This is a genomic window from Enterobacter sp. SECR19-1250, assembly GCF_013391025.1.
GTDB classification, from domain to species: domain Bacteria; phylum Pseudomonadota; class Gammaproteobacteria; order Enterobacterales; family Enterobacteriaceae; genus Enterobacter; species Enterobacter cloacae.
Genome location: NZ_JACASJ010000009.1, coordinates 1 through 55,130 on the forward strand (window position 1 = coordinate 1; position 55,130 = coordinate 55,130).

Annotated in this window: 63 protein-coding genes and 1 pseudogene (1 of these 64 running past the window's edge); 27 read left to right on the forward strand and 37 right to left on the reverse strand. The window is 54.2% G+C overall.

What is annotated here, in order from left to right; genetic code table 11:
- Nucleotides 1–498: 498 nt before the first annotated feature.
- Nucleotides 499–675: a hypothetical protein gene (locus tag HX884_RS03905; RefSeq protein WP_178327673.1), complete on the reverse strand. Its 177-nt coding sequence runs from the start codon at nt 673–675 to the stop codon at nt 499–501.
- A 248-nt stretch (nt 676–923) separates the two neighbouring features.
- Here HX884_RS03905 and HX884_RS03910 point away from each other — a divergent pair, with 248 nt between their 5' ends.
- From HX884_RS03910 to HX884_RS03955, 10 genes are all read left to right on the forward strand, one after another.
- Complete coding sequence (locus HX884_RS03910) at nt 924–1,292, forward strand: hypothetical protein (RefSeq protein WP_178327671.1); 369 nt, start codon at nt 924–926, stop codon at nt 1,290–1,292.
- 377 nt (nt 1,293–1,669) lie between these two features.
- Nucleotides 1,670–1,921, forward strand: coding sequence for a hypothetical protein (locus tag HX884_RS03915; protein WP_178327674.1), 252 nt, complete (start codon nt 1,670–1,672; stop codon nt 1,919–1,921).
- On the forward strand, nt 1,905–2,240 hold the full coding sequence (locus tag HX884_RS03920; RefSeq protein WP_178327675.1) for a hypothetical protein: 336 nt from the start codon (nt 1,905–1,907) through the stop codon (nt 2,238–2,240). Before HX884_RS03915 ends, HX884_RS03920 begins: the two co-directional genes overlap by 17 nt.
- Before the next feature lie 375 nt (nt 2,241–2,615).
- Entirely contained in the window at nt 2,616–3,296 is a 681-nt protein-coding gene (locus HX884_RS03925; RefSeq protein ID WP_178327676.1) for a DNA methylase, read from the forward strand.
- Entirely contained in the window at nt 3,293–3,514 is a 222-nt protein-coding gene (locus HX884_RS03930; protein ID WP_178327677.1) for a hypothetical protein, read from the forward strand. The genes HX884_RS03925 and HX884_RS03930 overlap by 4 nt, the downstream gene beginning before the upstream one ends.
- Nucleotides 3,515–3,563: 49 nt before the next feature.
- Nucleotides 3,564–3,992 (forward strand): DUF1380 family protein, encoded by a 429-nt coding sequence (locus HX884_RS03935; RefSeq protein WP_178327678.1) that lies wholly within the window; start codon nt 3,564–3,566, stop codon nt 3,990–3,992.
- Nucleotides 3,989–4,258, forward strand: coding sequence for a hypothetical protein (locus HX884_RS03940; RefSeq protein ID WP_178327679.1), 270 nt, complete (start codon nt 3,989–3,991; stop codon nt 4,256–4,258). The genes HX884_RS03935 and HX884_RS03940 overlap by 4 nt, the downstream gene beginning before the upstream one ends.
- A 388-nt stretch (nt 4,259–4,646) precedes the next feature.
- Entirely contained in the window at nt 4,647–5,069 is a 423-nt protein-coding gene (locus HX884_RS03945; protein ID WP_178327680.1) for an antirestriction protein, read from the forward strand.
- 60 nt (nt 5,070–5,129) lie between these two features.
- Entirely contained in the window at nt 5,130–5,546 is a 417-nt protein-coding gene (locus HX884_RS03950) for a hypothetical protein (RefSeq protein ID WP_178327681.1), read from the forward strand.
- Nucleotides 5,547–5,934: 388 nt separating this feature from the next.
- Entirely contained in the window at nt 5,935–6,435 is a 501-nt protein-coding gene (locus HX884_RS03955; RefSeq protein ID WP_178327682.1) for an antirestriction protein ArdA, read from the forward strand.
- Nucleotides 6,436–6,478: 43 nt separating this feature from the next.
- Here HX884_RS03955 and HX884_RS03960 read toward each other — a convergent pair whose 3' ends face one another.
- Nucleotides 6,479–6,925, reverse strand: a complete 447-nt coding sequence (locus HX884_RS03960) for a hypothetical protein (RefSeq protein ID WP_178327683.1) — start codon at nt 6,923–6,925, stop codon at nt 6,479–6,481.
- A 129-nt stretch (nt 6,926–7,054) separates the two neighbouring features.
- Here HX884_RS03960 and HX884_RS03965 point away from each other — a divergent pair, with 129 nt between their 5' ends.
- From HX884_RS03965 to HX884_RS03995, 7 genes are all read left to right on the forward strand, one after another.
- Nucleotides 7,055–7,318, forward strand: a complete 264-nt coding sequence (locus HX884_RS03965; protein WP_256737087.1) for a hypothetical protein — start codon at nt 7,055–7,057, stop codon at nt 7,316–7,318.
- Nucleotides 7,319–7,416: 98 nt separating this feature from the next.
- Nucleotides 7,417–7,677, forward strand: coding sequence for a hypothetical protein (locus HX884_RS03970; protein WP_178327672.1), 261 nt, complete (start codon nt 7,417–7,419; stop codon nt 7,675–7,677).
- Nucleotides 7,678–7,693: 16 nt separating this feature from the next.
- Nucleotides 7,694–8,149, forward strand: a complete 456-nt coding sequence (psiB, locus tag HX884_RS03975; protein ID WP_178327684.1) for a conjugation system SOS inhibitor PsiB — start codon at nt 7,694–7,696, stop codon at nt 8,147–8,149.
- A 261-nt stretch (nt 8,150–8,410) separates the two neighbouring features.
- Nucleotides 8,411–8,662, forward strand: coding sequence for a hypothetical protein (locus HX884_RS03980; RefSeq protein ID WP_178327685.1), 252 nt, complete (start codon nt 8,411–8,413; stop codon nt 8,660–8,662).
- Nucleotides 8,659–9,408 (forward strand): N-6 DNA methylase, encoded by a 750-nt coding sequence (locus tag HX884_RS03985; protein WP_178327686.1) that lies wholly within the window; start codon nt 8,659–8,661, stop codon nt 9,406–9,408. Before HX884_RS03980 ends, HX884_RS03985 begins: the two co-directional genes overlap by 4 nt.
- An 89-nt stretch (nt 9,409–9,497) precedes the next feature.
- Nucleotides 9,498–9,755, forward strand: a complete 258-nt coding sequence (locus tag HX884_RS03990) for a type II toxin-antitoxin system HicA family toxin (RefSeq protein WP_178327687.1) — start codon at nt 9,498–9,500, stop codon at nt 9,753–9,755.
- Nucleotides 9,752–10,093: a type II toxin-antitoxin system HicB family antitoxin gene (locus tag HX884_RS03995; RefSeq protein WP_178327688.1), complete on the forward strand. Its 342-nt coding sequence runs from the start codon at nt 9,752–9,754 to the stop codon at nt 10,091–10,093. Before HX884_RS03990 ends, HX884_RS03995 begins: the two co-directional genes overlap by 4 nt.
- 122 nt (nt 10,094–10,215) lie before the next feature.
- Here HX884_RS03995 and HX884_RS04000 read toward each other — a convergent pair whose 3' ends face one another.
- The gene (locus HX884_RS04000) at nt 10,216–10,533 is read right to left on the reverse strand and encodes a hypothetical protein (RefSeq protein ID WP_178327689.1); all 318 of its coding nucleotides are present in this window, start codon (nt 10,531–10,533) and stop codon (nt 10,216–10,218) included.
- A gap of 126 nt (nt 10,534–10,659) precedes the next feature.
- Between HX884_RS04000 and HX884_RS04005 the strand changes: the two genes are divergently transcribed.
- The 3 genes from HX884_RS04005 (at nt 10,660) to HX884_RS04015 (ending at nt 14,617) form a co-directional block, all read left to right on the forward strand.
- Complete coding sequence (locus HX884_RS04005) at nt 10,660–12,567, forward strand: ParB/RepB/Spo0J family partition protein (protein ID WP_178327690.1); 1,908 nt, start codon at nt 10,660–10,662, stop codon at nt 12,565–12,567.
- A 64-nt stretch (nt 12,568–12,631) separates the two neighbouring features.
- Complete coding sequence (locus HX884_RS04010; RefSeq protein ID WP_178327691.1) at nt 12,632–12,946, forward strand: hypothetical protein; 315 nt, start codon at nt 12,632–12,634, stop codon at nt 12,944–12,946.
- 372 nt (nt 12,947–13,318) lie between these two features.
- Nucleotides 13,319–14,617: a DGQHR domain-containing protein gene (locus HX884_RS04015; RefSeq protein WP_178327692.1), complete on the forward strand. Its 1,299-nt coding sequence runs from the start codon at nt 13,319–13,321 to the stop codon at nt 14,615–14,617.
- Nucleotides 14,618–14,647: 30 nt separating this feature from the next.
- On the opposite strand, the gene HX884_RS27140 is transcribed toward HX884_RS04015, so the two are convergent.
- A complete protein-coding gene (locus HX884_RS27140; RefSeq protein ID WP_256737088.1) occupies nt 14,648–14,905 on the reverse strand; it encodes a helix-turn-helix transcriptional regulator in 258 nt (85 codons plus the stop codon).
- Between the two features lie 278 nt (nt 14,906–15,183).
- Here HX884_RS27140 and HX884_RS04025 point away from each other — a divergent pair, with 278 nt between their 5' ends.
- From HX884_RS04025 to HX884_RS04035, 3 genes are all read left to right on the forward strand, one after another.
- Nucleotides 15,184–15,456, forward strand: coding sequence for a hypothetical protein (locus HX884_RS04025; RefSeq protein ID WP_178327693.1), 273 nt, complete (start codon nt 15,184–15,186; stop codon nt 15,454–15,456).
- A 268-nt stretch (nt 15,457–15,724) separates the two neighbouring features.
- Nucleotides 15,725–16,606 carry a DUF4942 domain-containing protein gene (locus HX884_RS04030; RefSeq protein WP_178327694.1) on the forward strand — a complete coding sequence of 294 codons (882 nt, stop codon included), beginning with the start codon at nt 15,725–15,727 and terminating at the stop codon, nt 16,604–16,606.
- Between the two features lie 264 nt (nt 16,607–16,870).
- Nucleotides 16,871–17,362: a hypothetical protein gene (locus HX884_RS04035; protein WP_178327695.1), complete on the forward strand. Its 492-nt coding sequence runs from the start codon at nt 16,871–16,873 to the stop codon at nt 17,360–17,362.
- 42 nt (nt 17,363–17,404) lie between these two features.
- Here HX884_RS04035 and HX884_RS04040 read toward each other — a convergent pair whose 3' ends face one another.
- Nucleotides 17,405–17,716 (reverse strand): winged-helix domain-containing protein, encoded by a 312-nt coding sequence (locus HX884_RS04040; protein WP_178327696.1) that lies wholly within the window; start codon nt 17,714–17,716, stop codon nt 17,405–17,407.
- A gap of 231 nt (nt 17,717–17,947) precedes the next feature.
- On the opposite strand from HX884_RS04040, the gene mobA reads away from it, so the two are divergent.
- From mobA to HX884_RS04055, 3 genes are read left to right on the forward strand one after another with little or no spacing between them, the layout of a single operon-like run.
- The gene (mobA, locus tag HX884_RS04045; protein WP_178327697.1) at nt 17,948–18,283 is read left to right on the forward strand and encodes a plasmid mobilization protein MobA; all 336 of its coding nucleotides are present in this window, start codon (nt 17,948–17,950) and stop codon (nt 18,281–18,283) included.
- A gap of 21 nt (nt 18,284–18,304) precedes the next feature.
- The gene (locus tag HX884_RS04050) at nt 18,305–21,004 is read left to right on the forward strand and encodes a relaxase/mobilization nuclease domain-containing protein (RefSeq protein WP_178327698.1); all 2,700 of its coding nucleotides are present in this window, start codon (nt 18,305–18,307) and stop codon (nt 21,002–21,004) included.
- 23 nt (nt 21,005–21,027) lie between these two features.
- On the forward strand, nt 21,028–22,053 hold the full coding sequence (locus HX884_RS04055; protein ID WP_256737089.1) for a hypothetical protein: 1,026 nt from the start codon (nt 21,028–21,030) through the stop codon (nt 22,051–22,053).
- Nucleotides 22,054–22,123: 70 nt separating this feature from the next.
- Here HX884_RS04055 and HX884_RS04060 read toward each other — a convergent pair whose 3' ends face one another.
- Together HX884_RS04060 and HX884_RS04065 are read right to left on the reverse strand one after the other, a co-directional pair.
- On the reverse strand, nt 22,124–22,762 hold the full coding sequence (locus HX884_RS04060) for a hypothetical protein (RefSeq protein ID WP_178327699.1): 639 nt from the start codon (nt 22,760–22,762) through the stop codon (nt 22,124–22,126).
- Nucleotides 22,763–22,954: 192 nt separating this feature from the next.
- Nucleotides 22,955–23,122 (reverse strand): hypothetical protein, encoded by a 168-nt coding sequence (locus tag HX884_RS04065; RefSeq protein WP_178327700.1) that lies wholly within the window; start codon nt 23,120–23,122, stop codon nt 22,955–22,957.
- A gap of 26 nt (nt 23,123–23,148) precedes the next feature.
- On the opposite strand from HX884_RS04065, the gene HX884_RS04070 reads away from it, so the two are divergent.
- Entirely contained in the window at nt 23,149–23,637 is a 489-nt protein-coding gene (locus HX884_RS04070) for a type III toxin-antitoxin system ToxN/AbiQ family toxin (RefSeq protein ID WP_178327701.1), read from the forward strand.
- A gap of 52 nt (nt 23,638–23,689) precedes the next feature.
- On the opposite strand, the gene HX884_RS04075 is transcribed toward HX884_RS04070, so the two are convergent.
- The 30 genes and pseudogenes from HX884_RS04075 to HX884_RS04215 all read right to left on the reverse strand — a co-directional run.
- Nucleotides 23,690–23,977, reverse strand: a complete 288-nt coding sequence (locus HX884_RS04075) for a hypothetical protein (RefSeq protein WP_178327702.1) — start codon at nt 23,975–23,977, stop codon at nt 23,690–23,692.
- A 73-nt stretch (nt 23,978–24,050) separates the two neighbouring features.
- Nucleotides 24,051–24,683: a hypothetical protein gene (locus HX884_RS04080; RefSeq protein WP_178327703.1), complete on the reverse strand. Its 633-nt coding sequence runs from the start codon at nt 24,681–24,683 to the stop codon at nt 24,051–24,053.
- Nucleotides 24,671–26,965 (reverse strand): F-type conjugative transfer protein TrbC, encoded by a 2,295-nt coding sequence (gene trbC / locus HX884_RS04085; RefSeq protein WP_178327704.1) that lies wholly within the window; start codon nt 26,963–26,965, stop codon nt 24,671–24,673. Before trbC ends, HX884_RS04080 begins: the two co-directional genes overlap by 13 nt.
- A 3-nt stretch (nt 26,966–26,968) precedes the next feature.
- On the reverse strand, nt 26,969–28,228 hold the full coding sequence (locus HX884_RS04090; RefSeq protein WP_178327705.1) for a hypothetical protein: 1,260 nt from the start codon (nt 28,226–28,228) through the stop codon (nt 26,969–26,971).
- Between the two features lie 66 nt (nt 28,229–28,294).
- Nucleotides 28,295–28,687 (reverse strand): hypothetical protein, encoded by a 393-nt coding sequence (locus tag HX884_RS04095; protein WP_178327706.1) that lies wholly within the window; start codon nt 28,685–28,687, stop codon nt 28,295–28,297.
- A gap of 57 nt (nt 28,688–28,744) precedes the next feature.
- Entirely contained in the window at nt 28,745–29,104 is a 360-nt protein-coding gene (locus HX884_RS04100; protein ID WP_178327707.1) for a hypothetical protein, read from the reverse strand.
- Nucleotides 29,105–29,149: 45 nt separating this feature from the next.
- Nucleotides 29,150–30,364 (reverse strand): conjugal transfer protein TrbA, encoded by a 1,215-nt coding sequence (locus tag HX884_RS04105; protein ID WP_178327708.1) that lies wholly within the window; start codon nt 30,362–30,364, stop codon nt 29,150–29,152.
- A 350-nt stretch (nt 30,365–30,714) separates the two neighbouring features.
- On the reverse strand, nt 30,715–31,347 hold the full coding sequence (excA, locus tag HX884_RS04110; RefSeq protein WP_178327709.1) for a plasmid IncI1-type surface exclusion protein ExcA: 633 nt from the start codon (nt 31,345–31,347) through the stop codon (nt 30,715–30,717).
- A gap of 60 nt (nt 31,348–31,407) precedes the next feature.
- Complete coding sequence (locus HX884_RS04115; RefSeq protein ID WP_178327710.1) at nt 31,408–33,564, reverse strand: DotA/TraY family protein; 2,157 nt, start codon at nt 33,562–33,564, stop codon at nt 31,408–31,410.
- A gap of 85 nt (nt 33,565–33,649) precedes the next feature.
- A complete protein-coding gene (gene traX, locus HX884_RS04120; RefSeq protein WP_178327711.1) occupies nt 33,650–34,189 on the reverse strand; it encodes a conjugal transfer protein TraX in 540 nt (179 codons plus the stop codon).
- On the reverse strand, nt 34,186–35,352 hold the full coding sequence (gene traW / locus HX884_RS04125) for a conjugal transfer protein TraW (RefSeq protein ID WP_256737092.1): 1,167 nt from the start codon (nt 35,350–35,352) through the stop codon (nt 34,186–34,188). Before traW ends, traX begins: the two co-directional genes overlap by 4 nt.
- Nucleotides 35,353–35,402: 50 nt before the next feature.
- Complete coding sequence (locus HX884_RS04130) at nt 35,403–35,966, reverse strand: conjugal transfer protein TraV (protein WP_218619994.1); 564 nt, start codon at nt 35,964–35,966, stop codon at nt 35,403–35,405.
- A gap of 5 nt (nt 35,967–35,971) precedes the next feature.
- Nucleotides 35,972–39,025, reverse strand: coding sequence for an ATP-binding protein (locus HX884_RS04135; protein WP_178327713.1), 3,054 nt, complete (start codon nt 39,023–39,025; stop codon nt 35,972–35,974).
- A gap of 87 nt (nt 39,026–39,112) precedes the next feature.
- A complete protein-coding gene (locus HX884_RS04140; RefSeq protein ID WP_178327714.1) occupies nt 39,113–39,931 on the reverse strand; it encodes a conjugal transfer protein TraT in 819 nt (272 codons plus the stop codon).
- A complete protein-coding gene (locus HX884_RS04145; protein ID WP_178327715.1) occupies nt 39,918–40,112 on the reverse strand; it encodes a TraS protein in 195 nt (64 codons plus the stop codon). Before HX884_RS04145 ends, HX884_RS04140 begins: the two co-directional genes overlap by 14 nt.
- A 48-nt stretch (nt 40,113–40,160) precedes the next feature.
- Nucleotides 40,161–40,565 carry a DUF6750 family protein gene (locus HX884_RS04150; protein ID WP_178327716.1) on the reverse strand — a complete coding sequence of 135 codons (405 nt, stop codon included), beginning with the start codon at nt 40,563–40,565 and terminating at the stop codon, nt 40,161–40,163.
- 31 nt (nt 40,566–40,596) lie between these two features.
- The gene (gene traQ, locus HX884_RS04155; RefSeq protein ID WP_178327717.1) at nt 40,597–41,124 is read right to left on the reverse strand and encodes a conjugal transfer protein TraQ; all 528 of its coding nucleotides are present in this window, start codon (nt 41,122–41,124) and stop codon (nt 40,597–40,599) included.
- Nucleotides 41,124–41,888 (reverse strand): conjugal transfer protein TraP, encoded by a 765-nt coding sequence (gene traP / locus HX884_RS04160; RefSeq protein WP_178327718.1) that lies wholly within the window; start codon nt 41,886–41,888, stop codon nt 41,124–41,126. Before traP ends, traQ begins: the two co-directional genes overlap by 1 nt.
- On the reverse strand, nt 41,885–43,180 hold the full coding sequence (gene traO, locus HX884_RS04165; RefSeq protein WP_178327719.1) for a conjugal transfer protein TraO: 1,296 nt from the start codon (nt 43,178–43,180) through the stop codon (nt 41,885–41,887). The genes traP and traO overlap by 4 nt, the downstream gene beginning before the upstream one ends.
- A 2-nt stretch (nt 43,181–43,182) precedes the next feature.
- On the reverse strand, nt 43,183–44,169 hold the full coding sequence (locus HX884_RS04170; protein WP_178327720.1) for a DotH/IcmK family type IV secretion protein: 987 nt from the start codon (nt 44,167–44,169) through the stop codon (nt 43,183–43,185).
- Between the two features lie 10 nt (nt 44,170–44,179).
- Nucleotides 44,180–44,797, reverse strand: coding sequence for a DotI/IcmL/TraM family protein (locus HX884_RS04175; protein WP_256737090.1), 618 nt, complete (start codon nt 44,795–44,797; stop codon nt 44,180–44,182).
- A 94-nt stretch (nt 44,798–44,891) separates the two neighbouring features.
- Entirely contained in the window at nt 44,892–45,233 is a 342-nt protein-coding gene (locus HX884_RS04180; RefSeq protein WP_375138597.1) for a conjugal transfer protein, read from the reverse strand.
- A 1,334-nt stretch (nt 45,234–46,567) separates the two neighbouring features.
- Nucleotides 46,568–49,882, reverse strand: a pseudogene (locus HX884_RS04185) (LPD7 domain-containing protein); the annotation flags it as partial.
- A gap of 103 nt (nt 49,883–49,985) precedes the next feature.
- Entirely contained in the window at nt 49,986–50,567 is a 582-nt protein-coding gene (locus HX884_RS04190; protein ID WP_178327724.1) for a macro domain-containing protein, read from the reverse strand.
- A gap of 19 nt (nt 50,568–50,586) precedes the next feature.
- The gene (icmT, locus tag HX884_RS26990) at nt 50,587–50,874 is read right to left on the reverse strand and encodes an IcmT/TraK family protein (protein WP_218619991.1); all 288 of its coding nucleotides are present in this window, start codon (nt 50,872–50,874) and stop codon (nt 50,587–50,589) included.
- On the reverse strand, nt 50,871–52,022 hold the full coding sequence (traJ, locus tag HX884_RS04195) for a plasmid transfer ATPase TraJ (RefSeq protein WP_178327752.1): 1,152 nt from the start codon (nt 52,020–52,022) through the stop codon (nt 50,871–50,873). Before traJ ends, icmT begins: the two co-directional genes overlap by 4 nt.
- Nucleotides 52,006–52,851 carry a type IV secretory system conjugative DNA transfer family protein gene (locus tag HX884_RS04200; RefSeq protein ID WP_178327725.1) on the reverse strand — a complete coding sequence of 282 codons (846 nt, stop codon included), beginning with the start codon at nt 52,849–52,851 and terminating at the stop codon, nt 52,006–52,008. The genes traJ and HX884_RS04200 overlap by 17 nt, the downstream gene beginning before the upstream one ends.
- Nucleotides 52,848–53,321, reverse strand: a complete 474-nt coding sequence (locus tag HX884_RS04205; RefSeq protein ID WP_178327726.1) for a DotD/TraH family lipoprotein — start codon at nt 53,319–53,321, stop codon at nt 52,848–52,850. Before HX884_RS04205 ends, HX884_RS04200 begins: the two co-directional genes overlap by 4 nt.
- 118 nt (nt 53,322–53,439) lie before the next feature.
- On the reverse strand, nt 53,440–54,645 hold the full coding sequence (locus tag HX884_RS04210; RefSeq protein WP_178327727.1) for a conjugal transfer protein TraF: 1,206 nt from the start codon (nt 54,643–54,645) through the stop codon (nt 53,440–53,442).
- Nucleotides 54,646–54,736: 91 nt separating this feature from the next.
- A protein-coding gene (locus HX884_RS04215; protein ID WP_178327728.1) for a hypothetical protein crosses the window boundary here: on the reverse strand, nt 54,737–55,130 show its 3' portion. 455 nt of this gene lie beyond the right edge of the window; 394 of the gene's 849 nt are visible here — the last part of the coding sequence; its start codon lies beyond the right edge, outside the window; its stop codon occupies nt 54,737–54,739.

The window sequence follows — 55,130 nt, forward strand, 5'->3', positions numbered from 1 at the left end:
TGGCGATTTAATACGCCATTATCATGCCTTCAGCCACCACAACAAGGGAAGACCCATGTATAAACAGTATTATTTCTTGATTTTCGCATGTTTCAAGCCCAATCTTTGCTTCGATCTCTAATGAATTGAAAAACCGTCACAAATAATTCGGAGCTAGTAACCGCAGCTACTGGAGATTTTTTCCGGATATGCCGTTTCGTCCAGGTAGGCGGCACGCTTTTTCCTATCAAGGAGAGAAGGGGGAACTGCAGTGACATGGACACAAGATGTGGCATGCCGGTCAGCGGCGGTCGCTACCAGAGATGGATTATCCACAGAAACGGTGCACAACCGTGTGGATAATGGGCAGAATTACCGCGCGTCCAGTGTATGGATTTCTCGGCAGTGCATAATGTCTGCACGGGGACTGTTAATCCCCGTGCAGGGGGCAAGCGGCAACGTGAGTTGGAAGAACCTGAAGAATGTGTACATCAGACGTAGAGAACCGCCGGCACGGTTTCAGTCACTTTTACTTTCGCCATTTTTTTCTGTCACGATAACGAGACTGGAGATATTCGTTCTGAAAGAACGGTTAGTTTTCTTCGCATAAAATGAAGCATGCGCCATCCACAGTTCGTCATGGATAACTATTTTTTGACTTGATGGATTTGGGCTTTCGATTTTTTTATCGGCCATAGCTACCTCTCGATGGTACTTACCCCAGTAACAATATCCCTTTGTGACTTGCCTGACCAGCCTTGCCTAGAATGATCCTTTTTCCCTGTCGGTACGAACAATACCGAAAGTGGCTTAATCTGGTCTGATTCAGGTTCTGAACAGTGTCGCTGCGGGTTGTTCTGGTATAAGAATGGAAGAAAGTGGTTCGGACGATGCCATTGGCATTCATTTTAGGCCAGCGGGATAATTACACGAGGAACGAAACATTGAGCATCTTTTATATCTCTATAGCAGTTGCTGCCGTATTTTTCGCTATTGTTCAACGAAGCCATGTTCTCGAAATTCGTAAAGAAATGAAGCAATATGCCGACAGAATGGAGGCTGCTGAGTTAGATTTGCACGCGATTCGAAGTGTTGTTACTAATCGATTACACAACACTGGAGCAGAGCTGAAAAACAATCTACAAAAACCAGATCCGTGCTTTCTTGAGACACTGGCCGATGACTTAATCGAAGTGCAACGTATTGTTGAGACGCGAGGGCCATCGATTATTGGCGGGCGACCATATTGGCAGATTGAGCCGCAGGAAAACCCGTATCAGTATGGTGAAAAATACCCTATGTTTCCTGATTAAAGCCGTGTTGATTTATTTCACTAATCAAGGCTGAAGAACAATGGTGGTGAATAGATTAAAGGATGTCGCTTCGCTCCACATATTTTTTATCCGCTGCACACCCGTTTGTAATAACCAGAATTCTGCCTGGTTATTTATTCATTGTGCCGTGAGCTAACTTTAGCCGGGCCGCATCGTGTTCAAGGGTAAAGCGATGCCGTTCAGTCACCCGTTCGCACACGTTGTGGAGCATTCAGCCCACAACGCGTTTGCGCTGCGGCTTCCTTTCACGCCCTTGTCCCCTCCGCTTTTCGCCCGTCTGCGTTTTGCTCACGGCACAACACCGTGCCGCATTTGTGTGAACAGGGCGGGCGGGGAAAACCCGCCAGGAGAAGAGCATGAAACGAGAAATGACAGTCCGGGCACTGAAAGAACGCTTGTCCCGCTATCCCGATGAGGCAATGTGCTGTGGCACGTTCTGGCTGGCTGATGACTTCCTGCAGCTGGAACCCTCACTGGATGAGGATGAGATTGATACCGCAATGGAGCTGGCCGATCGCTGCCACGATGCGAATGTGGGATTTAACTGGGAGTTCCTGCAGTGGGCAATTGACGAAATTCTGGAGGTGCGCGATGTGCTGGCTGATTAACTATATCCTCGATATTGCAGGCACAGAGACAACGACCCATCTTCTGCTGCGTGCAGACAATCTGCAGATGGCTGAACTGGCCGCTCGCCGGATGGGTAGAACCTGGTGGGAAGGCTCACTTTCCGGGGGAGATAAGGATGGCTACTGGACGTTTCACGACGGTACCGTGTGGTTTAGCGGGATCACCATGCTGGATGCGCGAGAGGTCGATGTTTTGACTGGACTGAAATTTCTGGATATCTGGGAAGTCAGTGGCCAGTCGGATAACCTGAACATCAATGATGACCACGGAAACGCCTGGGAGAAAGTGTTCCGATGAGTCGACGGGCATCAGGTGACAGAACCTGATGCCTTGCCTGACATCCTTAAAGGATGTCGCTTCGCTCCATTATGGTTCCGCTGCGCGGAGAGATATCCACTGCCCGTAGCCATCGTGCCCCGCCCGGCGGTCACGGGACGGGCGTTTTTTCCGCTCATGCCTGGCGCCCCTGATATTTTGCGCCAGTCACTCGCATATAAGGCTCGCCCTTCAAGCCGCTTTCGCGGCATATCCTCGTGCCGTAACAGACCGGCACTCGGTATTCCACGGTCGGCCTGACCCGTTGCCGTGCGGGGCGTTGAGGCTACGGGCAGCAGGGAACGGTGGCCGTACCGGCCACCTCCTGTCCCCCCATGTAACCTCAGGAGTCTTACTATGTCCCGATTCATCCAGGGTGATTGCGTCCGTATTATGGCTGGCTTTCCGGATAACGCCGTAGATTTCATCCTCACTGACCCTCCGTACCTTGTCGGATTCAAGGATCGTTCCGGTCGCACGCTCGCTGGCGATAAAACCGATGAATGGCTACAGCCAGCCTGCAATGAGATGTACCGCGTGTTGAAGAAGGACTCGCTCCTGGTGAGTTTTTACGGGTGGAACCGCGTTGACCGCTTTGTGAACGCCTGGAAGGCGGCGGGCTTTTCCATTGTCGGCCACCTGGTGTTTGCGAAAACCTACGCGTCAAAATCCGCTTACGTGGGCTACACCCATGAATGCGCCTACATTCTGGCAAAAGGCCGTCCGCAACTGCCGGCAAACCCGTTGCCGGATGTGCAGGGCTGGAAATATTCCGGCAATCGCCACCACCCGACAGAAAAACCGGTCACAAGCCTGCAACCGTTAATCGAATCACTCACATCGCCAGGCGCCATTGTCCTTGATCCCTTTGCAGGTTCCGGCTCCACCTGCGTTGCGGCCGCACAGGCCGGGCGCCGGTATATCGGGATCGAACTGATGGCTCAGTATCACGCTGCTGGTCAGCAACGCCTGGAAGCCGTGCGTCGCGCGATGCTGCAACCGGCCGCGAATGATGATTTCTGGCGGGAGGCCGCATGACGGAGAACGAAACCAGCCAATTACGTAAGGACGTGGCGGCGCTGGCGAACAGTATGTGCGATTTACGCGCCACGCTGAACCGACTGGAGTCCTGCTACAGCTACCAGGCCCCCTTACTGATGGAACGCCTGGCCGGGCAGACACTGCGACGTATAAATGCCGGTTTTCTGGAGGCTTACAAAGAAATCCTGGTGCTGGATGAGTGCTTTAAAGACTGATGCGTATGGCCGGGCGACTGCCCGGCCACAACGAATAACGGAGAAAACGATGTACGGAACCTGCGAAGAACTATGTGAGGAGCTGGCGCGGATGTTCACGCCTGATGAGCCGCTGGCACTGCTGTTATGGACAGAAGGGGGCACCGAAGCGGCCTGCAACGGTTTAAAACCAACGGATGAAGAGACCCATGCCGTTATGGCCACCATAGGACAGATCCCGATGGATGAATACCGGCTATATGGTGTAACCCTCGATACGGCCCGGGGGTTGCTGCAACAGCACCGTGAGGAGGCGACCCGGAAAGTGAATGTACCCGGTACGGTTCTCGCACGGCTGCTCACCAGGCTGGATCGTGACCTGACCGCACAGGAGAGCGAGGCCTGGGATGCTGGTCATACCGTACCGGACAGCATCCGCCGCGCGCGTGAGGATATCGTTATCCTGAGGCAGCATATGGCCGGAGGGGGAGCACTATGACCCCGAATTTACCGGAGCAAGCGGATGAGGCGCTGACGGTGCACCAGTTAACGGATGTGTTCTGCTATATCCTGCGGTGCGCGGAATACCAGGCGCAGCCGGATACGTTTACGCCGCCGGAGGCGGCCAATGCGATGGTGATGCAGAGTCTGCACGAAACCGTCATTGTCTGGATGCAGAACGGCTGGCCGCTGGCTGCTGCCATCCCCGAATGCGGATATCAGGTGGTACTGACCGGCATTCCCTTTTCTCCAGTGATTTACTGACCCTATCAGGAGGCCGCCGGCGCGGTCTCCTCACAGCGAAAAAGGATGTCGTGATACTCCGCTTTTTCTGGCCGGGCAGGCCGGCCGGGGATAAAAAACCCCTCCGCCACCGGTATCGCGACGGCAATCGCCGTGCCTCAACTTTAGCCCTGCTGTCAGGGATGCAAGGGCCGCTGACGCTGACTTCTGCACCCGTTCTCGCTGCTCTCCGTCCGTTATCTTCCCGTCGTTCGCCCGCTCATTTTTCGCGTGCTCACCGTCCAGCTCCCGTCCTCCGTTTGCTGCGCTGCGGCTTTGAAGTCTCCCTGGCATCCCTGACTGGTCGCAGGGCTGTCGTGTCGGCACGGCGAATGCCGGAACCGTGAACTATGTAACCGTGGAGGCTGCTATGAAAACCCTGACCGATGCTGTACTTGTGACCCGTGATGCCCGTCTGTCTTTTCTCCCTGTTCTTTTCAGCAATGATTTTGTCCGGGCTGAAATGAATATCTACACCTATGCCGATCGTTACATTCAGGATTATGACGGGGCGGAATGGCTGTTTTACACCCTGCCTGATGGTGGCGGCTATCTGGCGCCGGATGTGGAGCGTGTAAAAGTGTGGAACCCGGATAACTGGTTTGAGAAGGAGATGTCCGCCGATGCCGCCGGGATTTTTATCACCGCAATGGTGCTGAATCACCGTTGCTGGATGTACAGCCATCATGATGAGGAAGAACTTTGCAACCACTTCCTCGAACGCTACGAACAACTGATGGCATTTGTTGAAACACATCCAGAGCGCGATCTTATCCTGCGCGCTCTGGACTGACACCCTACCGGGCAGGGCGTCAGTCCTGCCCCCCCAAAAGACGTTTAGCGAGACAAAAATATGATGTATTCAACCGTTCAGGACATTACGGAAACCCTGCTGAGAGAGCACGATCCAGCCAGTAAAATCGCTGTCATTATCTGTACCGTGGAGCTGGTCAGGGCATTGTGTGATGAACCGGAGTTGCCGGACAGTATCGCGCACGAACTGCTTTCCCGTATCCCGGACGAATATATGTCGTGCAGCTTCGATGAAGACAGATTGCGGGACATGCTGGAAGGGATCCGACGTGAAAGAGTTGAAGATGAGCGCGAAGTGGTTGTTCCGGCAGAAGCGCTCTGGGCAGTGCTGGAAATAGCCCAGACTCACCTGCAACCCTTCAGGTACAGCTATGAACTCCGCCAGGAAAGCCAGCAGGAAAAGATACTAAAAGCCTTTGCTGCGCTGGAAACCGTTGAGAAATCCCTGGCCGGGTAGCAGTCAGACAGGCGGTATGGCCGCCTGTCTTATGCGAAAAGGATGTCGCTACACTCCGCATTTACAGGGCCGGGCAGGCCGGCCCGGAGATATAACCCCCTCAGCCCCCGGCGTCGCGACGGCAATCGCCGTGCCTCAACTTTAGCCCTGCTGTCAGTGATACAAGGGCCGCTAACGCTGACCTCTGCGCCCGTTCTCGCTGCTCTCCGGTCGTTATCTTCCCGTCGTTCGCCCGCTCATTTTTCGCGTGCTCACCGTCCAGCTTTCCTCCCTCCGTTTGCTGCGCTGCGGCCTTGATGTCTCCCTTGCATCACTGACTGATCGCAGGGCTGTCGTGTCGGCACGGCGAATGCCGGAATCGTGAATTCTGCCACCTGAGGAGGGCGCTATGTCTGCTGTCACACCTGCTGTCTATGTCGGTACTTATCACAAATACAATTGCGGAAGCATTGCGGGTAAGTGGTTTGACCTGACGGATTTCGATGATGAAGCTGGTTTTTATGAGGCCTGCCACCAGTTGCACCAGGACGAACATGATCCGGAACTGATGTTCCAGGACTATGAAGGGTTTCCGGACGGGCTGGCATCGGAAAGTCATATTGACTGGTCATTCGTTGCCGCCTGGCAGCAGGCAAGCCAGGAAGGGAACTCACAGGCCTTTGTGTCATGGGTGGAATACAGCGGCGTGTGTGACTACGAGGCGTTCAGGGATGCGTACAGGGGAGAGGCAAACAGCGAGGAAGATTTTGCCGTGGAATTCGTGGAAGAGTGTCAGTTACTGGAGGGGGTGCCTGAAACCATGAAGCGCTATTTTGACTACGAGGCTTATGCGCGCGATCTCTTCCTCGACACGTTTGTGATATGCGATGGATTTGTTTTCTACCGATAAGCACTTCCCCCGCGCTGGCGGGGGTTGTTCTTTGTGCGGCCTGTCAGCGCGCGAAAAACCTGCGGCCTGCGGCCGCGAAAACAGGCAACGCCGCGCCTGCGGCGCCGCGAATGCCCGTTTCCTGCTCCCGTTTCTGTTTCCGGATGATGTGCGTATTCGGGGACTGCCCTGTTAGTTTTTTATTCAGCTGATGTTTGTTGCACCGGGCGTCCCCCTGGCGGGGCGGGCTGTCATGCTGCGCACAGAGCCAGCGAAGCTGTCTCTGCCCGGGCCCTTCGGGCCAGCGGGTTTCCATCCCATGACGCAACTGCACGCTTGCTGCGACCGTTCCGGTCACGCCGCTCTGTCGCGCCGGTGACGGCGCTTCCGGCAGCCCGATACCCCCGGGCTGTAAGGGCCGGAACGCCAGCGTTCCGGACATGGTTTCATCCTCAACCTTTGTGACGTCACTCCTGGTGACCTTCAGCGGCTCGCTTTGTAGCACCGTCATTTCCGGAAATCCAGGGAAGATGAACGCCGCAAGCGGCCCCTGGATTTTCCGGCCCTGCCGTTGCTCCTCCGCTCCTTTTTGCCGCTAAAGGCTCACCAGAAGTGAATAACCGGAAAGGAGAAAACCAGGATGAAAAACCACGGCAGAAACGGCCCGGAGGCCGTTCAGTCACCCTCTGACAGTGAGGTGATCCGCCAGCGTGCAGCAGCACTGCTTGCCCGGTATGGCATCACCCTTAAACCCGGTGTGACAGCATCTGTATCGAATACGGATCGCTACGGGGAAAAGCAGTACGCCATTTACCAGGGTGAGCATCTGTTCTGGCGTGCATGGACGTATGAAACCGGCTTTCTGAACGATCTGGAGCGTTATCTTCTCGAAATGCAGAAATAAAAAAGGCAGGGGATTTACCCCTGCCTTTTTCATGCCGGAAATCCCGTTACAGCGGGGGTTCCGGCCAGTAACCATCAACATCTGAGGAATCAAATACGATGATTTACCAACCTTCGCTCATTACATCATCTGCGACCTGGATCGCGCAACAGGAATTATCGGATGAGCCGCGAAAAAAACAGTTGCGGGTCATTCATGAAGAGATCCCCGTACAGGATATCGATCCTGACCTTCGCGACCTGGGCCGTCACATTGCACGTTGCGCGCATAAGCATGTCCGGGTGCGCGTTCCGGCAATGTGCGGGAGTCAATGGAGCCATTTTCTGCGTTCGCTGGAAACCAGCCGCGCGTTGAGCTGAGAAGAGGGAGATACTCATGAAAGAACAATCCTTGTCGCTGAGTTGCATCCGGGGCATGAATCCCGGGGATTTTGAAGAAATACGCGCCCGTGGCCATGAGGCTCGCCGCGAGATGACTCACGCGGTTGTCAGCCAGTTGATCACACCGGAAGGCTGGGAGCTGAACCCGGAGTATCGCGGAGAGTTCGGCGGTTTGTTCCCTGTTCAGTGCCGGTTTTCTTCCGCCACTCGTGCGTTGGATCTATGTATCTGTAGCCCCGGCGATCTCTCCCTGGCATGGATTCTCGTGCTGGCACAGCCGGACGGCCTGTTTGTCCGCTGCGTGATGCAGCTGGCGGAATTTTATCCGGATATCTTCAATCGCCTGTTACAGGCCGCTGCAGTCATGGAAGCCAATGGCTACAGTCCGGCCTCAATGGCGGATGTCCTGGAAACCGACGCCCATAAGCTAATGAACAGTCTGTCTGATTGATGTTGCCTCAGGCACCGGCCTCTGCCGGTGCCATTTTCATGCTGTCGTCTCATTTTACCCTTCCCGTTTTCCCGGTTCTGTCGGGCGTTATCTGACCTTTCCACACCGCCTCCGTGCTGCAAGGGACGTGCGAGCACTCAGTGACTGCCCCCGGTCCCTTTGGGCTGCGGCCTTGTCACTGCCCCTGCATCACCTCGCTGCGGTGTGGCGGTCCTTCTTCACGCCCGGACAGCCGGGAGAACAATACAGAAGGAAAGGAAAATGAAACGACAGAACGACATTAATGATACCGCCACACTCAGCCCGGAGCAGATCACCGACCTTTTTGAACACGTTGTCACCGTGACGGCAAACAAACGGCAGGAGAGTGATTTTTGCCCCCCGCTCGAGGCAGTGGAATACACTGTTTTTGACGGGCCGGACTACCTTAGCGTCTGGCTCCTTGATGGCTGGCCGGTTGCGGCCGCAGCACCGCTGGATGGTTTCTTCCGCCATCTGGAGGTGCAGCCATGAGGTTGCTCACCCGTAGCGCCGAAGGGACCGATGTTCTGCCCGAGAATGTCGGTGCAGACGAAGCTCGCCGACAATTCGTTCGCCTTTTCAGTCACACAGCCCGCCATCATCGGCGGTATGAAGTCTTCTCAGATTTTATCGCGCTGGTCGCCCGTGAACTCGACGTCGCCGGTATAGCTACTCAGCCAGGTAACGGCGAATACACCAGAATCAGCAGTAGATACAACGACACTGATTTTGAACAGTTTCACCACCTTTTTGAACTGATGATTAGGGCGCTGGAGAGAAAGCACCATGATTTTCTCGGTTCCGTATTTATGGAGCTTGAGCTGGGCGACAGCAGGATGGGGCAATTCTTCACACCGTGGGAACTGACAAAAATGCTGGCGCAGCTGCTGCGTGGCGATATTCTGGCACAGTTGCAAGACCAGCCGTTCGTCACGTTCGGCGAACCTGCCAGTGGCGCAGGCGGAATGGTTATAGCCTGGGCTGATGTGATGCTCGAAGCCGGGGCCAATCCTGCGGAGCATCTCTTTGCCTCATGCACTGATTTGGATCAGCTGGCCGCAGATATGACCTATGTGCAACTCAGTCTGCTCGGGATCCCCGCAGAAGTGAAAACCGGCAACTCGCTTTCGCAGAACATCAGTCAAACCAGGTATACCCCCGTTTATTACCTTAATGGATGGGATTTTCGTCTGAGTACATGGGAGATGCTCCAGGCGCTTCGGAAACTTGTCCTTTAATCCCTGGACATTATGGGATGGCCATTGGACTTGATATGACACCACTTTATGATACTATCATTAGTATCATTTTTTGATACCATGAAAATATGAAGCGACAACATAAAAAGACGTTAGAGGCGATTTATCGTCGCCCGGTGACAGGGACGCTGGAATGGCGGGACTTTAAGGCGCTGATGATTTCTCTGGGAGCAGATGTTGACGACAGTGCCGAGGGGTCGCGGGTAGCGTTTACGTTACAGGGGCAGGTGCGGGTATATCATCGTCCGCACCCTGAAACAACAATGGACAAAGGTGCGGTGAATTCGACCCGCGTTTGGTTAGATAGTATGGGGATAAGGCCATGATTAATGTGATGAAAATTAACGGTCAAACAGCCGTGATCAACTTTGATCCTGAAATTGACATGTTTCGCGGTGAGTTTATCGGTCTGAATGGCGGCGCGGATTTTTACGCGGACAACGTGAAGGATTTAAAACAGGAGGGCGCAGCTTCCCTGAAATTCTTTCTTGAAACGTGTCAGGCCAAAGGTGTGGAACCTTACAAGGCTTACAGCGGTAAGATTTCCACTCGTCTGACTCCGGAGCGCCATGCCATTCTGGAAGGTATCGCCGCAGCACAAGGGGAGAGTATTAATCAGCTTTTAAATGAGGGTGCTGACCTTATTATTCAGCAGTATGCCTGACCAGAGAAAGCCTGTCGTTCAGACAGGCTTTCTCTCCTGGTGAATGAGTGACAAGACACTCTCCTGAAAGCATATGCCCGTCTGTTGCAGGTTCAGGAGCCGGAAGCGGCAAAAAAAAACCATCAGGCGACATCACCTGACGGTTCAAATTGAGTCTGGTTCTTTCCACGACGACCAGTGCGGCGAATCATATCCATAAATGTGATCTGGTGCACATAATTTACAAACTCAAATTTTTTAACCTTCTTTTTACCTTTTCCCGGAGCCGGCCCCTTCAACGTGCTTTGCACATGCGGGGCCGCTGCCGCCCGAAGGCGGCGTAAGGCCACCTGGTTTTCTTCCTCTTCCCTTAGACGTTTGCGATAGCGTGGATGTTGCCGTTTTGAACCTGCATCTCCGGTTACGAAATGGCAAGGTTCGCATGCTTTACTCCTTGTCATTTCGCGCCCGGCGCTGCGGACGGTTTACGTCAACATCAGGTCCGCTGTCGCGCCCGGAATAAAGGGAAGACGGCAGAAGAGGCTTCGCCTCTGACGGACTTTCATTTCAAAAATGGAGAATGAAATATGTCACGTAAAACTGCCAAAAATCAGGTTCAGAACGCTGTCGATAACGCGCCGGTGGAGTATATCGCGCTGCAACATCTGCAAAAATCCCCGCTGAATGTCAGTATCCTGCCGTACACCCCGGAGAGCGTCCGTGACCTGGCTGACAATATTGCCGCTGTCGGTCTGCTGCATAATCTGGTTGTTCACGACATGGCTGACGGGATTTCAGGTGTGGCCGCCGGTGGACGGCGTCTTGCGGCGCTGGCATTGCTGGCCGGAGAAGGGCGCTGGCCGGAAGAAATGCTGATCCCGGTGAAACGCGTCAGCGAAAAACTGGCCGTGGCCGTCTCGATGAGCGAGAACAGCAAACGCCGCACCATGCACCCGGCAGAGCAGGTTGCCGGATTCAGAATGATGGCTGAGGAAGGGAAAAGTGCCGCGCAGATTGGTGATTTGCTGGGGTATCAGACCCGTCATGTGCAGCGGATGCTGAAACTGGCCGGACTGGCCCCTGAACTCCTTGACGCGCTGGCCAGAGATGACATCACCACGGAACATTGTCAGGTGCTGGCACTGGAGGACAGTCAGGAACGTCAGATGCAGGTGTGGGAACAGGCCTGTCAGGAATACATCAACGTGACACCCGGCGTGTTACGCCGTTATATCACGGAAAATGAAGTTTCCATTCTGAACAATGCCCGGTTTCAGTGGCTGGGTGAGGCGGCCTATGTTGACGGCGGCGGCGAGGTGCGCCGCGATTTGTTCAGTGAGGAGGATGCTGGATACGTGAACCCGACGTTGCTGGATCAGCTTGTGTTGCAGAAACTGGACGCGCATGCACAGGCATTATGTGAAGAAGAGGGCTGGGCATGGGCAGCAGGACGTCTGTCAGTCCTTACACGCTGGAGCGCGGATGCCGGAGATTATGTTTTCCTTTCCCCTGATGCGGGTGAATTCACTGATGAAGAAGAAGCACGTTATGACGACCTGCGTCATAGGAAGGATGACGATGCTGCCGCAGAGATGGCAGCAATGGAAGATGTTGCAGAACGCCGTGCCTGGACTGCGGAACAAAAGGCCGTGGCGGGGCTGATTGTCTGCCTGGTGGATGGAGACATTCATGTCATGTACGGGATTGTCCGCCGCGCTGATATGAATATAAATGCGGATGAAACCACCACGGCTATGGCGGGATCTGACGAAAAAGGGACGGACAACGCCGAAGTGAAAACCGGTATTGATGCGCTTGCGGCATCCTTTGTGTTGGCTATGTCGGGTGAGCGAACTCTGGCGGTACAGGCCGCCCTTAGCGATCAGCCGCAGGTGGCGCTGGCGCTACTGACCTGGACGTTGTGCCAGGGTTGTTTCACCGCCCGTTATGGGGTGAATCCGCTCGATGTCCGGCTGACCTCGTCTCAGCACACGTTGGTGTCCTCTGCGCTTTCCGGGAAAAGTGGGCGTGGTTTTCAGCATCTGGAACAGCAGCGTGAAGCCTGGCATGCGCAGTTTCCGGAGGGATGGGACACATCATTCAGCTGGTTGCTGGGGTGGCCGCAGGAAAGGGTGATTGCCCTGCTGGGATTCTGCGTGTCACAGGGCATCAATGGTGTTCAGGAACGCCAGTATGGACGTACCGGAAGCAGTCCTCTGGATGGTCTGGAAACGGTGATGGGATTTGACCTGCGCGAGTGGTGGCAGCCAACGGCGGCGGGATTCTTCTGCAAACTGAACAAGCGTCAGATTTCAGACTCGCTGTCGGACGCCGGACTGAGCGATGCGGCGCGTGACGTACTGGCGATGAAGCGTAGTGAGGCCGCCGAACGCGCCGGGACAGAAATGGCTGAGACCCGTTGGGTGCCGTCTTGGATGAAACCGCGAGTGGATGTATCGAGTGACGGTGACAGTGTCACTGAGAAAGCTGCGTAAGTGCAGGATGCCGCCCGTTACCGGGCGGCAAACCCATTCCCGATCATCCTAAAGAGCCTGTTATATGACCACCAGTACTCAATTTTCCCCCGTTTCCGTTACGGAACTGGCCCGTGTGGCCGTCAATGGTGCTGCGTTTATTCACGCTGAGGAGCTGAATAATGCAGACCGCGCCGCCCTGGTGGCAGAGGCGTTGTGCCTCTTTTCCACCCGTACCGGGCTGGCGCGCACTGGAGAGGATGTCCGCACCGTAATCACCGATTTTCTTGCCGATCTGATGCACTTGTGCCGCGCAGTCGGCATTGAGCGTGATGAACTGCCCGGACTCATGATGGTTGCGGAAATGCATTTTGATGACGAAATCAACGAAGAGGGCTGACACCCATCCCGACGCCGGTACGTCCGGCGTCATTTTCTGCTGATTTCGAAAAGGGCCTCCTGCTGCCGTTCCGGCCGCGCGGCCCCGGCGGTACGCCGGTGGCGACCGCAAAGGAAAGCCGGGTTTCCCGGCCTGCATACCGCTCTCCCCCTTAACCTCCTGGCAGGCGGAACGTCCGGAGCTGTTCCCTACGGTGCCCGTTCCTGTTCCGGATACAAGGGTGAAGGCTTTGCCCGTCGGCAAGCCGCCGCCCCTGCATCCGTCACTGACGGAACGTGCGAACCGGGTCACAGCACCGGGTTCCGCCCTCCAGATGGAGGAATAAGGACACGGCAGAAAGGGCCACTGGCCCGTAACCCGAAGGAGAGAGTAGTGAATCAGATTAACAATGATGTGTACTGGTTTGAATTTCCGGCAATCCGTGGTCAGCAGGGTGGACGTGAACAGTATGTCCTGTTTGCTCCCATGAACATGCTACGCCGCATTCTGGCACCGGACGACGCAGGGGAGGTTATGTCCCGTTCTCAGCGCGAACTGAACCAGACCCGTTCCCGCCGGATCACCAAATACCTGACCCACGGACACGATACAGGTGGTGACTTCATCCTTGGGACCCTCACCGGGAACATCAACAAACCCGTGGAGTTCCGTGCAGCTGAGGGCGTTCAGGGGAACGTGGGACGTCTGTTTATCCCTATGGACGCCGAGATTAAATTGTTTGATGGCCAACACCGCGCCCGTGGGATCATGGATTATATCGCGGCGCGTCCGGAGGCCTCCGATATGATCACCTTGCTGCTGACCACCGGGCTGACGCTGGAAACCCGGCAGCAGTTTTTCTCGGACATTAACAACAATGCCAGTAAACCCGCCACGGCTATCTCGATGGCCTACAACCACAAAGACCCTCTGAACGATCTGGTCCGCCATATTGCGTCCAGTGTGGAGGCTCTGAATCAGCGCGTGGACTATGAACACAATGTTGTTCCGGCGAAAAGCGATCTGCTGGTCAGTTTCAAGGCTCTACATGATGCCACCCGAAAAATGACGGGGCTTCGTGCCGGTGATGCGGTTCCCGACAACGTCCGGAACGATGCAACGGAACTCTGGCGTTGCTGGTCCGAGGTATTACGCTGGGACTGGATCGGTGGCCAGCTTGGGGCGGGTTATTACCGTAGTGTCAGCATCGGAACGCACGGGGTGATGTTAAATGCAATTGGCCTGGCGACGGGGATGATGCTGGAACATCATACTGCTGCGTCTGTTGCCGTGCAGCTGCGCCAGCGAATGACGGAACTGCCGGAGATTGATGTGGTGGAGTATTTTAGTCATGCGCACTGGGAGGGGGTTTGCGTGGACAGCGAAACCAGAACCGTTAAGTGCGATGCCGCAGCCCAGAACAGGACTGCCACCCGACTGTTATCGTTATTCGGCTTGGACCCCGCACATCCCCATGCCTGGCTGCGTGAAGCGTGTGACGGTAGCGTCAGCGATGAACTTGTGGCCGAACTGGCCACGAAAGTCGAGACCGTGGCCAGCGAAAAGGCCTGCGCTCCTGAACGGGTAAAAGCCGAAATTCCGCTGATGCTGGCCCGAAGCAACGGGGAGTTTTTGTCAACCCTGCGGAATATTCGCAAGCTACGTCAGTGGGTGGCGTCACTGGCCGGGTGACTGGTCCGGAGCCTGCCAGGTGGGGCAGGCTTATTTTCCCCCGGTGCAGTGCATATTTTCAAGCATCGAGATAATTGCGTCGCGGGGATGTTTGCGTGGTCGGCTCCGCCAGTCCGGCAGTAACTGGCGGGTGCTCAGGGCAAGGGTGGCTAGTTCAGTCTGCCGTGACACTTCCTGCGCATTCTCCCAGTCGTGCCATGTCCGCAGACTGACGCCCATTTCCCTGGCCGCTTTCTCCCGTGACCAGCACATTCCCCTGCGCCAGAGTTTAAGTTCCCATCCGGTCATATTTATCTCATAAAAAAGTGCAGAATCTGCACTTATTTTATCGTGAAATAATTTTTTAAAAAGTGCAGATTCTGCACTTTTTTCACATTAAGGATGTGCCCCTGTCTGACGCCAGCGGGGCACACCGTTTTTTTACCAGGGTCTGCGGCCGCTCCGTGCCGTGTGGTTTAGCTATTCGCCGGTGACCTGGTGGCCGGGATTGGCGGATTTCCTGTCGCAGGTATCTCATCACAACGTCTCGCTGGCTGGCAAGGGACGCAAGCTGGCCTGCGGCCCCCATGACAGCGCTCCCCGTTGTGCTGTTCCTCCTGTTGCGACACGAAGATCCGCAACTTTTTATCCACCTGGAGGACACCATTATGCAGAAACATCACAACGGCACGGCAGCCGATACCCCTTCCACAATTGTTCCTGGCAGTGAGCAGGACGATATCCCGGATTTCCCCGAAGATTTTACGCAGCATCCACGTCATCTCATGACTGACATGGAAATGCTGGCGCTCTTTGACAGGCCATTGTGGACCTACCCACCCAACAAAATCAGAAAATAATTTGGATGCGCCTCTGCTGATGATGGCGGGGCGCACTATTTTCTGACGTCGCCTGCGCGTGCCCTACCTTGTTGTGTTGCTAATAACTGATCACCCGGTGGGGACGTTCTGCGGATTTCCTGTCGCAGGTATCTCATCACAACGTCTCGTTGGCTGGCAAGGGACGCGAAGCTGACCTGCGGCCCCCTCTGCCAGCACTCCCCGCCGTGCTGTTCCTCCTGTTGCGACACGAAGATCCGCAACTTTTATCCACCTGGAGGACACCATTATGTTGCAACACCACAACGGCACGGCAGAAGACGTGTTATCGCATTGCACTCTCAGCCAGGACATTCAACCGGATAGCGGGCAGAGGATGATCCCGTCCGTAGCCATTGACCGAATTCTGGCGCACCGTCAGGCTGGACTGGCGGCGCTGGAGAGCGCGATGCAACTGCTTACAGAAGCGAAAGTACAGTTTTCTTCTGCAGGATGCAGTCATGCCGGTGGCATGTCATTTCCTCGCCTGATGGAAAGTGCCCTGTATCACTGCGCAGACAAAAGCCGGTGGCAGAAAATTATCCTTCGCGACGTTGACCGGGAGATCTGGCAGAAACTAATGCATGATTCCGGCATGCTAACCCTGATGAACACAGATCAGATCGATGCCTGGCATACGTCGCTGTACAGCGATGATATGCCGGAGGCTACGCTGGAAAATGTACTGGCATCATTTCGCCAGTTGCATGCCTCATCTGCGTCAATGTTTGAGCAGGGTATAGTGTCACTGTTTGAAAAACTGTCGTGGGATTACAAAACCAACAATGTGCGGAAGTTTGGAAAGAAAATCATCATCAATATGTTGGTTGATGTCACCCGCTGGGGCGTCAGTGCTCATCAACGTGGTATCACACGCCTCGACGATCTGTATAAAGCTTTCTGCTGGCTGGACAATAAATCCGTGCCCGATTTTCGTGACGGAGCTGGATGCCAGTTCCGGGATTTTGTGCATACAAATCAGCTTAACGGTGAGGATTTCACGTCAGAGTATTTCAGTCTGCGGTATTTCAAAAAAGGATCAGGTCATATCACCTTTATTCGCATGGACCTGGTTGAAAAGATGAATGACATTCTGGCCTGTCATTATCCGAATGCATTACCTCCTGCGTAAATCAGCTATCCGGCAGTCTGTCAAAGGACTGCCTATTTATGTGTGCGGAGTGTTTTTCTCTTGTGCATTCAGCTTTTTGCCGGACTACGGCGCAAGGTATTCCCGTCATAACCTGCATCACTGACCCGACAGAAACAAGGTACGCACAGCTTTACTCCCTGTTTCTGTCGGTCCGGTGACGCGAACGGTTGACGTGAACAACCTGAATGCGCCGCAGTCCACAAAGACTGACGGCATAAAGAGTGATAACAGGAGGATATACAGATGGCCTTTTACCGCGTCAGCCCGGAACAAATTGCATCTATTGCCCGATACGCCTGCGATGTTGCAGGGATTATCAACCCAACCTTTGCCGTAGTGTTTTCCCGCGAACTGGCGAAAGTGAATGCGCAGTCTATGGCCACATTGTCGGACAGTGATGTGTATACAGATGAGATAAGCGATGAATTTGTCGAGGAAATGAAATGTTTTGATGCTGCGCAAACACTGGCCTTTATCTGCCACTATCGGTACCAGGTTACGGAAGAATCATTTTTTTCTGCCTCTGTCATTGGCATTTTACTGGAGCAGGTAGCCTCACACTGTCGGGGGGAAATTATCCGGATGGCAGAACAACAAAAAAGTGAACAAGAAGGAGGAGAATTTTGCACAGATTGTGAAAAAGTCAGGCGACTTCTGGTGAAAAAAATTGACCCACTGACAGACATGCTGATTGCCGGATTGAGTGGAAAACTTCGCTGGAAATGGGGAATGTAAATCAGGAAATCAGGAAGGACGTAAATGTCCTTCCTGTTACAACTATTGGTTTTCTGAAATTGCTGGATTAGCTTGCTTCTGATTGCGATTTTTTTTGATAACTTTTTTCTTTTCCGCATCACGCATGATGTCACGTAATGCTCTGTCACTAATCTCATAGCCCGCTGTTTTAAGCGTCTCTTTGATGTCGGTCAGGGTATACCCTTTAGTTTTCACCAGTGCTATTAGATCGTCACGGATCGCAGCCAAAAAATCCTGCTGCGTTTTTCTCTGCGGCGTTAAATCTGGTAATCCAGACAAGGCCTCTTTTGCCTTTTGAATGTCAGCGTCGGAATAAAACGTTTTTTTACTCATCTGCACACCTTAAATAATCAAAAAATCCGATAAATCATACCAGTTATGTCAAAAAAGTGGCAGTGCTCTGCACTGCCGATGCCGTCAAAACCGCCATAGGCGAAACCGATACTGACGTGTATAATGGCCTAAAAAACGGGACAGGATGTGCATTTGTAATACCGCGCACGCACGATATTACAAATGCCACCTGGTCAGGGCTTCGCCCCGACACCCCAGTAAGGAGCCCGCATGAGCGACAAAGTATCCCGAAGGGGAAGCGATAAACGGCAGAAAACCGTGATTAAGACCGTGAGATTCACTCCGGATGAAAACGAGAAGGTTGAGGCTCAAGCCGAACTAACGGGGCAATCTGTATCGGCATTTATCAGAAATGCGGCGCTGAACAGAAAGGTTACTGCAAAAGCTGACGAAACCTTTCTGACCGAACTTATGCGGCTCGGGAGATTGCAAAAACATCTTTTCGTAGAAGGGAAACGGGTTGGTGATAAAGATTACGCGGATGTGCTTGTTGCCATTACTGATCTGGCAAATGCATTCAGAAAACAACTGATGAATAACGATTAAACCGGAGAGAACAGCAACATTATGATCGCCGTCATTCCACCGAAACGCAGAGATGGAAAGTCCTCATTTATGGACCTGGTCTCCTATGTTTCCGTGCGTGATGAAGCGCGTGATGATGACCTGGTGGAAGCGGTAAAAGCCTCCGGGATGAAACCTGAAATGCCTCATCGCAGTCGTTTTTCCCGCCTTGTGGACTACGCCACAAAATTGCGTGATGAGTCATTTGTCTCACTGGTCGATGTGATGCCGGACGGCGGGGAGTGGGTCAATTTTTACGGGGTGACATGCTTTCATAACTGCACGTCCATCGAAATGGCAGCAGACGAAATGGAGTTCACCGCACGACAGGCAAAATTTGCTCACGAAAACAGTGACCCTGTTTTTCACTACCTTCTCAGCTGGCAGTCACATGAAAGTCCGCGCCCTGAACAGATTTATGACTCTGTTCGTCATTCCCTGCGAAAACTAGGAATGTCCGATCACCAGTTTGTCGCAGCTGTTCATACCGATACTGACAACCTGCACGTTCACGTTGCTGTTAACCGCGTACACCCGGAAACAGGCTACCTGAACAGACTGGCGTTCAGTCAGGAAAAGCTGAACAAAGCGTGTCGTGAACTGGAACTCAGGCACGGTTTTTCACCCGACAATGGTTGCTACGTTATCACTCCGGACAAACGTATTGTCCGCAGGACATCCGTAGAGCGTGACAGACAGAGCGCATGGAAACGTGGCCGGACACAAAGTCTGAAAGAATACATTGCCGATACCGCGATTGCCGGACTACGGGAAGAGCCTGTTACTGACTGGCCGTCCCTGCATCAGCGCTTTGCGAAAGAAGGTCTCGTTCTGGTTCAGGAAAAGGGTGACCTGATGGTGAAAGATGCCTGGGAGCGTGAGCGTCCAGGTGTCACTCTGACGGCGTATGGCCCGGCATGGCGATCGGAAAAACTCATCAAAAAACTGGGGGAATTCACACCGCCGGCGCAGGATATTTTTCATCAGGTGACGCAGGTTGGTCGCTACGATCCCGCGAAAGTAACAACCTCTTCACGTCCTGAAAAAATGACGGAAACGAAGAGCCTCTCAGACTTTGCCATTGCCAGACTGCGCGCACCGCTGATGGCACTGGACCAGGATCCTGAGAAGCGGAATATACAGTCAGTGCATACCCTTCTTGCGCAGTCAGGACTGTATCTGCAGGAGCAACACGGCAAACTGGTTATCTGTGACGGTTATGACAGAACGCGTACGCCGGTTCGTGCAGAACGCGTCTGGCCAGCGCTTACAAAATCGGTCATGGAAAGTTATGAAGGGGGCTGGAAGCCTGTTCCAGCGGATATTTTCCAGCAGGTTCCACCGACAGAACGATACACCGGAGCCGGACTGGAGGCGACACCGGTCAGTGACCGCGAGTGGCGAAAACTGCGAACCGGTTCTGGTCCGCAGGGCGCACTCAAACGTGAAATTTTCTCGGATAAGGAAAGTCTGTGGGGGTATGCGATATCTCACTGCCGGCAGGAGATAGAAACGTTGATCAGCGGCGACGAATTCACCTGGTCACGCTGCCATGAGATTTTTGCGCGGCAGGGACTGCTGCTGATGCGAGAGCATCAGGGGCTGGTAGTTATGGACGCGTACAATCATGACCAGACGCCCGTGAAAGCGAGTCATGTTCATCCGGACCTGACGCTTGCAAGAGCGGAACCCCATGCTGGTTCATTTGAACAGGTACCGACAAATATCTTTGAGCGTGTTCCACCGGAAAGCCGGTATAACCCGGAACTGGCCGTGAGCGATCGTGATATTCCAGGCATGAAACGTGACCCTGAACTCCGTCGCCAGCGGCGTGAAGCACGTGCAGTTGCGCGCGAAGATCTGAAGGCTCGTTACTCAGCGTGGCGCGCAAACTGGCGCCGGCCGGATTTGCGTGGACGGGAACGTTATCAGGAAATTCATAACGACTGCCGGATACGCAAAGCCCATATCCGGGTGCAACACCGCGACCCGCTGGTCAGAAAACTGCATTACCATATTGCAGAAGTACAACGTATGCAGGCGCTGATTGCGCTGAAGAACGCGATGAAAGCCGAGCGGATGGAACTGATAGGTGAGGGGAAATGGTACCCGCCGTCGTACCGGCAGTGGGTTGAGGTGGAAGCGCTGAAAGGTGACAAGGCTGCGATATCGCAACTGCGTGGATGGGATTATCGTGATCGCCGTGGTGATGCAGTAAAAGTGACAACGGACAATCGGTGTGTCGTGATTTGTGAGCCGGGAGGTACGCCGGTATATTCCGGAGTTCCTGGGCTTAAGCCTGCACTACAGAAGAATGGTCGTGTGCAGTTCCGCGACGCAGAAACCGGGCAGCATGTCTGTACGGACTACGGCGATCGTGTGATATTCGGGAACAGCCGAAATTACGACACGCTGAAACAGAATATGGTGAGAGTCTCCCCCATATTGTTCAGTCGCTCTCCGGATGTGGCAATGGCTCCTCAGGGCGACAATGAACAGTTCAACCAGGCTTTTGCGAACATGGTAGCGTGGCACAATGTTAATCGACAGGACGGTGCTGAGTACCTGATTTCGCGGTCTGATGTTGACCGGTTACGTGTTGAAAGTGAACAGCGCTTTACGGATATGGCGAGTCAGAATAATGAAGCTCAGTATGAGCGTGAGGAACCCCAGAATACCTGGCAGCCACCTTCACCAAGATAAGAGTGGCATTAACAGTAAACAGGATGGTTGCGGAAATGGATGGTGCTCTAAAACAAGCAGATTTATCGTATCTGCCTGAACAAGTCTCTCAGGCAGCCAGGGAACTTGTTGACCTGAAATTTCGAATTGATATGGCTGCCAGAAATGATACATCGGATATTCCGGATGATTTACACGGAAGGATGAGAGGTGGTGAGTGGGGCCCTCATTTCGGACTGGAATTTTTCTGCTGTATTATTCCGTTCCTCCCGAGAGACTTTGAGTCCTGCTCTGCAACTGAACAGTTAGTGCCTACATATCACACCTTTGGTTGCAGCTGGCGTTGGTGGCCAGATCGCTATTGCGATGAAAAAGATGAGCAAAATATCAGGTATCATATTTTTTCTGATCCGGGTCTGAAAAGCACGAGCTACACTTTTATCCCTCAACTGGGCCTCTTTTGCCCGGGGGAGGGTAAGAATAGAGTAAACTTTTGCCGTCATCATAACATCGAGTACATTCCTGCTCGCGTTTATCCCCATGACTACCCTGAAGCCAAACGCATTTCTATATATGTACTGAGAATTGCGGGCGGCAGGGATGTATGGGCTGTCCTTGATAATCGCTATGTGCAGAAAGTCAGTCACTATGCTTATGCACTGCCACTATTACGTGCCTATGGCGTAACCATCGCCGAAAAATGGCCTGGAACATTGCCATCGCTATCAGATATCCTGGCAAATATGCAGAGATGTTCAGATGATTCGATTTTTCATAATACCGTGATTGACATAAAGGCTGTCCAGGACCTACTCGACAGTAATGAAGCTGACAAAAACACCGGAGAATGCTTTGTCAAAACCAGCATACTTGAATTGCCCCTGAGAGGTACTTTTCGCGTTGGTTTGATTGCACTGGCTTTATGTATGGTTTCTCTAATTGGTTACCGTTTTTTCTCTGAGGGAGTGTTGGGGAGCCTTTTGCTTTGCACCGCTGCATTTTTATCCGGGAGCATTGCTGTAGTTACATTGCCGATGTTTAGTATCAAACGTAAGTCCCTGATAGAGTAGTTGACTGCTGAGTGAAATTTCTGACGAAATAAACCGACTAGCTGAGCCGGGTTCCCCCGTTTGAACTTTCTCATGTTGATGTCATTGCATTAAGTGCAAACATTCTTGACAGCCACTCTTCCACACATTCTTGGTCGACTGGTCTGCTTTTCAGACCTTCGGCAGGACTAACGTTGAAAAACCAATATTCCCCATCGTAAAGCATACTTTTGCTCTGCCAGGACACGTAACCTGAGGCCCGGTATCGCTTTCCGGGTATGAATTCTTCAAAACGATATTCAATCCCACCGTTTTCATTCACTTGTGGAGTAAAACGAAACCGGGTTACTTCCTCTGGTAATAACAGATGAGGGCATTCCGAATCTTCTCGCAGGGAATCATCTCCCCTGAAACCCGGGACTTTAAATACGATTGAGAACACAGGCAGTGGGAAGACGAATGGGGCTACTTTTTCGTTTTTCACAGCGGAATAGCACTCCAGATTTCTCACACCGGTAAAAACGATACTAAATCCCATATTGCTGTAACGAGCTATAGTGTCGTTAAGGAGTTTGAAAAGGATTTTTTGTCTATGGGAAAGCTCATATCTGCGGGTTTTGCTGCGATTGTCTTTCTCAGCCTGGCTGTTGACGCCCGCTTTTAAGCGATCAACATATGTTTCTTTTTTCACTTTGTGCTCCTTCTTTTCGGCGACAACGATCTTTAACATACTAGGCGTCCTAGATCACCAGTGGCGTAGGTTTATCCTGTAGCTGATTGGCGGAGGCTAAGGGGATGGTGTTGAAAGCGAGCATCACAAGGGGATCACAGAATTAATAACGGCGGGCCACGTCACTGAAATGTCCATCCTGCTGCACAACAGACTTGATAGGGGTTGACATTTAACTTCAAGGCCTTATCCTTATACATAAGAAGCGTCAACGATGCTTTGAAAAACAGGTGATACGCTACCATTAAGTGCGACTTGAAAAACAGGTGATACGCTACCATCAAGTGCGACTTGAAAAACAGGTGATACGCTACCATTAAGTGCGACTTGAAAAAATTTTAAAAGTGGCTTTTTAGCCACTTTTTTTTCGCCTGAAGGATCTCGCGATGAAATTCTACACTGTCAGTGATTCTTACATCAGTCATTTGAAAGCCGTTGATAGCCGTGTCCCCGATAATTATGGCGGTGGGCGTGCTTTCATTGGTATTGTTCTTGAAGTTAACGGGTTGAAGTATCTTGCCCCACTAACGTCATATAAGCCCAAGCAGGACACTCTACAACCATCATCACCTACAATTTTCAAACTTCATGAACGTAACAATCCGGATAACAAGTTAGGTATGGTCTGCCTTAACAACATGTTACCGGTGACTGATGAGGTTATCGAATTGTTAGATATGGATGCCCAACCCGCTCGCTACCAGAAAATGCTTTACCGGCAGTTTGAATTTATCAAACTGCATGCAGCTGATATTGAAACTAAGGCTCAGAATTTATATAAGATTGTAACCGTTGATAAGCATGTTTTTTTCTGCAGAATTAGTTGTGATTTCGAACTTCTGGAAGAAGCATTAAAATCGTACACTGAGCAATGATTGAAGTGCTTATGGTGTAAAAACAAAAAAGGCCGCTTTCGCGGCCTTTTGATTACTTCATCGACAGTTTAGGTTGCTGGACCCACTCTGTATGATCGCTTTTCAGCATGCACTTATACTGTGAACCGTTGCGTTCCACATTCAGCCCTACCGTATAGTTTTTCTCACCATCAGTGCAGGTGAACATTCTCTGCTGATTGCTGGCCAGTGTGCTGGAAATCAGCTCAAGCTGATTGTTCATCAGCCGGAGTTGATTGGTCGCTTCGGTGTCTGAGACTGGCTGAGTGGCCATTGCAAGTGAAGAGAAGCAGAGCAGGGGAGCAAGAAGTAATTTTTTCATGGAATGATCCTGTTTAGCCCGTTAAGGGGTGATTGTTAATGAAGGGAGAATGTGCGGAGTATTCGATCTGACGTCAGTTAATAAACCAGTCGTCAAAGTCCGTGTGTGTGGTGGGGAGAGAAGATGTTGCGATGCAGACATCCCCATAACCACCATCATGAGATGCGGAATAGCGTGCTGCTGCGATCGCATCATCCAGTGAGCTGAAAACAGCTATTACCTCTTCGTCACCGTCTGCCGTACGGATGCAGTAATTTGCATCACGAGGTAAGGTGTCCTGTATGTAGACATACCCAGCTGTATCATGCGGTGAGCCATACAACTTCCTGAAGGTGAAATTATTCAGTTCGATTTTGTTGTCATCGACTGGCTCTTTTTCTTTAATATCTCTGAGCTCCTGTTCATACCCGGAGCGATCGCAATTGCCACTGGCCACCTCATCAGCCCATTTTCCAGGTATAATTTCTTCCCCTATTGCGTTAATGGATGAGAGTACATCCGCGCAGGAGAGCGACAGGCCAGAAGTGTCGCGAATTTGCCTCCATCCCAGTTCCCAGCCGACTTGTTCCACATGGAATGAAGTCTGTAACCCCAATCGCAATTGAGCGCGAAGTTCGATTAACTTGCTTTCCAGGGCAATCAGCGCGCAAAGCTGTTCATAATCTGACGTCGTTTTGTACATCGCCATTTCCTTCATTCTGGCCATTCCATGCTCATGGGGAGCGATTCATCAAACGTTTGTGGCGGGGAAATGCTATTTCTTGCAGGAGAGACTGGACGGTTCTCAGGGAGGGGCAACGACAGGTTTTTAAGCATCGCGTCTGAGGCTGGGGCATCATCAGGTTGATGTGTAGCTGAATCACCCTGCTGGCTAAGCGTGATATAGCGAATGGTGCGCTCGGCCATGGTGGTGGTGCGAATGATATCCAGAGCCTCTTCCCACAGATTTTTTTCCCGTCCGGCAAAATCCATGTCATATGCTGTCAGCAGGTTATGCGCTTCCTGTCGATTGGCCAGCCGTTGCTGGAAGGTATCTATCATTTTCCATGGCTCTGCAGCCTGTTTTTTGCGCCGACGTGACGGCTTTTCCGTCAGCACGCCGATAATTCTGCTGACGTTCTCCGGCGTCGGGAGACGGCGTTGTGCCGTCCGGGGAACAAGTTTACGCAACTGTTCCAGTTTGGGCGGGTTAATCGTGATATAGCGGTTGATAACAAGAGGGTATTTGCAGGTTTTCTCTTTCGGCTCAATATAGAACGATGCTCCCGGTACCGGGTCCCCCTGAAACACGGTGTAGTTTTCACCTGGCTGCAGCTTTATCAGATCCTGAACGTTGATTTTGTTCTCCATCTGAATATTGATATGGTCACCGTCAATCCAGGAGGTTCCGATAATCCCATCCCTGCGTTGCAGGTTGACCATGTTTGCCCGGGCTTCCTTGCCGGCGGCATTACTAATGGTCTGGGCTGTTTTGTCATCGCTGACGATTTTGCCAGCCACTTTGGTGCCGGCGTTCTGCATTAGCGTAGCGACGTTGGCGGCTGATGTCTGGGTTTCAATACGTTCCTGATCCTGCCCCATCATTATCAGCGCGAAATCCAGCGATCGAACCTGAGTGGCCTGAACGGCAATACGTTCGGTGTAAAATGCCCCGACTTCATCAAGGTAGCTGATGTAGGGATACGCACCCTTGTACTTCGTTATCTCAAGCGCTTCCGAGTCCAGTCCTTCCAGCCTGTATCCGAGGTCGCGCGCCAGTATCATACTTTGCTGAGTGATAAACATGCGCCCCAGTGCAGAGGTGGTGTGTTGGGACGTGTTCATGGCCGGTATCAGCGTCAACAGGATACGGTCGCTGTGGATAGAATCGCGGATATCGATATCCCCCGCATCTTCCGCAAAGATATCGCCAAAGGTTTCCGTGAAGGTGCTGAATGTCTCCAGAAACTGCCCGGTAAGATAACTGTGCTGTTTACGCGGCTCTTCCGTCCAAGCTGATGGTGTGCGGACGAGTGCCATGTCAAACCCCGGGACATCCACCAGGTAGTTATACAACGGAGAGACTGCTTCTTCCGGCCACTGATCGTCCACGGCCCGGCAGTACAGTTCGGCGAGTTTCTCCAGAGACATGAATTCGCGTAGCAGCTGCAGTGACATGGTTTTGTTTTCCCGGACACACCAGAATTTGGTGCCAAAAACCAGCGCCTTGTTCATCCCGATGGCCCTGGACTGCCATTCCCCCCCCTGAACGTTCGTAGGTAGCGCGGATTGCATGGTTTCAGCGATAAAAGCTTCTGTGCTGAGGCTAAAGGGATTAAAGGTATTCGACTGTGGCCGGCTTTTATCGCCCTTGTGAATTATCTCACTGCGCGACATGCCGCCGGTCATGAAGTTAATGAACTCCACATCGTCTTCGCGGCCAAAACGGAGAGACAGGTACCAGACTGTCCTGGCCGTATCGTTCTGCGCCTTACCATCGACAAAGGTGAAACCCCGACCCCAGCAAAACGAATTCAGCATCCAGGCATAGATGGTTTCTGTTTTCCCGCCACCAGTGCCGGCGAAGAACATGACGTGCCGTGTAAGGTCGTCCAGGGTCAGCCAGAGCTCGCGGCCGACGTCGTTAACTCGCTGGAAGCCGAGATAAAAAATTCCCCGTCCGGTGCGTTCCTGTCTGGATTCATACTGAAAGAGAGAGGGGAAGGCCTTAAACAAGCTGCGACGCACCTTCCTGTCTTCCGATGGATCCACTTTATTGAGATTCAGTGGCATGCGCATCGGCATGCGCCAGCGATGTGTACCGAAGCTGATACTGGCAACGGTGGCCAGTATCAGGCAAATCGGTATAGACAGTGGCCAGATGATACCGACCACCACGCTGCCTGCCATTATGACGGCATACAGCATGTGATCGCGCAGTATCTCGAGGAGAGGAGATCCCCAGGCGCTGCGGTTAATCATCGCCTGGTTAACAGAGGGGTTAGGCATGTACTACTCCTGAGCGTTGACGGTTTGCAGGAAACGATCAGCCTGTTCAGGGGACATCGGATCGGTGGTTTTCAGGAACAGGTCGATTTTGGCCGGTTCGGCCAGTAACCCGGAGGAAAGATGGAAGCCGGTGTCGGTAAGTACCCATGGCGTCCCTTCAAAGCCGAACTGGCGGAAGCCGAGGTCATTGACCGCGACGGCAGCGGCAGCCGCTTTTTCACATTCAGGATTGATCGGCTCGCTGCTCTCGTTACCCGGCATGGCCATGCCGGCATCGGCATGGAACAGCTCAAGCCAGCCAGAAGCACGTCTGGCCGGGTCTTTCTGGCAGAGCAGGGGCACTATCTTCTTCACGGCATCGCCACCGTCATTCACGACTGAGACCGGAAAGACAACTACGTTATATTCCTGCGCCAGACGCTCTATTGACGGTTCCGCTATTCTGCAGGCGCCACACGTCGGATCGAGGAAGGCGAAAAGTGTCCTCTCATGGCCAGAAGAGAGCGTGATCGTAAACATCCCGCGCGCAGCATTGCGTTTAAGTACTTCTGCCATCTGCAGGCGGGCAGCCGTTTGCGTGGAAACCTGCGGTGAGTCATGAATTACCGGCGCTGCCGGAGAACTGGTCGGTGTCACCGGAGGGGCCGAAGGTGCGGGAGGTTGTAGCGCTGCGGCCGGTGATGTGGGTAACGCGTTTCGGTTATCCCGCATTGTGTTCTGCATATTCTGCGATTCGGTGGCCGCAACGTGCGCAATTGTTTCGTTGATGTGGGTCTGGAGTGCTGGAGTCGTGGGGGCTGCTGTTATTGCGGTGGCCAGTCCATTATCCAGTTTCCTGATCGGGGCTTGCCAGGTCTCCCGGGGGGCTCCAGTCGATATGCTGACTGAGGTTGCCACCTTGTCTGGTACATTCCCATATAAATCACCTGGCGTGGCGTGGTACCACACGGCGGAGGTTATCAGTGCACCGGCAACAGCTGAGGCCAGATATTTGAGCCCGCGGGTGGTGATGGCGTTGCGTTGTTTTCTCAGGTGTAACGAAATGGCATTGAGTACGTCACGGGCATCGTGCTGTGGGTCGTCGATTAGAGTGATGGCTTCATTTGAGTAAGAGTAGGTTCCAATTAGCTTTTTCTCATGATTGATCAGGTTTCGTGGCTCGCGAAAAATGGCCAGAGTTTGTGGAATGTCATGACCTTGCTGATGCAGGACCACGATAAAATCATTACTTTTAAAAGCGGAATAGGTGTTTTCTGAGGGCATGACAGCCTCCGTCAGGGATGTAAAGGAAATCTGGATAAGGGGGATGGGGAGAAAGGCAGAAGCGGATTAGCCCAGGCCACCAAGACAATCCATGTGACAGGGTGAATAGTCGTGAGAGCTATGGTGGCTACGTCCACCTATCAGCATCAGTCCGGTAGTTAACAATGTGAAGAGCACCGCCAGCTTCAGATAACGTCTGAACACCGACCAACGCACCCGGCTTTCCGCCTGTTTAATGTCTGACAGCATTGCTGTTGCATCGGGTACGTGTACATTCATCTGCAGGGGCAGTATTTCTGCGTTCGGCGCCTGGCTATATAGCTGGTTATCGTGAATATGAAGCTGCACTGGCCGCCGAATGACGGCCAGTGTCCGGGGAGGTGCATTCACGGCGGCACAATCAAATACATAGATGAATCCGTCATGGCAAAAAACCACACTGTTTATTTTCGGGGGCATACAGACTCCGTTAGCGAAGAGGGCATTCAGGGACAGGAATAAGTGGCAGTGGGGGGCTCAGAGGTATAGGTATTTCTCCAGGAGGATCTTCAGAACCGTTAGCAGAAGCACCGTCAGGGTGCTTAGTGACAGGATTATAAATCCCTCTCTGCCGCTTATCGCTGGCTGGCGCGTGTCATCTTCGATGGCGTTTTCAATGGCAGACAGTATTTGTCTTACATCATGTCCCGATGTCTCCGTCAGCGGGACAACCATATCTGACCCGGGATATAAGCCGACAAGTCGGCCATTGTGGATGAACGTATGTGCGGGCTGGCAAAAAGCGGCCAGTTGCTGTGGTGCTATCTCCTCGGTGTGATACATCACAAAAATACAGCCTTTGCAGCGAAAGGCCTGGTACGTGACTTCGGAAGACATCGGTATCTCCATCAGTGGCGGAATACAATTTCAGGTGGTGGGGGATCAAAACGGCAGTTCGTTGTCTTCCTGCCCCGGGCGAGAAAGCACGTCGTCGGTCAGGGACCAGTTATTGCGGATACGACGTTTACGATCACGGTCCGGCTGGGGTTCATCCCAGATGAGGCCAAGCGACAGCATATCGACACGAAAGCCATCGATAGCTTCCTCCACGCAGACCTCCGGGCAGGGTAGTCCCATCCGGATAGCTTCATTTTCGGTACGGGCAACGGCCACAATGCCAGCTCCTTCGATAAATCCTTTTGTCGTATTGGCGCGGTGCAAACCATAGAACAACGTGCGATCGATGCCTTTCAGCCAGAGCCAGTTTGGCGGTGTCAGGCGCAGGTCGTGCGCATAAAGCCAGACCAGACCGCTTCTGACATAACGGTGCTCCTGTAGCCAGCGTTTCGCCCCTTCACTCCGGGTTACTCGTATGAATGCAGGTTTAGCCAGCGAGTACACCGGAACTGAAAACTTGCCGCTGTCTCTGCGGCTTCTGATACGACAGGAGCGGTTTAGCATGTCCATCAGGGCCTTAGCCGCAGGCCTGTCATCGAGGAAGAACTGCAGGCCGAAGATGGCGAACAGTGCTTTCTCGTGTGGTGACAGGCTTTTCCAGCCAGTCAGTGGTTTACCGAGCTGAGCAAGAAACACCTCACGGCAGCGGGCGACATCGAGCTGCATATTGCTGATGAGCTGATGCTCCTGTGCAAATTCTTCCGGCCTTTGTGCTGGCCGGCGTTCCGGACGACGCTCATCGAGCAACAAACGATGCGGGTCACCTTCATTAAGTATCGGCGCGATGGCCGGGGAGATACTCTCCATGGCGAACGGCAGAGTATGAATATTCAGCACGCGGCGGGTATACCAGTTCCGGGCAGGGTGGCGTACCCAGCTCCACAGGGAGGCTATGGATAGTGGGATGAGGAAAATCATCAGGATACCAGTGGTCTGTTCCATAACGGCCACCCACTGCTCAAAGGAGACGTTTTCAGCATTATTGCCTGTTGTGGCCAGAAGGTTGTAGCGGGGAGCTGCAAGGGCATGGAATGGACCGAAATCGACCATTCCCCATAGCGTATGCAGGATGAAACAGGACCAGAAGACGAACTCCGGCAAAAAGAGCCAGGCAACCAGCAGTAGCAGCAGGCCAAGTACGGCAAGGGCCCCCCCGAATTCCATGGGGTCACTGGCGGCACCAGGACGGACAGATGACATGGAGAACACCTCCGCAATCAGTAGTGAAAAAATGAACGGGTATGAAATAATGTTGAACAGCAGATTTGCTTTGAGGATTAAATATATTTCTGAATGGGGATCAGGATGAAAATATGGAACGGCATGAAGAGTTATAATTGATCGGTAGTATATTATTTATTTTTGGATCTGATATGGATCTCCTTTTGTTTTGCAATTGCCGGGATTTATTTTTATCGCACTTCAATAATATGATCTGTGATAAAGGGAATTTTCAGGATATTGATCTGAGTGATTGAGCGTAAGATAAAAAGAGCCGGTTATAAAAACCGGCAAGGGGCACTTTAAACTGGAGGAATAAAATAGTCTTTTTAGATTAGGTCAGGAACAGGCATGCCAGCAAGCGTTTCCAACTTCACACGTTTTTGCTTCACAATTTCTGGGAAGTTAAAACTGTAGGAGTAACCTTTGTTGTTCATGCCGTGAATGTGGTCAGCCAGGTTTGAAGCCGCATAAGTATCAATGGGGATCATCGGCAGCGACGCAAACTTCGTATACAGACGTAGCTTAGAGCCTTCTACTTCGGTGTGAGTCAGGCTGTAGGCGTCGAATCCTATGACATCCATGACGTTCCCTGGATAGATGCGGATGTACACGATCGTGCCCTGATTGTAGTCAAAGCCGATATAAGTGCTTTTCCAGAACAGCCAACCTTCGGAGTCTTTCGTCGGGTTGAAGTGGCCTGTTGCTCTGATTTCGTTCAGAACGGACAGGATCTTCTGTTTGCGGTTTTTGGCGATAAGATAATTCACGGCAAAAGGTGCAATCAGTAAGAACCAACTGCATATCGCAATCATATATTCAGTGTTATGTGCATACGGTGAATCTAAGACAAATAAAGTGAATAATGGCGAGAATATAACAAGGGTAATCACGCCGAAACGTAAGAAAATGCCTTTGACAACTTCATAAAGAAGCCACCATTTTGGAAACCGTGCAATCATTTTTTATCCCTCCATCTTGTTTATTATATTTTATAATGTTGCTGTAGATGTGTCCATAATTTATCCATTAATGCCGTCTTTATCTGCTGGGTTGCTGTTTAAGCCTTTAGAATTGATGCCTGGGGTCTGTCGTATATTTCTTCCTCCCCCAACAAATATATCTTTAACAGAATTAGCCATACTCCCGAGTGTATTCGGTGCATCACGTCCACCAAGGAATGAGATGACATAATCGGGTAGGTAAGCCTGAAGGGCAAACATGCTGGACACCAGAGCAGTACAAAGACGTGCATAAATCATTAAAAAACCGATTAAACTGAACACCCCTGTTAAGGAATTCGCCTGTACGTTAACTAGTGCAGCTCCGAATAGTGCGTGCAAAATCGTACCCGCAGCCACAATGGCTACAGAGGCAAAGAAAAAGCCGAATACCATCAGGGGCGGGCGTATCATCGTGTCAATGAGGTAGATATACCCGTAGGCAGCTCTGCTGCCTCTGTCCTGTGAAGTGCCGAGATGCGTTGCTCCCCAGAGTGGTCCGGCAGTACAACCAACCAATACGCTGACAATCCAGTTGCCAATCCCGGTCATCCAGTAGATGAAAGGGATAAAAGGCAGGTAGATCGATAGTGAAAAGCCAGCGGTGAACATAAGCAAAAGCAGGAAGTAGACTGCGGGTGATATTGCATCCAGACCTTTGTTGATTCCACTTACTGTGCCGGTAGTAAGGTCTAATGCTTTACCCAAAAGGGAGCCATCACCGACAGCTGCGATGACCCTGGCTGCTGTAAAAGCAGTCAGAGTTCCCTCTGCAGCTAACAAAGTGTAATCTCCGACATTTTTCATTTTAATCAGAGGATTAACTTGATTGCTTTCTGTCCCTGTTCCACTGGCAGACGTGGTGATCCAAGTTGTTAATTTCTGCATTGGACCCGCAATTGTATTCATTAAAACGCTATTGGGGTCATTCCCGTTCCCTGCTTTTTGTTCATCCTTTGACACTGTTGTTCCCAGCGCAGGTGCATAGGTGCTGTTCTGCAACTGAGTCCGATAAGCTCCCATCACTGCGGTGAACAGATCTGCGTTGCCCACTTCCCCCAGAGCCGACATACCGCTGGTTGCTGGCGCACGGCTGGCCACTTCTGACAGGCGTTGGTTTGCGGTCGCAAAAGTCTGATACCAGGCTCCCAGTGCCGCCCAGCCATAGGTATCAAGATAATTTCTCAGGCTGTCCTGTATGCCGCTTTGTTCATTCTGTGCCGGCAGCGCTTTCTGAACCGTCTGCTCATAGGTATTTGCAGCCTGTTGTATCCGGCTTTCAACGTCTGGCAGTGTGCCGGAATCATTTGTCCGTTTCTCCTTAAACCCCTTAACAAATTCGCTGGCCGCACTATCCATGTCCTTGATCATTGCATCCATAGCCGAATGCTGTGCATCCACAATTTCACGGGTATCACTGGAGCTGAACGGGTTAAAAAAACTGCCGGAAGATGAGGAACCTGAACTCTGCTGTTCCGGAATACTGGCTGTTCCGCAGACTCCACTGCCATTACTCACCCGGAACGTGTAGTTACCGCCACTGGTACCGGAGGAGTCCGCCATTTTGGGTGTGGAAGAGGGCGCGGTACTGTTGTAGTCATCGAGGGCACTGTTGATGGCGTATTTGCACAGCTGCATTTCAAAAATTCCGCGTGCGGCCGTACGCGTGGAAGACTGGGTGGGTTGCATTGTAAGTGAATAGCCGCTGGCAATATCATCAGCGGCCTTCTGTACCATCAGGTTAGCCGACCCAATCCCCATAATAGAGGCCCCCCAGAGCATGGTAAGCTGCGCCAGACTCCAGCCGTTACCGGTGGGGACTATCATCAGAAACCCCGCAGTGGTGCTCAGAGTACCAACGATATCCCGGTCAGCGCTGAATACCTTACCCTGATGACCCGTTTTATTGATGTGCCGCAGGCCAATAAAGATAAACCAGACGACGGCAAGAATGGCGATGATGCCATTAAAAAGGGCAAAAAGATTACCGATCATCGTCGTGTTGCCACCGGCAAGCGGGTTAGTCACCACATCGCCAAAGATTGTGACCAGAGCCTGACGGGACAGGTCCTGGGCATTGGTGGCAGCTGACACGATATCTTCATAGGTGACGGCTGCCCGTGCCGATACGACAGGCGTAAGAAGGCCTGCGCAGAGCGCAAGAAAAGTTTTTTTCACGGGAACTCCGGGAGATTACAGGGGGCCGGGAAGGCAAAGAAAACCGGGCAGAATGCCCTCTTTTCAGCTGTTGAGAATGTCCAGGTTATTTCCCCCGGATCGCGTCGCGAACAGCATCGGTTTCCGCCATAAAATGACGGAAAGTACCGCGTTCAGCGAGACTCACCCGACGGTTACGTAACTGCCAAAGCCGGTAAGTCACAATAAGGGCCTTTGACCAGGCCACCCCTGCACCGGAAAGCAGAACCAGAGCGGTAGTGAACTGATGGAACGTTATCCCACTACCGATGATCACTGGAGCGAGTGTAAATAAAGGTACCGGAACTGCCAGGAGCCAGAACATGATCCGCCAGCGACGCCGTTGTGTCAGGTAGTTTTTCTCCAGCTCTTCTGCTGTCAGCCCGGATGCTGCCACTGCGGCTGACCAGTCCGGAGAAGACGGCGGCGCGTCGGGTACCTCCAGGTCAGGAAACGCATTGCGGATGCGTTCCATATTTCGGGCTGTTACATCGCGGGAGCTGCGAAGGAACCACTGTGTCTCCTGAACCGGTAAAAAAATACTCAGCAGACCGCGGGTGATTCGCCACAGGCGACGGGGTTTATTCTGTTTTTCGTCGATAATCATCGGGCGGTTCCCTGATTTATGGTGGCTTCAAGTTGCTGTAATCTTGGTGCATAAGCCTGGCGCGCAGAGGTGGCCAGCAACTGACCGTTAATCACATTTCCCTTTCGCAACAGTTCCTTTATGTCATTCAACTGCCAGTTAATCAGCGATGTGGTGCGGATAAGCTCTCGGGTCAGGTTATCGCCGTCCATCTGCTGCAGATCAGAGATGTATGCGGTGTTGGCATAGCGCCTGCCTGCCTCAAATGACTCAAATTCACGCCGGCTCATGTACCCCTTTGCTTTCGCTTCGGGGGAGGCCACTTCGTCAAAATATTGCGCTGCTGAAGGTGACTGGAGCGCTTCCTGCAGCGCGCTTTTTGTTGCTTCGTTGAGTTTGCTGTCGGCGACCAGAGACAGCTGGGGTTCTGAAGCCGCATCGATGATACCGTTGTATTCGTTCAACAGGCCCACGTAGCTGCGGCCCGTCAGTGTTTTCACTTCTCCTTTTCCCGGCGTACGGCCGGCAGAAGGGCGGGCGGTGTTTTTCATGTATGCCATTGCCGCATCGGTCTGCTCTTGTGTCCATGTCAGAGCTGGCGCCTGACCTTCCGGGCCTGCTCCGTCATATACCGAACGAACCTGGTTATCTCCACCCGGTAGTTCGCTGACGGCCGGGCAGACGGCTGTCCCGCCATAACGTGCATATTCGGCTGCGGTACAGTAGGCGGCATGCACATTTGCTCCATCGTAGGCCTCCCGCGCCTGGGATTCAGCGACGGCAGTAAAACGATTACGCACGGGCGCACTGCTGATCCCTCCTCCTGAGGAGAGTCGGGAGGCTGTACTACCGGCGGTGCTGCGAGTTTCCGCTGCTACACCGGAAGCGGAATCACTGCAGACGGAGTCAGGTACGGAGAACGTTCTCCTGGCTTCTTCCAGACGCTGCGTTTCATTACTGAATATCATTTGCTGACGTGTGGCTTGCCCATCCTGACTGATGACAGTGGCCAGCTTGTCTGAGTTCTGGGTGATGGCCGTTCCGGTGGCTTGCTGCATACGCAGTATTTCAGCCAGTGTCCCCTGGATGGTCGCCATCTCCGGGAGAATTTGTTGCGTCACCGGGGTACTGGCCGTCACTTCTACAGGGTAGGCATAGGTGGTCAACGGTATACCTGCTGCCATAGTTAGCAGCAGCGTCGGGAATCGGAAAATCTGCATGAAAACCTCTGTTGTCAGTTGAGAGGAATGAGAATATCGGGAAGGCGAACAGAGAACGTTCCTGGTGGCAAACTGACCAGGGGAAAGGTCTGAAATCGCCGGGTTATCCGCCCCCGGTGATTGCGTGTATCGATAACCGTCAGACCACGCCGCTGTATTTGCGGGTATAGCGGGGGGGTTATGTCCATCACCGGGCGATCCCCCGAACTGAGCGGGGGGGTGTCCGGTGAATCTGGCCAGAGCCAGGTGTCGTCACTCAGCAGATGTGTCTGTACTGACGGCAACAGCCACTGGACGACATGGCGCACCTCCCGGGACGGTTCGCCGGGTTCATCGACCTGCCATATGGCCGTGGTGACCATCCTCATCGGGTATTCCGGCAGACGCAGCAGCACGCCGCAGGCCTCCGGGGCTGCCCGCCGGTCTGAGGCATGCACAGCCCGGTTGCCAGGTAAAGAGTCTGTCCTGAAATGATGTAGTGGCAGAGTGTGGTGGCGACCATCGACATCGAGCAGCAGACGGGACAGGCAAACCTGACCGCGGGCAGGACGCCGGCAGCGAGGCGTCAGGTGAACCATACAGATCAAAGGTTGTACCCCAGCTCGTTAACCATCTCCTCCGCCATCACTTCGATGACACCTTTATCGCCGCGCGCCCCGGCTTTACGTTCACGAGTCTCAATGTATTTTTTCGCCGACCCCCGGGGGAAGGTGGTGGCCAGCAGTCTGCGTGCCCGGGCTGAACCGAGAGCGTTGGTCAGATGACGGCGCAGCGCGCTATCCTTTTTGTCCGAGTTCAGCGACCAGAGCTCCAGTGGACCAATGGTGAAACGCACGATTCTGGCCAGCACCCCCTGTGTGGTGCGCATGACGCACAGCATGGACACACCGCTGCCATCGGCCGCCGGACCGGCAGGCATACGCAGGAACGCCTGCAGCGTGTGTTCCGGAACCTTGAAGGCATCCCGTAATATCGGAATATCTTCTTGGCGATAACGCAGCAACCAGAGGGTGTTAGCGGAATCGAGCAGGCTTTTCGGGTAATCGGTCAGGAACTGGGTGCTCAGTACGGTGCGGATCCCAAATTTACGCTGCTCCCTGTCCTGGGTGTCGAGCGACTCAAAGATAAAGTCGATACCTTTGGCGTTGTGCAGTTCGTCATAGATTTTGGTTTTCATCTCGCTGTCGAGCTGATTAATACGGCGAAGAATGCCCGCATGGTATGCCTCAGGTAAAACCTTCATCACTTCTTCACGGTATTGCGGCAGGATGAAATCCCCGGCGGTGATATGACCGGCAAACAAGTACATGATGCCGGTTTTCAGGCGACCTGCCGGTGTTTTGTCCCCGGCGACGTTGTTCAAATCGACTGTGACAATTCGCGTATCGGGGTTAAGGGCAAAACGGGTCCGACTGGCCAGCATCGGGTAGTCCTGGCGGGCCTGGATAAGGCAGCGCTCGATGTAACTCAGCAGCTTCTCCTGAGAGCCATCGCGCTGAATCTCCCCAAACGTCTCCTGAATAGCCTCGCTTTTCAACAGCGCCGGCATATCGGCCAGTTCAGGTACGGCCTGATAATGTGCTCGCTGGGCGGCCTGACGTTGCCCTTTATCGTGCAGAATGTCACGGACTTCATACCAGGTGGTGGCAGCCCACCATTCAGGATCATGTTGCTCCCACAGCCCACTTTCCAGCAGAGCCTGGTCGACGTCCGGCTCAACGTGAACGCGGTACATGTTGGGCTCTGGTCCGCTGCGGACATCAAACGCGAGCTCTGTGAGGCGGTCCATGACCTGGCGAGTGTCTGTCGTGTTGGGCGGAACCCCCTTATCCGGTTCTATACAGAATGCCGTTAGCATCGAGCAGATAAACTGTTTTTCCGGAGTAACCGGTTCCCGCGCGCCATACAGAATGTCGAAGATATTGCGCGATTGCGATGGATCGTTGCTGAGGACGATGCCGATAGCTTCATCCTTACGTCCTTCCGGCAGACAATCCCGGATAAGCTGGATGGTTCCCATGCCACTGAATCCCTTGTCGATATGCGCTACATAGGGGAGTGACACCTGCGCTGAGGAGACCTGGATTTCGGTAAGGGTGTTTATGAGCACCGATTTCCCTAAGCCGGAGTCACCGGGTGCCAGCTCGGTGTGTTTGTTCTGTCGTGATGAGGCCAGACCCACTTCCCACGCGCAGCCATCCTCGGTGTGCAGCATCAGATTCCCTTCCCCCCGCCACACAGAACCGGGCCGGTTGAAAGGTAGCATTGAGAGAGCATGTGACAGGGGCGGATAAAGTGGGGTAGGCCCGGATCCCGCTGCTGCGGCCAGCATGGAATTCACCCAGCCTCGACGCGGATCACCAAAGGTGGTGGTGGTGCTGCACACGCCCCATCCCTGCAGAGCGGATTCCAGCAACATCTGGTTGCGTGAGCAGATTTCACGCGTTTTTCCCCAGGTTGTGGCCACGATGGTCATGACGCAGACCGGGTCCTTTTCATCCACCTGTGCCAGCTGCATCACGGAATCATACAGTGGGCGAATGGACGGAATAAACTGCCCGAAGGAGGACAGCGTCTTTTTCCCGCCAAGTGCCTTCATCCCCCCTGGCATGACATCAATACGGATACGCCACGGCACGGCACGGGGGACGTTTTTGACCAGCTGGTTAAACGGCTCGGGACGCTGAGGCGGCAGGGTGATCGCGACCATTCCGTGCCAGAGACCTTCGGCGTGAATCAGGTTGCCTTCCGTTTTTGGGGTCCCGCCGAAAACCTGCAGGTTAATGAAGGGGGCGAGCAGGGTGGAGTTGTCTCCGTCCTGTCGGACGCCGGCCGGGACCGCGTCTCCGGGCAGATGTGGACGCCACTGTGCAGAGGTACTGTCCCGCGCCATTTCCCGGCGGATTTCGTTGCAGACTTCCGGAATATCCATCAGCCGGACGAGCAGTCCTTCACCGCCCCGGCCTAGTGCTTTCTCCAGCGTAGTAATAAAACTGTCGTGACGGATTTTCAGGCCGGACATCAGCCAGCGCCAGGGCTGCTGACCATAACGGGCGAGGGGGGCTTTATCGTTGATGGCCAGGACCCCCTTATTAAAGTCGACCCGCTCCTGCTGACTGACCAGTGACGGGGAACTCCAGACGGCAAGCCAGCATCGTTCGCGGACCAGCCAGGGCGAGAGGGTGGTGATTTTTTCTTCCAGCAGGTCATCCAGTTGGATCCCGACATGCTGAATGGCCCGTTTCTGCGGGGCAATCATGGTGGTGATTTCACTGGCACCTTTTTCCGGGTCCCGTTCAAATATGAACGCCATCTTGTGGCCGGTGTGTTTCCAGGTAGTACTGAGGGTGGTGGCAAGGTGCAGTATCATGCCCTCAAAGGCATCCGGGTGTTCTGCCGGAGCCTCTTCGTCCATGTCACGCAACGCCCCGGCGATTTCAAAGGCGGAGAGATAATAACCCTGATGAGTGACGGCAATGTAGGGGGCCTGCAACCAGGGTCTAAGCTCCAGATCTTGCTTATCCAGCCCGATGACAGTGCGCAGGTCACAATAGTCGACAAAGTCTGCGGCGACAGTGAAACGGGAAAACGTGTTCATGATGTCCTCGATGGCGAAGACAAGGCGTCTGATATTCATAGGACTGTAATCACTCCGGAGGTAAAGAGGTTTTGCAGGGGGAATAACGCGGTGATAACTGGCGTTAACCAGAAATGGTCTGCTGATTTATGGCGTTTCTGAAATATCTTCCCAGTCTGTAACGGAGTCGTGCGTCAGGATCAGCGCCACGCCCGTCATTTTCTCACGCAGTTCACCACGCATTGAGGGCGGGAAACGGCGAAGGGCATCAGCAAAATCGGCCGGACGCCAGCCACCAAAACGCTCCTCCAGTGGAAGCCGGTGACGCAGCAGCTCAGTAAGCACTTTGCGACCCTCCCGGACAACGGTCGGGCTGTTACTGAAGACCGCCTGCAAAGCTTTACGGTTAAGAGCCACGATACTGCGTGGGTGCAGATCCGGAAACCAGACCATGCTTCCCTGTGCGGCCGCAAAACCGTTAAGCGCATGCCAGGCATGACAGACATAACAAAGATGGAACGTCGGCTTGAGCAGCCGCAGTTCAGCCAGTTCCTGCGTAGACAGGACTGTAGTATCAGTGATCAGGCGCGCTGGAATATGCCGCAGCGCGAGACGACGAGCCGCCAGGGATGCATGTTGCAGGCCGGTTCCGGCGTCCCTGAGCGCTTTCTGGAATTTTTCACGTTCAGCCAGGTCCTGCGGGGACGGGCGTGCTTCGAGACGCTGTAGGGTCTCCTGTGCCCGGTCAAGGCGAATGAGAGTATCTTCTGCTGTTTCGGCGAGCCGGGTCAGCGGAAGAGACTCCGGCAGCAGAAAGCGGTGTTTTACTTCCGATCCACAGCAAAAACAGCGTCCGCCATCCACCCTGTCCGGGGCGGCCAACAGGGGGGACGTAGTGTGTACAACATCGGGCAGGGGGAGAGGATGGAGGTATGGTGATTCTGGTGCTTTTTTAACGGTGGCCATCCTGCTCTCCCGTCATGGTTTTCACTATCGCCAGAATACAGCTGGCGATAGCGGGGGAACTGCACTCAGCCAGCACAAATTCCTGGTTATCCCTGTCGTCACGGGCAATGACGTTGCCGTGGTCGGTGCGCAGGACAGTGATGCCCTGTAGCGGTTGCAAAATATCGGGAGATATCGACATAAATTATTCCTCAGCAGGTGCCGGCGAATACCGGCACCTGCATGGCGGTCAGCTGACGGTGACGGAACTCATGCCCATCTGTTTCTGAGAACGGCTAATCAGTTCAGGGATAACAAACAGCAGGGCACCAATGGCGAGGCCCGCGCAGCAACGGCCGACGGTGACCTGCGGGTGATTGCCTACTTTTTTGAAGGCCAGCAGGGAACCGCCAAAAATAAACAGGCCGATCATCTGAAAGATATCCAGCCCGGAAGATTTGACGCGTTTGGCACCGGCCGCTCCGCTGTCAACAATGTCGGCAATATCGCCGGCGGCGAGGGCCATTCCGGGTAACAGGAACGCCGTCAGTGCGAGCAGAGCCTGAATGGCCCGTTCGCGCAGATTCATCAGGGTCAGTTGTACATAAAAGACGACGGCATACAGGCGTACCGTCAGGGCACGGAAAAGTGACATAGTGTCTCCTTGGGGTTAAAAAAAGAGGGTGTTAAAAGGCGAGGCCAATGCTGGCCAGCAGGGCATCAATCAACTGGGGTGAGAAAACCAGGGCGGTACCGGCAACCACCTTGACCGTAGCCGCACGCACGCTTTCGCTGGCACTCAGTGCGGTGTGTCCTTCCAGGGCGGACATGCGGTACATGTTCAGTCCTGCATGCACAAACCCTACGCCGGCGAGTCTGGCGAGGGAGAGGACGGCGTTGGCTGCCCCGGCCGCCTGCCCGAAGGTGGCGGGCTGGACATAGGCGATGGCATCAAAAGAGGTGGAGCTGAATCCGAACTGCGCGCCGCTGGCATTGATAATGGAGGGCAGGGATACCATGGCTGCGCAAGCAAACAGGCCACCAAAGAATTTTCCTGCGGAAATCGGCATGGCCGTTGTGGACCGCGCCCGGGTGAGCAGCAGAGCCAGGCAGATAAAACCGAGCATCTCTCCCCAGGTGAACAGGAAGTTAACTCCGCTGCTGAATACTCCCGATGCAAAATTCTCAATGGCCGTCAGTGCATCCAGCGCCATCAGCGAAGGGTTCCGCCGGATGTGATGACGGTACGGCTGGCAGGGTCAATCTGACGAACAGTGACGTTACCCAGAGTATCGCCCTCCCGGACGGCCCAGGTACTGCCCTGCCATTTTATCCAGGCCATGCCGTTTTCCAGTGACATCACTTTCATGCCACTGACCGGACTGGCTGCTGTCTTTTTACCAGCAGCGGCTTTCGGCGTGGTGACCGGGCCGGTGGCCTGATGCGCCTCCAGTGCCGTCAGTCGTTGTGCGAGCGTATTCAGCTGGTTACGGGTGTCAACGGCATAGGCTTCATCCCGTTTAACAGCCTCTGACACCTGCGTGATACTGTCCTTCAGGGTACCGATCGTGCCGTTTATCTTATTGTCGCGGTCATTCAGCGCGTCACGGATATCCGTCATCATGGTCACCGTATCTGCCTGTCCGGTCATCGCCGTCTGGGGTGCTGTCGCCGGTCCGCTGTGCTGAGCGACAGGTGCAGACGTGTGTGTCATTTCCGTACTGGTATTGCCCAGCGTATCGTCCACCTCGCTGAACGCGGCGTCAGAGGGGTGGGACATGAAGGACGACAGCGGTGGGCCGTAGAGATACCAGATGCCTGCACCGGCAACAAGGGCGGCGCCCAGAAGCCAGGGCAGCGAATAGCCCAGCAGCAGTTCTCGCTTCCAGAAGGGCTTTTTCTCTCCGGGCTCCTCGCCGAAGTCGTTCACGTCATCCGGGGACGCGGGGGCAGTTAAATCGTCTTGCTGACTCATCATTCATTACTCCCTTGTGGGGTTGTGCTGCCATACTGGCGGCGGATTTCAGCCTGACGGCGCGCAATGGCGTCCTGCAGGCGCGATTCGGATAGTTGTGCTGCGGCGACGGTGGGGCTGGCAGTGGCGGTCGTGGCACTCTGGTTGCCTTTGTTCCCGGCGATATCGGCCGTGCCGACGGCATCAACGAAGAGGATGGAAATGACATCTCCCTGGTTCACCAGAACCTGACGGTACGGTTCACGGGACATCTCCTGGCTGATGACGTCGGCGCCCTTCTCAGCCGTTCCCCCGGCTATCACGCCAGCGACCGTACCTGCGTCCGGTTTACCCACCCTACCGGTTACGGAGGTGACACTGGTCTGCATCACCTGGGTGTTGGCCTCTTTGTACAGGCTCCCCACGCCCCCCAGGCCTCCCAGGATGGCGGGGAGAACAATATGCGTCCCCCATCGGTGATTGACTTCACTGGCGACAGAAGACATCAGGTTATCTTCACGCTGCGCATACGCGTTGACGTTAAGCTCCATCCCCTGCCAGCTCATGCGGGTGAAATGAATTTCCAGGCCATTGCCGACAAGCTTCACGGTGGAACTGTGGAGGCGGGCACCGGCAAGGACACCCGCCGGTATCGTGGCCACCACCTGGGATGTGGTGTTATCTGAATCGACGGCGGTTTCCATGGAGGCCCCTACCCGGGTCAGAGCAGGGATAAACTGCTGCTGCGTCTGTACTTGTGCTGTCGACAGGCTGGCCGGAACCACCGATGCCGCGGCGGATGACATGTCACCTCCCTCATGGATAAGCCGGGCCTGCTCAGGCCGTGCACCTTTCCCCTGCGCAAGACTGATACGGGTCAGCAGTTTTTGCAGCTGCTCCTGGCGTTTTTCATTCGCCTGTTGCTCCGCAGCCGTTGATGTTTGGGTGCGGGACACGGCGGCAGGCGTTACGGCAGATGTTGTCGGAGGTGTTGCCACGCGTGGGGCTGGCGGAGGTTCTCGGCTGTCGAGCCCGACTGGCAGGCTGGCGATAAAGGTGGTGTTGCTGCGGGCGGCTTCTGCCGCACCCCGGTCATTGGAGGCTTTCAGCAGTTCACGGTAGCGAGGGGTTTCCGTGGTGACGGTCCCGGCACTGGATGCCGTACCGTTCAGGTTGACGGATGAACCCGTCCCGCTGTTGTCATGGTTCCACCAGGAAATCAGCCAGTAGCCGCCTGCAACGATGACGAGCAGGCTCAGGCTGATGATGGAGGCGAGTTTTTTGCCGTTCCTTCCGGCATCCTGTTCTGCGCTCATGATTATTCCAGCTCCGGTGTGACGTGAACGGACTGTCCGTTCACGGAGAAGGTGAGAAGCGGGGTGACCGGCAGTTTCCAAAGGTGGGTCCCGTCGGCGGACGACAGTGTCTGCTCGAACTCATCACGCAGCATGGCGCGTGAGCGAACCATCAGGTCGTCCCCTGTCTGCCAGATGGTGGTGTCCGGTACGCTGCCCTGGAATTTAAGCCGGCGGGCGTCCTTTGGCGGAATACCGTCGAGGAAGGCCTGCAACGTGGCGTCATGCAGGGCAATTTTGTCCACTGGTGCACCGGGGGCAGCCGTGCCTGGCCCCAGGCGGGGAACACGCAGGTCCAGACGGCTGTCAATTTCCTGGCTTGCTGTCCGGGTATCGGTTTCACCACTGGTGACATTGATGATGACGGGGACATCAAGACCTTTCAGGTAGACCGAGATATTGCCGGCGGCCCACGGACGCAGTGGGGTGATGGTCAGCATGTTGCTGCCCTTGTTGTACTGAACGTCAAAGTTGCCCGGACTCGCGTTTAGCGGTGCCTCCGATTGCGGCCAGGGAGCCCCGCTGAGGTCTGTCAGTGTGACCACACTCTGGTTATTCATCGCCGTGCGAACCAGCGGGATACTGGCCCCGGGTGACAGGTTCAGGGTGAGGGAACTGATGCGCGGCACCACGCTGACTACCGGTGCGCTGACAGAGCGCTCCGTGTCAGTCAGGCGCAGACGCAGCTCGCGGATTTCATCCGGTGACAGCGGCGAATCCAGACTGGCGGCTTCCTCCACCTGGGGGGATGTCTGCCCGGGAGCTGGCAGGTCACCGCTGATTTGGGTTGCTGGTACGTCCGTGGTCTGACGGCTGGCGGTCTGCGGGGCGGGCGCGGCGGGGAGTGCCGTTGTCGGTGTCCTGGCTTTTTGCCAGCCGGCCTCGTCCGCCGACGCAGCAAGGGCCGGACCACACAGCAGGAGCGTGATCAGGAGATATCGGAATGTCATGGCTGGATTCTCAGAGGTTACGGGGCGAGTTGCGTGAGATTATCTGGCGGATTTCCATCCCGACTGGCTTCAATCGGGGATCCACCCTCTGGAGAGTGATTTCAAAGACAAAGGGTTGCTCCGGACGGCTGTTGGTCTGTCCGACCAGTCGCAGGCGTACCGGGTACTGCACTGTCCAGAACCAGGTGCCGTCGTTCAGCCGTCCGCGGCGTACCACCACGCCGGCCCCCACGGTGGCAGTGAGGTTCATTCGATCCTTTTTCAGGGCATCCAAAATGTTGGAGTTGTTCAGTGCCTCGATATAGCTTGCGTGACCGTCTTCTGAAAAAAGCGGCGCGACGGCGGAGACCTGCTCGCGGTAATGGACAAAGTCCAGGTTAAATGCCCGCGTCAGGGCCTGGCTGCCAAACGCCGTGGCGTCGTCCTGGCTCCAGGCGGGTTCACTAGTGGGGGCCAGCCGCACCAGTCGTCCGCTATCGGTGGCAAAGTAATCCCGATCTTTCTGGAATATCGCCCAGACCAGTGCAGCATTGAGGATGACACTGATCAACAGGGCAATACTCATCGTGAGATTGGACTGCATAAGCTTCGGAACGTTGTTCTGCCGTTGCTCTGCCGTTTCCATCATCGAAACTGCGTTTTTCAGTGGATCGGAAGCAGGAGAAGGGCCCCTCCCTTTTACAGGGGGGGCGGATTGCGTCAGATTTGTCATAGGCGTTATGTCAGGAGTTGTAGTTTTTCCAGGGATCAATGTTGTTGGGTATCTGCTCGTTCACTTTGTCCACGGCAGCGTCGCAGATTTCATTTTCGAGTTTCGACAGCACCTCATCGAGGCTCGGGAATTCCGGGATCGTGGGTGTGATTTTTTTGATACGGGACAGACAGGACTGCAGGGAGGATGAGACATTATTTTCCCGCTGCGACCAGGCCGTAGCGGCTGTCCTGGCCCGCTCATAACCAGCCTGGCTCCCAGCCTGGGCGGCGCTTCCCGCCCGGCAGGTCGTGGCTGCTGTTGTGGCGGCAGAAAAAAGCACGAAGCCGGACAGGAGTCCGGCTTTAAGCATGGTATATCGCATTCTCTCTCCTTATCGGCTCAACGGCCGGGGCTGTGGGAGTGTTCCTGATGAAGCGCTTTTTCCTGTCTGCCCTCCGGCTTTCGGGCGTCATCCCACTGTTTCCACGTCTGTTCAAAACCAAGACGCTGAAACAGGGCATCATCCTGTTTTTCCGGTGTATAGAGTCGGGCAGGAAGCGGTGCTTCCTCTTCCCGGCCTTTCAGGTGAAACGTCATCAACTGAGGAGCGGCACGCGTGTTGCCGTCCGGTTCAAAATTCACGGCCTGGCCGTATCCGGCAAAGCGGGGGCCCTGGTCGGTAATGGCATTGATGACCAGTTGACTGTTGTCGGCTGTGGGGGTGGCCAGCGCCGGGTAGAGTGTGCCGTTAAGGCGGACTACGCCCTGCAGGTGCTCGCCGGCGGACTGGACAAGAAGCAGGTCTATCTCGTTTGACTGGCTGTTCATGGATGCCATGACCGGGGTAAGTCTGCCCGGGGCGTCCTGTCCTGGGGGCGTGATGCCCGCCGCGCTCTGCGGAGCCATCACCGGATGCCGGTCTTCGCCGAGATAAAACAGCCGATCCTCAAAGCGGGGTGGCAGTTTCAAGTCAGTCATATGGTCCGGCCAGGCCAGACGGATTTGCTGCGTGAGCTTGCCAAAGGTGTCTACCGGGAACGACTGTAACTGCTGCCCCTGTTCCGGACGGGCATGGGAAACGGCAATACCGGTGGAGGCGGACACGAGGGACCAGTCGTTTTTCACCCGCTCCTTCTCTTCCCCCGGTACCAGCCAGCTGTCACGGCCATTCAGCTTCAGAGTCACCACGTCGCCTGTCTTATGACGTTCAACAAGCTTGCGCAGATCCTGCCCCCAGTAGGTATGGCTGCCGCCGCGATTCTCCAGCTCAATGAAGAAGCTGTGACCGCGCTGCTCCTTGTTCTCATACATCGCCTCGCCGAAGTTCTTTAATACAGCGGTGACGCTCTGGCCGGGGGAAAGTGCGGATGGGGCGGGTTCCACTGGCATTTCCTGAACTTTAATCGCATCCGCTGCCGCCGGTGACTGCACCTGTTGTGAGGGCTTATCTCCCGGTTCTGGTGCGGGGGTGACAGCGGCGGTGCTTGCTGCCGTTGTCGGTGATGACGCGTCTGGCCCAGGAGGTACCTGAGGCTGAGGCCCGGAAGGGACAGCAGATGGTGGCACCGGGGGAACCGGGTCCGGAGTGACGGTTGCCTGTTGTGCGGTCACCGGTGCTTCATTCGGGGTCTGGCGGTTGAGGTCCGGTGTGGGCATATGGGTGACCACAGCATCCTGTGAAGGGGCCATTTGCTTACGCATCTCTTCGAGCTGCGTGCGCTGGGCCGGGAGTTTCATGCGGATTTCAAGGTCATGGGTGATGATCAGCCTCATGGCGTTTTCCTTAAACTCAGGACTGCCGGTGAGCTCAATAACGCCGCCGTAGAACTTCGCTGCAGTGATAAGCGCTGCCAGTACTTTCCTGTCGTCCTGACTGGCACCGCTGCACATCTCCAGCCGGTTCCCGAGGTCGCGAAAGGCATCCTGCCCGTCAAGGCGGAAGATCTGGGTATTGTTTTTCTGCATTTCCCAGGTCAGTCCCTGGATAATCTTTTCCAGATCTTCTTTTTTCGGGGCATCAGGGCGACGGGGACCGTAAACAATGCCGTCCGCTTCCTCCTGCGGGGGGGCTTCTGTACCAGGGCTTGCCGTGGTCTGCGCAGTGGACGTTTCGGCTTCAGTTGCTTGCGCCGTATCGATGGCCACCTCCGGAGACGGTTTTTTCTGTGCTGCCTGCTCCGTTGCCGTGGCGGCATCGTCAGTGGTTAAGTCCGGCTTGTTTGGCTCCGGTACGTTCTGTCCGGGGGGCGTGGTTTGTGGGCCGGTATTCTCTTCGGTGAGCACAAATTCCACCGGCTCTTCCATTGTGAGAATACGCGGTTTGCCCTGTTCAAGTTCACTGAACGCTGTTGTTGTACCCGGTTGCTGCAGGCTGGCATTAGCCGCGACATGCTGATAAAGCTGCGATTCAAGTTCACGACAACGCGCATCAAGGTGTTGACCGGCCTGCTCCGGTGAGTCACCCGGATATGCCTCAACCCCGGCGGTACGGGCACCGGTGGTGAGTGACTGACGATCTTCACGGATATCCTGCAACTGGCGGGCGACGTCTGCCGGATTCATATCCCCGGCCTGGTTCAACAGGCGCTGATAGCGCTTTTCAACCGCGCTGAATGCGTTCTCAAACCCCTGGCGGAGTTTTTCCGGTGTCTCGCTATCCTGAGCGGCATCGAATTTTGCCTCCCAGATCGTGTTAACGGTCGCTTCGAGTTCTCGCGTTCCCCTGTCAGGCTCTACCCCCGGCATATAGGCATCGGCACTCATCCAGAGATTACGCTGCGCATCGAGCTCGCTGCCCAGCCGGAACATTTCTTTCATAAAAAGGTCCGGTTCAAGGTGGGCTGCATTTTCAATCAGCACCCGGTGCTGCGATTTCAGCTCTGCGAAACCGTTCTGAAAATCAGCCAATGTCATCGGCGCTGAGGACTCAGGCGCTGAAGCCTGCGGGGCTGTCGCTCCGTCAACCTGAGTGGTCGTCGTATCCACAACGTCTGCTGGAGCTGGCGAGGAAGGAGGGATAACCGCTGACGCTGGGGGCGCAGTAATTGGTTCAGGTGCTTCCGGTACAGCAGATATAGCAGGGGGAGGTACCACCGGTGCGGAATTGGCGGCCTGAGTGGATTCTGGTGTCTCGCCGTTCAGGATCGCCGCCATTTCTGCCGGTGTCGCATGCTCTGGGATCTGTACACCCAGCCCAGTGGCCACGTCACGTACCACCTCACTCCAGTTTGTCTCTGGTATGGCGGAGGGGGAAGATGCCTGACCGTTGAGGACCGTGAATGTGTCGAGGACCGTGAATATGTCAGACACCGTGGCATTTTCTGGGATATTTGCACCCAGCCCGGTGGCCACATCACGCATCACATCCTGCCAGTTAATGTCCTGGCTCGTTACGGATGTTGGTGATGGCCGAGCTGCCGCGTCATCAGCAGCAGTCTGTTCCGCATAGCGCGTATCGAACTGTGCTTCCGTGGCGAGATCGCGCAGGGCTGTTTCAACAAATGTGGCAGTATCAATATTGTGGCCATTCGCCTTCAGCTCCTGACCCTGCTGTTCAAACAGTGCTGTCAGACCGGCCTTATAGGCCGGGTCGGCCTCCGCGTTCTGCAGCAGAGTCGCGGCATCGAGCTCCAGGTTCTGGAGCCGGCTATAATCCTGCACGGCCTGCTGCCCCTGTTCCGTCGTAAGGGCGGGGAGAGCTTCCGGCAGCGATGATTGAGGCGAGCTATCATGACCGGATGCCGGTGTGGCGCCCGGGTTTTCTTCGTTTTCCATGGTGGTCTCCTGAACTGAGGGGGATGTGATGCCCGCGCGAGCGAGAGCCTCGCGGATGTGAGGTTCTGAGCTGAACGGTGTTTCCACGCCTGCAGAAATCAACTGCACGTTGATTTCCTCATGGAACACCGCCCGACCCCGACTGACATCAAGATCGTTAAAGTCGGTGAGCTTCTGGTCCAGTTCGGCAAGCGTGAATGCCGGCACGATAATCTGGCCGTTCGTCAGTTCGGCGGCTTTCATCGCACTGATAATGCCTTTGTTCTCCGGCTCGCCTGTCCGGGGATTCTTCAGCTGATGGTCGTTATCGGCGCAGAAAATAAAGGGACTGTCTGGCCAGACGGCCCGGGCATTTTGCGCCACGGCAATCATATTGCCGGCATCAATGGTCATCAGTACCGGCAGGCCGGAGGCCTCATGCAGGGAAGCTGCCGTGGCATACCCTTCGGCGAACAGCAGCGGTTGACCGTTAACGGGTGTCCCCATGGCAAACCAGTTCCCGGTTTTTTCACTGTCTTTCAGGATGCGGGCATCTTTTCCGCCGGTCTCCGGGATACGCTGATAGGAGCGTACCTGGCCCTGTGCGTTACTGAACGGGATAACCAGTTCCCCTTTGGGGTTGATACGCACGCCGGGGGCGGCGTCCACACCCTTACGGGTCAGATAGGGGGCAGTGGTAGCCTGTGGGAGTCTGGAAACGTAGCGGGTGGCGTAACCTGCCTGACGGTTGTACTGCTGCTCCAGTTCGCGGGCGTTGTCTTCCCGGGTCTGCTGCGCGTGCGCACGGAGATGAAGACGGGCAAGAGGGTCCATGTCGTTTCCCCCGGAATACACCCAGGGTATTGGCTTTTCATCAGCGCTACGGTAATCGCGGTAACTCCCGGCTGGCCGACCATCGAGAAACCCCCGATAGGCACCGCTTTTGCTTCCCTTTTTGTCATTTTTTGTTGGAACACGCTGCCAGGTGCCGTCCATCACCGGCAGACCTTTAAGGACCAGTCCGGCGTCTTCCAGCTTCTGCGCAAACTCAATGACAGGATCGTCAGAGTTCATCGACATATCATGGGGGCGGGGCAGCCATCGTTCAAAATTGTTCAGTTCCACGCCCGGGCGGGCATACCAGAGCTTGTGCTCTTTATCCCAGCCAATAGCATTCTGGCCGTTATCAAGGCGTGGATGGGCTTTACTGGCTTCGTCCTTCTCTTCCGGAGGGACGGCAAGCCAGGTGCGGTGACTTTTTTTCATGGTCACATTCCTGGGTGGGGGAAACGGAGGTTTCAACGCCGGTGCAGCGTTGCAGGGAGGTGCTGTGTGTTATTACGGTACTGGCGATTCAGGGCGTGACGGATTACATGTCCAGAAACCAGGTGCTGATTGAGGGCGTTGTATGCGGCAGTTGCCGCAAGACAGCTGATAACTGCTGATGATAAAGGTCGGCATTTCGTTTATCCGGACAGTAAAACCAGACGGCAGGGAAGGGGGATTTCCGGCAAAAATCCAGCACCGTGCGTACCGCAATACCGGCGGCCCGGTCAGGTGGAAAACCATAATAGCCAGTACTGATGCAGGGAAAGGCGATACTGCTCATGCCATATTCCTGCGCCAGCCTCATAGAGGTGAGATACGCCCGTGCAAGCATGGCCTCTTTTTTCCTGGCCTGAAGACCCAAAAACCAGCGCGGGCCTACCGTATGGATGACGTGGCCACAACTGAGGTTACCCGCCGGTGTCAGGACGGCATCGCCGACCAGTACTTTGCCGTGACGTTTTACGTGGTTACGACAGGCCTGTTCCAGGCTGTTTCCGGCCGCCCGGTGGATAGCATCGCAGACACCCCCACCCCACCGGAGATGGCGGTTGGCCGCGTTCACTATCGCGCTGCCGGTGAATAATGTGATATCGCTTTGTATGACGTGTATTAGGGTTGTCATGATACATCCTTTACGGCATTTATAGACCTGTCCAGTCTCGGGCGGTTTCAACAAAGTGTCGGTACCACCATGGGCGACCAGAAGCCGTTTTCCCACGGAAGGTGCTGATAATGCGCTGACACATCGCCCTCACGCTCCAGCCAAAAAAGTTCAGGCCCATAAAAAATACCAGGATTCCGGAGCACAGATAAAATGTGCTCAACGCTGGCCAGCGGAAACAGGTGAGATAAATCAGCAGAAAGGGAAGCGGGATCCCAAAAAAACTGACGGGCGGTGTGGCATAACGCCAGAATCCATCTCGTTTCATGCGGCCAGCTCCAGGGCAGGTAAGTACAGTGATGCTTCCTCTCGGGCAATATCGCCGCGGATATACAGCTCACGTACTTGATCCACAATGCGACGTTTTTCAAGAAGCAGAATGGCATCCAGATGTGCACCCCATTTTTCGTGTGGCATGTCCTGCAGTTTGCTTCGCAGTGCATCATCAAACACGATGTACTCTCGTAGGGCTCGCCGTTTGCCGTCTGTGGTACGGACCAGGACCTGATTTACGATAAACTGGAGTATGCCCAGTACGGCCCAGGCCATCGCATCACGTATCTGAGGATTAAACAGACCCAGCAGGCGTGGAACTGTCTCACCCGGAGAACGGGTATGCATGGTACCGATACAGAGGTGTCCGGTCTCGCCAGCCTGCACGGCTGCATCGGCTGTTTCCGTATCCCTGATCTCCCCTATGCCAATCAGTTCAGGGTTTCGGCGTACCGCCGACCGCAAACCTTCAGCAAAACTGGCCACATCGCGTCCGATTTGAGCCTGATGGGGGGGGAGGAGGTCATCCGCCCGCCCCAGGATATATTCGACAGGATCTTCGTAAGTGACAATTTTGCGGTCTGGCTGCGTATTCTGACAGTGACGATAAAGAGCTGCCTGTAGCGTGGATTTACCTGAACCTGTCTGACCACAGATAAAACCCAGTCCACTTGCGGGTAACATCGCTGCTGCCAGTTCTGCCTCAATCCCCATATCCAGGAATTCAGGGATGATATGGGGAATTACCCTCATTGTGACGGATAACGCACGATCCTCGCGGGCTGATGTCCCCTGAATAATATGAGAACGAAGGCGCACGCGTTCACCGCGATCCAGTCCGTAACGACCATGCATATCGCCATCAATCTGAATGGCCCTGTCGGCAGGTGTGCCACCCTGTACACGGGGGCGTATTTCACGCCCCATCAAATCATCAAGCATATTTCCCAGCATGGTATTGGGAAACACGCTTTCTGAGCATCGTACTCTACGGCCATAGCGACTGACCGACACTGGGGAGCCCCCAACCAGATCCACATCACTGACGCTGTGTTTTGCGCACCAGGCAAAGAAGGTTTTGAACTCATTAGCGGTAAAGGCACCGCTGAATGGAAAAATCCCGAACTCATCGGGTAGGACCAGTTGACTCACCGGAAACTCCTGTCTTCTGTGCGTTAATAGCCGGGCGCCAGCGCGATTTTTGCAGTTCAAACGCGGCGTGAGTTTTGAGTCGGCGGACGCGATCGCCTGTCACCAGTTTCTGGCCAGTACCAGTAACGGTCTGCTGCTGATCGCTGACTTCCGGTCGTGAAATCATGCCCTGACGCCAGAGAAGGGAGTACAACATCATGCCGCGGTAGTCGCGGGTGAGTTGGTTCATGTTGGCCTCGAGCGTCATATCTGCATTCTCCCGGCCTTCCTGCCAGCCCTTGCTCAGGGCTTCTTCCCATACCTGGCGCTGTGCACTGTCTTCCGGAACGACCAGCCCTTCCGAACCCGGCGTGGCGGTGGTGGCCAGTCCCCTCAGCAACCAGTTACGCCAGCCCGGCGGGTTACTTACAAAACGCTCCGGGCGAATAATGGACCAGACTTTTGACGAGGTCCGGATTTGATCCGGGGTAATGTGTGCTACATCTTGCGCTTCATCGACGACCGGAGGTAACCAGCCTTCCGGGCTGATAAGCGGACGAAAATCATAAAGCGCGTTCAGCGTGGATTCACGGGCATTCAGTGCCTGAGTCAACTCCCATGCACGCTGGGCTTTACCCCCCCGGAACCCCAATGTTTTGCCTGCATCGGTAAGCATCTGCCAGCGGGTCTGTGATATCCCGTCAGGTCGAGGTCGTTCCGGGTTAAGCCAGGCCTGCATATCAGGTGGCGCTGCGCCTACGCCGGATTGTGACGGAGCCCGGGGGGCCGTACATCCGGTCAGAGTGATGGCCACAAGAAAAGTAGTCAGGAAGATTTTCATTTTCTACGGCTCTCCTCCTGCATAAAGGCGAGCTGCAGAAGACCCGGATACTGATGGAGTGTGGCGCGCCATGCTGTCTGGGATTCAATCAGACGCAAGACGTTAGCGAAGGTCATATTCTGTACATGCAGCGTGACAGGCAACGGCAGGCGAACCCCACTGTAATTAAACTGCAGACCACGAGTTCGGGCCAGTTCTGTCAGCAGTTCCACGGCATCACCTTCCCAGTCGAAAGATACCGTACTGCTGTTAGCACGGATGGTCTGGCCTGCAGGTTGTCCAGGTTGGTCGGATGACCAGATTCCCCGGTCCCACATCCGGTACTGATTATGCCGTGTGACGGCAACTGATGATGCTGCACCATAGCGATCGGCAACATCCGTTGACTGTGCGGGCGGGGTGCGGGAAAAAGACTGGCAGCCAGCGAGCAGGCAGACAGCCAGCATGCCAGGAAACATTAAATGATTCATGGAAATTACCTCACCGGTTAGTAATGCCGGCAGACGGTTAAAGACAGAGGGGGGATGTGGCTTCGATAATTGGGGTAACGCGGGAAAGGGAAGCCCGTTGCGGGCCTCCCTGAATGGATCAGAACGTAAACTGCAGTTGTGCCACGGCACCATATGTGCGGTCAGTACCGGCAATACCCGTAACATCCAGATGAACAGCGTCGAACGGTGAGAAACCAAGGCCAGCGGTAAAGGCGTTGCCTTCACTTGAGACCATGTTCTGGCGGTAACCGGCACGAACCTGCATCCAGCTCCAGGCGTTCAGTTCAGCGCCCAGGCTTGCAAACTGTCGCTTTTTGTCGCTAGTAAAACCACTGGCTTCTGTCAGATCGACATCCAGAGCTGTAGTGATGAAACTGTTATGCCATGCCGCACCGGCGGTTGCCTGCGGACGGACTTTGAACGTTTCTTTCTCTCCGTCGATTACTTTGGTATCAACAGAACGGGGAATGATATTCTGCACGGCCAGACCCAGTGTCCAGTTGTCGTTCAGATTAGTGGCCAAACCCATATCGGCGTTAAAGCCGGTTTTGGTGTTACGGTAATCACCGGAATCGATGTCGTTCTTGTCGAAATCACGTACAGAGACGTTGTAGTTAAACAGATCAATACGCTGGTATTTCGGGGTCACACCGAGAGACCACTTCTGACCAGCTGTTTCGAACTCGTGCGCCATAGCCACCCCAACATCTGTGATAACTGCCGCACGACCATATGCTTTCGATGTGAGGGAATCTTTGTCCACGGCGGCTGATGGAATGGTGCCGTCAGCGACTTTATCAAGATACTCCAGGTCATGGTCACTGACCTTACCTTCAACGGATACAGTGCCCCAGGATTTTACAACAACCGCAAACGGCAGTGTCTGATTTGGCACGGTGGCCACCACCGAGGCACCAACCTGACCATTAGCATGGGTGTCTTTCAGATCCTGCAGTTTATTTTTCAGGGCTGAGGCACTTTCGCTTACGCCGGTCTGGCTATCCACAGCTGCGTCAAAACGGTCCCACAGGTCTTTCACATCATCTGCTTTGTCTACTGTATTATCCGGATCAGCGACCTGAGCTCCGACAGACGGCAACACAAGACTGAAATCATCGGTTGGGCCGAAATGTGTCAGCAGAGCTGGGTTGGACAGAGCTGCAGTACCGTAATGCGCCGAGGCCACGCCAGTGCCACCCATTGCGTCACTGCGAGCTTCCATATATGAGGTCGCTGCGGTCGCCTGGAAAGCTAATAATACGGCGGAAGAAATTACTGTTTTTACTGTCATCATTTTTTTCATCTGGTTATTTCCTGTTTTCCTGTTTTGATTTTGAGGCAAAGGAATACCCGATGCAGACGCATCAACGCATTCGATTTAATCTGTGAGTTATTTAATTAACTGCGTTTAAATTTCTGAATATAATTGTCGGTAATGTCGTTCCTTGCTCAAGGGCTATAGCTGTACCCTCGGTGATAATAACGGACCGCATGGGACATGTCCTGTCGTGCGTCCTGACTGCTTGCTCAATCCAGTTCAGTTGCTCTTTATTAATCCTTGCCGGAATAATTGAAAGAACAGGATGATAAATAACCCCAGAAGCAGATTGTTTTTTCTTAATCAGAATGCCTGTTTTATTTGTATATTCATGGTCAGGTGAGTTTTTGTTAGACCAGAATATAATGTCGCTATTTTTATTTAAATCTGACGGTGAAATCAGGGTACTAAATTCCTCCTCGCTACGTGGCCACTGATGCATCGTCTGACCGGTATCCACGATGGGCACA

What these genes read in the sequence shown, in the direction of transcription:
- HX884_RS03950 (WP_178327681.1), top strand. Translation starts at nt 5,130, where the DNA reads ATGATGTATTCAACCGTTCAGGACATTACGGAAACCCTGCTGAGAGAG.
- psiB (WP_178327684.1), top strand. Translation starts at nt 7,694, where the DNA reads ATGAAAGAACAATCCTTGTCGCTGAGTTGCATCCGGGGCATGAATCCC.
- HX884_RS04140 (WP_178327714.1), bottom strand. Translation starts at nt 39,931, where the DNA reads ATGGCCACCGTTAAAAAAGCACCAGAATCACCATACCTCCATCCTCTC.
- HX884_RS04060 (WP_178327699.1), bottom strand. Translation starts at nt 22,762, where the DNA reads ATGTTAAAGATCGTTGTCGCCGAAAAGAAGGAGCACAAAGTGAAAAAA.
- HX884_RS03915 (WP_178327674.1), top strand. Translation starts at nt 1,670, where the DNA reads ATGAAACGAGAAATGACAGTCCGGGCACTGAAAGAACGCTTGTCCCGC.
- HX884_RS04025 (WP_178327693.1), top strand. Translation starts at nt 15,184, where the DNA reads ATGACAGCGCTCCCCGTTGTGCTGTTCCTCCTGTTGCGACACGAAGAT.
- HX884_RS03980 (WP_178327685.1), top strand. Translation starts at nt 8,411, where the DNA reads ATGAAACGACAGAACGACATTAATGATACCGCCACACTCAGCCCGGAG.
- HX884_RS04145 (WP_178327715.1), bottom strand. Translation starts at nt 40,112, where the DNA reads ATGTCGATATCTCCCGATATTTTGCAACCGCTACAGGGCATCACTGTC.
- HX884_RS04000 (WP_178327689.1), bottom strand. Translation starts at nt 10,533, where the DNA reads ATGACAAGGAGTAAAGCATGCGAACCTTGCCATTTCGTAACCGGAGAT.
- HX884_RS04090 (WP_178327705.1), bottom strand. Translation starts at nt 28,228, where the DNA reads ATGCCCTCAGAAAACACCTATTCCGCTTTTAAAAGTAATGATTTTATC.
- HX884_RS03905 (WP_178327673.1), bottom strand. Translation starts at nt 675, where the DNA reads ATGGCCGATAAAAAAATCGAAAGCCCAAATCCATCAAGTCAAAAAATA.
- traW (WP_256737092.1), bottom strand. Translation starts at nt 35,352, where the DNA reads ATGGCAGCAGGTATACCGTTGACCACCTATGCCTACCCTGTAGAAGTG.
- HX884_RS04150 (WP_178327716.1), bottom strand. Translation starts at nt 40,565, where the DNA reads ATGTCACTTTTCCGTGCCCTGACGGTACGCCTGTATGCCGTCGTCTTT.
- HX884_RS04180 (WP_375138597.1), bottom strand. Translation starts at nt 45,233, where the DNA reads ATGCTTAAAGCCGGACTCCTGTCCGGCTTCGTGCTTTTTTCTGCCGCC.
- traX (WP_178327711.1), bottom strand. Translation starts at nt 34,189, where the DNA reads ATGATTATCGACGAAAAACAGAATAAACCCCGTCGCCTGTGGCGAATC.
- trbC (WP_178327704.1), bottom strand. Translation starts at nt 26,965, where the DNA reads ATGCCTAACCCCTCTGTTAACCAGGCGATGATTAACCGCAGCGCCTGG.
- HX884_RS04010 (WP_178327691.1), top strand. Translation starts at nt 12,632, where the DNA reads ATGACCACCAGTACTCAATTTTCCCCCGTTTCCGTTACGGAACTGGCC.
- HX884_RS04055 (WP_256737089.1), top strand. Translation starts at nt 21,028, where the DNA reads ATGGTTGCGGAAATGGATGGTGCTCTAAAACAAGCAGATTTATCGTAT.
- HX884_RS03965 (WP_256737087.1), top strand. Translation starts at nt 7,055, where the DNA reads ATGAAAAACCACGGCAGAAACGGCCCGGAGGCCGTTCAGTCACCCTCT.
- HX884_RS03945 (WP_178327680.1), top strand. Translation starts at nt 4,647, where the DNA reads ATGAAAACCCTGACCGATGCTGTACTTGTGACCCGTGATGCCCGTCTG.
- HX884_RS03995 (WP_178327688.1), top strand. Translation starts at nt 9,752, where the DNA reads ATGATTAATGTGATGAAAATTAACGGTCAAACAGCCGTGATCAACTTT.
- HX884_RS04205 (WP_178327726.1), bottom strand. Translation starts at nt 53,321, where the DNA reads ATGAATCATTTAATGTTTCCTGGCATGCTGGCTGTCTGCCTGCTCGCT.
- HX884_RS04070 (WP_178327701.1), top strand. Translation starts at nt 23,149, where the DNA reads ATGAAATTCTACACTGTCAGTGATTCTTACATCAGTCATTTGAAAGCC.
- HX884_RS03925 (WP_178327676.1), top strand. Translation starts at nt 2,616, where the DNA reads ATGTCCCGATTCATCCAGGGTGATTGCGTCCGTATTATGGCTGGCTTT.
- HX884_RS04080 (WP_178327703.1), bottom strand. Translation starts at nt 24,683, where the DNA reads ATGGCCAGAATGAAGGAAATGGCGATGTACAAAACGACGTCAGATTAT.
- HX884_RS04105 (WP_178327708.1), bottom strand. Translation starts at nt 30,364, where the DNA reads ATGTCATCTGTCCGTCCTGGTGCCGCCAGTGACCCCATGGAATTCGGG.
- icmT (WP_218619991.1), bottom strand. Translation starts at nt 50,874, where the DNA reads ATGAAACGAGATGGATTCTGGCGTTATGCCACACCGCCCGTCAGTTTT.
- mobA (WP_178327697.1), top strand. Translation starts at nt 17,948, where the DNA reads ATGAGCGACAAAGTATCCCGAAGGGGAAGCGATAAACGGCAGAAAACC.
- HX884_RS03935 (WP_178327678.1), top strand. Translation starts at nt 3,564, where the DNA reads ATGTACGGAACCTGCGAAGAACTATGTGAGGAGCTGGCGCGGATGTTC.
- traO (WP_178327719.1), bottom strand. Translation starts at nt 43,180, where the DNA reads ATGAGCGCAGAACAGGATGCCGGAAGGAACGGCAAAAAACTCGCCTCC.
- traP (WP_178327718.1), bottom strand. Translation starts at nt 41,888, where the DNA reads ATGATGAGTCAGCAAGACGATTTAACTGCCCCCGCGTCCCCGGATGAC.
- HX884_RS04210 (WP_178327727.1), bottom strand. Translation starts at nt 54,645, where the DNA reads ATGAAAAAAATGATGACAGTAAAAACAGTAATTTCTTCCGCCGTATTA.
- HX884_RS03970 (WP_178327672.1), top strand. Translation starts at nt 7,417, where the DNA reads ATGATTTACCAACCTTCGCTCATTACATCATCTGCGACCTGGATCGCG.
- HX884_RS04190 (WP_178327724.1), bottom strand. Translation starts at nt 50,567, where the DNA reads ATGACAACCCTAATACACGTCATACAAAGCGATATCACATTATTCACC.
- HX884_RS03955 (WP_178327682.1), top strand. Translation starts at nt 5,935, where the DNA reads ATGTCTGCTGTCACACCTGCTGTCTATGTCGGTACTTATCACAAATAC.
- HX884_RS04005 (WP_178327690.1), top strand. Translation starts at nt 10,660, where the DNA reads ATGTCACGTAAAACTGCCAAAAATCAGGTTCAGAACGCTGTCGATAAC.
- traQ (WP_178327717.1), bottom strand. Translation starts at nt 41,124, where the DNA reads ATGGCGCTGGATGCACTGACGGCCATTGAGAATTTTGCATCGGGAGTA.
- HX884_RS03985 (WP_178327686.1), top strand. Translation starts at nt 8,659, where the DNA reads ATGAGGTTGCTCACCCGTAGCGCCGAAGGGACCGATGTTCTGCCCGAG.
- HX884_RS03990 (WP_178327687.1), top strand. Translation starts at nt 9,498, where the DNA reads ATGAAGCGACAACATAAAAAGACGTTAGAGGCGATTTATCGTCGCCCG.
- HX884_RS03960 (WP_178327683.1), bottom strand. Translation starts at nt 6,925, where the DNA reads ATGACGGTGCTACAAAGCGAGCCGCTGAAGGTCACCAGGAGTGACGTC.
- HX884_RS04175 (WP_256737090.1), bottom strand. Translation starts at nt 44,797, where the DNA reads ATGATGGAAACGGCAGAGCAACGGCAGAACAACGTTCCGAAGCTTATG.
- HX884_RS04170 (WP_178327720.1), bottom strand. Translation starts at nt 44,169, where the DNA reads ATGACATTCCGATATCTCCTGATCACGCTCCTGCTGTGTGGTCCGGCC.
- HX884_RS04130 (WP_218619994.1), bottom strand. Translation starts at nt 35,966, where the DNA reads ATGGTTCACCTGACGCCTCGCTGCCGGCGTCCTGCCCGCGGTCAGGTT.
- HX884_RS04030 (WP_178327694.1), top strand. Translation starts at nt 15,725, where the DNA reads ATGTTGCAACACCACAACGGCACGGCAGAAGACGTGTTATCGCATTGC.
- HX884_RS03940 (WP_178327679.1), top strand. Translation starts at nt 3,989, where the DNA reads ATGACCCCGAATTTACCGGAGCAAGCGGATGAGGCGCTGACGGTGCAC.
- HX884_RS04035 (WP_178327695.1), top strand. Translation starts at nt 16,871, where the DNA reads ATGGCCTTTTACCGCGTCAGCCCGGAACAAATTGCATCTATTGCCCGA.
- HX884_RS04040 (WP_178327696.1), bottom strand. Translation starts at nt 17,716, where the DNA reads ATGAGTAAAAAAACGTTTTATTCCGACGCTGACATTCAAAAGGCAAAA.
- HX884_RS04135 (WP_178327713.1), bottom strand. Translation starts at nt 39,025, where the DNA reads ATGAATATCAGACGCCTTGTCTTCGCCATCGAGGACATCATGAACACG.
- HX884_RS04100 (WP_178327707.1), bottom strand. Translation starts at nt 29,104, where the DNA reads ATGTCTTCCGAAGTCACGTACCAGGCCTTTCGCTGCAAAGGCTGTATT.
- HX884_RS04095 (WP_178327706.1), bottom strand. Translation starts at nt 28,687, where the DNA reads ATGCCCCCGAAAATAAACAGTGTGGTTTTTTGCCATGACGGATTCATC.
- HX884_RS27140 (WP_256737088.1), bottom strand. Translation starts at nt 14,905, where the DNA reads ATGACCGGATGGGAACTTAAACTCTGGCGCAGGGGAATGTGCTGGTCA.
- HX884_RS04200 (WP_178327725.1), bottom strand. Translation starts at nt 52,851, where the DNA reads ATGAAAATCTTCCTGACTACTTTTCTTGTGGCCATCACTCTGACCGGA.
- excA (WP_178327709.1), bottom strand. Translation starts at nt 31,347, where the DNA reads ATGATTGCACGGTTTCCAAAATGGTGGCTTCTTTATGAAGTTGTCAAA.
- HX884_RS03930 (WP_178327677.1), top strand. Translation starts at nt 3,293, where the DNA reads ATGACGGAGAACGAAACCAGCCAATTACGTAAGGACGTGGCGGCGCTG.
- HX884_RS03920 (WP_178327675.1), top strand. Translation starts at nt 1,905, where the DNA reads ATGTGCTGGCTGATTAACTATATCCTCGATATTGCAGGCACAGAGACA.
- HX884_RS04050 (WP_178327698.1), top strand. Translation starts at nt 18,305, where the DNA reads ATGATCGCCGTCATTCCACCGAAACGCAGAGATGGAAAGTCCTCATTT.
- HX884_RS04075 (WP_178327702.1), bottom strand. Translation starts at nt 23,977, where the DNA reads ATGAAAAAATTACTTCTTGCTCCCCTGCTCTGCTTCTCTTCACTTGCA.